This is a genomic window from Pseudomonas graminis (genome assembly GCF_900111735.1).
In the GTDB taxonomy this organism is placed as follows: domain Bacteria; phylum Pseudomonadota; class Gammaproteobacteria; order Pseudomonadales; family Pseudomonadaceae; genus Aquipseudomonas; species Aquipseudomonas graminis.
In genome coordinates, this window is sequence record NZ_FOHW01000045.1 from 1 (window position 1) to 41,258 (window position 41,258).

Sequence of the window (41,258 nt, forward strand, 5' to 3'; positions counted from 1 at the left end):
TTTGAGGGTTTACGAATGGAAGATTTCTTGCGGGCCTGCCACACGACGGTGAAGGAAAGCGGCGCCGAGGAGCTGGCCGGGAAGATGTGTCTTGCTCACGTGAGCCTGTTGCAGCGCTCCAATCCGGACAACGCAGCTCACCACCTCACCATCGAGCATCTCTTCGGCGTTCTGCTCCACACCCAGGACATGCGCCCCTTGATGGCGCTCGCTGCCGGGTTCGGCTTTGACTTGGTCGCCAAGGAGCAGCCCGCCGCGATCGATGTTCACCAGGCTTTGGGGAACGTAACCCTGGAAATCTCCGAAGTGACCGTCGAGACGCACCGCGCAATGGCTGACGGTCGCGTCGACCAGGTAGAGCGTGCGCGAATCATGCGCGAGATCGCCGAGGCTGAGAAGGCACTGCACGTTCTCAAGGTGTCGATCAAGGCGGCTTAAATCGCAGGCAATAAAAAAGCCGGTGGCTAGACCGGCTTCTTCAACAACACTTGTGAGGTCCGATTATGCACACCCATAACCCCCAGATCAATACCCGGCCTGATGCGTCAGGTTTGCATCTGGCGCACTCAATGACGCGTCAGGTGATGTCGTCTAATGAGACTGCCGCTCTGTCTGAAAACCTCCAGGAGCAGGCGTAATGGCTCGGGCGCGCAACATAAAGCCAGGCCTGTTCATCAATGAGCTGCTGGTTGAACTTCCTGCCTTTGACCGACTGATGTTCATCGGGTTGTGGTGCCTTGCAGATCGCGAGGGCCGCCTCGAGGATCGGGTGAAGCGGATCAAGATTGAGCTCCTGCCCTGTGACGACTACGACGTCGATGCTGGTCTGAATCGTCTGGCCGCTTCTGGCTTCATTTCTCGCTACCAGGTGGCCGGTCAGGCCGTCATCGAGATCGTCAACTTTCAGAAACATCAGAGCCCGCATGGCAGTGAAAAAGACAGCACTTTGCCGGACGCTAACGGGTATCTCACTGTTAACGAAAGGAAAAAGAACGTTGTCGTCGCAGGCTCACAACGAAAGGTTCTTATGTCTGAACAGGGTTTTAACGTTAAAGCACCGTTAGAGTCTGTGAACCTACCGTCTGATAACGCCCTGATTCCTGATTGTGGATTGCTGATTCCTGATTCCAGATTCACTGATTCACCGAATCAAGATCAACACCACTCTCTCTCTGGCGGCGAGCAAGTTTCGGATTCGAGCGAGCCGCCGCTGCCAGCTGACAACGGCGCCGATAGCGAACCGGATGCTTCGACCGATCCTGTCGACCCAAAGACGCCAGTGGAGATGACCCTGGACTGGGTACCTGACGACAATCTCCTCAAGACCTACTGCGTCCACTTCGGCGTATCGCCAGAGCTTTTCACCCGCGAAGCCATGGCGTCATTCACGGCACACCATGAATCCATTGGAGGCCTTCAGCCCCAAACCAAGTGGGTTTCGATGCTGGTTTCCTGGGTGAAGTCGGACCGGGCGAAGGCGAGCAATGTTCGCCACCTCCACAAGCCGGCCCAGGCATCGCGTCACAACGGTTTCGCTGAGCGCGACTACACCGCCGGACTCAAGCAGCGGGAGGATGGCACCTATGGCATCTGAAAACGTAATCGCAATGCCCAGCGCAGCGGCCGCGCCGCGCCAGGTGACAGGTGTTTGCGATGAGCACGGGCAATTTCCGCAAACGGTCAACGTGATTTTTGGGCGCGAGTTCAAGACCGCCTGCCCCGAATGCCAGCGCCTTGCCAAGGCCGAAGAGCAGGAGCGAATCAAGGTGCAAGCCCGGCAAGAGCTGGCACACAAGCTTGGATCGGCCCTGATCCCTAAGCGGTTCGCCGGCAAGACGCTCGCCGGGTACACCGCGACGTCGCCGGGACAGAAAGAGGCTCTCAGGATATGCGGAAAATACGCAGACAAATTCCTCGAGATCGCACCAACAGGTCGCTGCCTGCTGCTGCTGGGCAAGCCCGGCACGGGCAAGACTCACCTTGGCGCGGCCATTGCCACCGAAGTCATGAGGAAGACCGACGCGACCGCCGTTTACCGGACCATCGGCACGGTTCTCCAAGAGATCCGTGCGACGTACTCGAAAACCAGCGAGCGCACAGAATCTCAGATTCTCTCGAGCCTTATCGGCCCGTCGCTGCTGGTTCTCGATGAGATCGGCGTGAGCAAAGAAAATCCCAGCGACTTCGAACTGACCACGCTGTTTTCGATCATCAACGGGCGTTACGAGCAGATGCGGCCGACGGTCGTCATTTCCAATCTCGACGCCGCAATGCTGCCAGCCGCCATGGGAGAGCGCTGCTTTGACCGCTTGCGTGAGGGCGGAGCGATTGCGGTTCCGTTCGAATGGGAATCTCAGCGCGGCAAGGAGAGTTTCTGATGACTAAATCCAGACTTGCCACACCAGACCCCGCAGCGTTCCGTTACGCGGTCTATGCGTGTTCTTCGAAGATTGATCTGTCCACTCCGCCGGATCCTGCTGTCGCGCTATTCGATCGCAGAGGCGTTGCCGAGTCGTTTGGCCGCCTGATGTGGCCCAGCACTTTTGAAGTCGTAGACCTCGCGGAGGCCACTGTATGAACGCATCACGCATCTGGATATGCATAGCAGCGCTCACATTGATTGTCGCTGTTGGCACAAGCCACAAAGTTGAAACGGCTGTGAAGCCGGCCAATATGCAGGAGTTGTTTCGATGACATGGTCCCAGCTCAAAGCCCTGCTGAACACCGCCAAGGTGCTGCACGACGGTCGCGGTGGGTTCGCTTTCTCCCAATCGAGCAGCTCGAAAGGCGCAGTCAAATGAGGCTGTTAAAGCCTAAGGCCAGCCGCGCCAAGCCGGTTGATCGCGAAGGCCAGGAGCAGGCCTCGCTGATCAAGGAGCTCGAACTGTGCCTACCGGCCGTGGCCGCCTTGATCTACCACGTTCCCAACGGTGGGCACCGGCACAAGCTGGTCGCCATCAAGCTGAAGGGGCAGGGTGTCAAAGCGGGCGTGCCCGATCTGGTTCTGCCGATGGCGCGCGGCGGTTACTTCGGCCTTTACCTCGAGTTCAAGGCGACGGCGCCGAACGATGCAGCAGTGTCGGCCAGCCAGCACGCGTGGATCCGCCGTCTCAATGATCAGGGCTATCTGGCGATCGTGTGCCGGGGCCACTTCGATGCGATGGAGCAGATCCGCGCTTACCTTCGACTCGCTCCTACGGTGGTGGCCGCATGAACTATCAATTTAAGGCTGGCGATCTGGCAATCATCGTCGGTGCCAACTCGCTGACCCAGAACATCGGCAAGCAGTGCCAACTCCGTGAATTCGTGCAGAGCGGGGATTGTTACGTTGCGCCGAACGGTGTGGTGTACCGGCACGATGATGTCCCTTGCTGGACGCTGGTCGGTGACGATCTGGTCGCGGTCATCGAAGACGAGGTCGTGCAGCTTGGCTTTGGCATCCACGAGCCGCGACACCTGATGCCTTTGCGCGACGACTTCGCACCCGCAGGCCAGAAGGCCAAGGCGGTATCTGCATGACGACCGCCGCCGTGAAGATCACCGACGCCGAAATCAAACGGCAGGCGTCCGGCCCGGTCCGTGATCTTCGGGATTACGAGCATCGAGGCCTGTATCTGCGTTTTGCCAAAACCCGCGCCCGGGCGTCGTGGTTCCTGGTGGTGCGTGGTAAGTGGAATCGGATCGGCAGCTACCCGGACCTGTCCGTTAAGCAGGTCGTCGCCGCGCTGCCTGACATTCGTCTGCGCCTGGACGCCGGCGCTAGCACGAACCTCTCGAAGTGGCTGATCGTAGGCGAGCTGCTGGAGTGGTACGCCGAGCGCATGTCTCGGGACCGCAGCCTCTCCGACAAGCGCAAAGACACTGCCGCCTCCGCAATCAAGTGTCACCTCCTGCCGCGCCTCGGCTCTGCAGCACTGACCGACATCGACAAGGCCTTCCTCGACCGTGAGCTGATGTGGCCGATGCAAGAAACGCTGTCCATCGACTACGTGCGGCTGGTCTTCCAGCTGCTGGCGCTGGCATTCCGTCAGGCTCACAAGTTGGGGCTGATCGCGAGCAATCCGCTGACCGGGATCAAGTTCAGCGACTTCTCGAAGGCGAAGGTCACCGTCAAGCCGTCACGGCTCCGCGGTGTCCACATTGAGGAGCTTCTGCAGCTGCTGCTGCGTGAGCTGTTTCCCATCCCTAACGACGCGATCCTGGCGCTGATGATGCTTTGCCATGGCACCCGTATTGGTGAAACCCGCCAGGCGCGCTGGGACCACATAAGCCTTGCCGAACAGGTCTGGTTTATTCCGGCGGCTGACACGAAGACTCGGGTGGAGCATTACCTGCCACTGACCGACGCTGTCCGGCACCTGCTGATGCTGTATCGCCAGGTGCAGCAGAACCGAGGCTACACCGGGCCATTCCTGTTCCCCGGACGCCGAGGCAAGCCGCTGAGCGAGAGCCAGGCCAGTGCCGTGTTCACGCGCCTGGGGAAGGGCGAGTGGACCAGTCACGACCTCCGCAAGCTGGCCCGCACAGGCTGGGCTGATATCGGGATCGACCACCTGATCGGTGAGCTGCTGATCAACCATGCCATGGGCCACAACGTGAAGGTTTACATCCAGTCCGACGTGATGGCTCGCAAGCGTGACGCGTTGGAGAAGTGGCACCGCCATCTAGACGGCAAGGGGCTAAACGTCATTCTCGGATTGACCGGCTTTAGATTTGAGGACTCCGACAAATCGCTACAGGCCGCGCCGCATATGGCCTGCAACCCTATTCAAGAATCAACCATAGGCGAGGTTTCAAAAGCATGAAAAAGAGCCATGGCCCTGCATTCCGCAAGGAATTGATCCCGCTCGCGGTATGCCCATCCTGCAAAGGAAAGGCTGTTATCAAGGGGCTTTTCCATCATCTGGACTGCCTGGATTGCAACGCCTCGGGCTGGGTTCGAGAGGATAACGGCCAGCCGCTAGAGCTTCAGGATCTGGTCACTCAATTGAGCTTCAACCTGATCCGCGCTTACGAGCAGTTCGGCAATCGTTGCAACTGCAAGGCAGCAGAGCCCAAAGGCCTCATGGCCTATTACAGCGAGAACAACCGCCGCGGCGCCGGCGGCACGAACTTCACAGGGGATTGATCATGCCGATCGAATTGACTGACCGCGAAGCTTTCATCGCTGGTCTTCTGGGAGGCGTCTGGAACGAGTACCTGAAGCTTCCAATCGAGCATCCAATGGAGCGCGATGAGTTTTGCAGGGCGATTCATACATGCCAGAACATGGTGCTGGCACGAGCAGGCCGCCGAGTAATTAACGCAAAAGCGGAGGGGTGAGCGATGGGTATGTACAAAGATGTGATGGGTACCCTGGTGCGCGTGCTGGCCGCTGACAACATCGACAACAGCACGAAGCAGTCCTGGCAGAAGCTGATTGATGCCGATCTGCGACAAGGTGGCAATGGCAGCACCCTGTCGCCGCGTGACAAGTTCGATTACGACTGCTGCCTGTATGCGCTTCTGCACCGTCAGTTGGAGCCTGCGCAGTGGGACGTACTGGTCGCGAAGTACTCAACGCACAAGGCCAACAAGGTCGCCGCGATCGGGCGTCTGGTGAGCCGCATTTCATCGCCAGCGCCGCAGCTGTTCATCTATAAGGCGCTGACGGCCTGGGCAATCCCTAAGCTAAAGGGCATCCAGTCGGACAAGCGCTCCACTGACATGATTGTCCTGCCTGCCGAGTTCTACGACATGAACACCTGGGACGTGGGTGCTTCGCCAGAGCGCACCCGCCGAAATTGGAGAGCAGGGGTACACAAGCGGCTTGAGCAACTTGAGGAGGCGGCCGTGATCCATGCAACGCATATCTTCGACGCGGAACAAATCTTCGTAGACGCCGCTTGACCATGATGGCCGTTTGGCCGTAAATTAACCCCATCATGTCGATCTTGCGTGCGGTGATACGCAACGACACTCAGACATCAAAAACCCGGCCCTCGCGCCGGGTTTTTTCGTTTTCGGCTCAGCCACACCCATCGCTCCGAGCTGGGAGTGCCGCTGCAGCCGATTCTTTCCTCTCCCGGCAGGGAGGCAGTCGGAAGCCGTCATGCTAGATAAAGATCCCGACCTCTGGGCCCAGGCCTGGGAATGGCTTCGACTGAAACTCAGTGACCCGCTGTGGCAAGGAGCGGTTATGGCCGCAACTGTTTCCCTATTGCGCGTGCTCTACGAAGGCAAAGAGGCCAACAAATGGCGGGTCGTGCTTGAGGCTCTGATCTGCGGCGCCTTGAGCCTTTCAGCCAGCAGCGTCATTGAGTGGATGGCCTGGCCGTCGAGCCTGTCCGTCGCCGCCGGCGGCGCCATTGGGTTCATCGGAGTGACGGCCATTCGCGAGCTGATAATCAGGTTCCTCGGTCGCAAGGCGGACTCAGCATGAAAGCTTTCGCATCAGGATTCATCATCGTGCTAGTGGCCGTCCTTCTGATCGGGCTGCAGCAGTACCGGGTTGTCGCGCTCCGGGGCGAGATGTCCGTCGAGACCAAAGCCAAGACAGACGCTTTGGCCGCCAACCTCGAAAGCCAGGCCACGATCACCACGCTGCGCGCGGAAGCGAAGCGAAATGCTGACTACACGGCGGACCTCACCAAGCGCATCAAAGCCAGCGAAGACAAGGCCAAAAAGGCCAAGAAGGATTTCGATGATCTCAAGCGCAACAGCAAACCTGTTCGTGATTGGGCTGCTCAGCCTTTGCCTGACGGCCTGCGCGGCAAAGCCGCAAGTGGTAACAAAGACAACAGCCATAAGGCTGGAAGCCCCTGAGCTGATCCCATGTGAGCGGGTCAATGCAGACGATACCGATCTGCGTGACAACGGCGACGTGTGGGAGCTGAAGGACCAAGCCATCAAGCTGCTCGACACGTGCGCTGACCAGGTCGATGCGCAGATCGTGCGCAGCCAAAGCAAGTGAAGAAGTCCTGGTACGTCACAGTGCCGGGCTACCCACCATTCCCCATGATCATGCAGGAAGATCACGACCACGCGGGTGCATTGTCATTCGCGCGCAGCAAGTGGCCGACCTGCACAGTTGAGTGAAGACATGAGTTGTGACGGATGCGCTGCGCGCCGAGCGAGAGCCAAGAAGTGGATCGCCATAGCAGCTGATCGATTCCGCCAGATGACGAGCAGCAACCCCACCAACGAAGGGACTAAACGCGATGGCAAGGCTGAAGACGCTGGGAAGCAGGGTCAAGACTCAGTCTGATCGTCTCGTCAGCGTCAACACCGACTCGTGGCGCGCGACCAAGACCACAGCACACCAGCGTGGCTACGGATACAAGTGGCAGAAGGCTCGAGAGGGATGGCTCAACGCTCACCCGCTCTGCGCCTACTGTGATCGCGAAGGCCGCGTGACCTCAGGCACGGTCGTTGACCACATCGTCCCGCACCGAGGCGACATGACGCTGTTCTGGGCTCGATCCAACTGGCAGACCCTGTGCAAGACCTGCCATGACTCGGTCAAGAAAGCGGAAGAGGCAGACGCAGCCCGATACGCCTGACCGTTCGTCGTCAATGCGACCGATTCCCATTCGAATACGCACCAAAATGGTGCGATAGCCTAGCCCTATGAGGGGGGGGGGTCTAAATATAGGGGGTCAATCCCTTCCAGACCGCGCCCGATCGCATTCACACTTTTTATTCCGACCCCGAGGTTTTTTGTTAATGGTGTTAACAGACAAGCAACAACAGTTTGTTGACGCGAAAGCCCGAGGCGCGTCAAACAAAGAAGCGGCGGAAGCCGCAGGATGCAAGCCCTCGACGGCATCTGCTGCCGGTTCGAGGTGGGCAAATGACCCCAAAATAACGGCGGCAATTCTGGCGAAGCGACAGGAGCTGAGTGTTAACCCTGAGCGCAAACGTAAACAGCGTGCCGAGACGGACGACCAGCACCCTGAAGCCGAAGAGGGGGGCGGCGAGTATCTCGACTGCCTGCCGGACACCGAAGACCCTCTGGTTTGGTTGCTGGCTCTGATGAACGAGCCGAAGGCGAAAGTTTTCGACCGCCGCAACGCCGCCCAGACCGCCGTGCCGTATGTACACGGCAAAAAAGGCGAAGCCGGGAAGAAAGAACAGAAGGCCGATGCAGCAAAAGAAGCTGGCAAGGGCCGGTATTCGGCAGGGAAACCGCCACTCTCCGTCGTGCCGAGGTAGCCCATGCAATGGACAACTGCCTGCCCGGACTGGTGGCGGCGCCTCTCTGCGCAAAAATCCATCATTCCGGCGCCGTTGTTCCCATCGGAGGCGGAGGAGGGCCTCGAAGTTTTCCGGTCGTTGAAGATCGTCGACGCACCTGGCGCGCCAACGATTGAAACGGCGTGCGCGACATGGGTGCTCGACTTCGCCAGCGCCATCTTTGGCAGTTACGACAGCGCGACCGGCGTCAGGCTGATCAGCGAGTATTTCCTCTGCATCCCGAAGAAGAATTCGAAGTCGACGATCGCGGCCGCAATCATGCTGACCGCGCTGATCCGGAATTGGCGCCTCGAGGCTGAGTTCATCATCCTGGCACCGACCAAGGAGATTGCCGACAACTCTTTCAAGCCGTGCGCGTCGATGGTCAAGCATGACGAGGAGCTGAGCGCGCTGCTTCACGTCCAACCCCACCTCAAGCTAATCACGCATCGCGAGACGGGCGCCACGCTGAAGGTGGTAGCGGCCGATAGCGACGTGGTTGGCGGTAAGAAAGCGGTCGGCGTGTTGATCGATGAAGCCTGGCTGTTCGGCAAGAACGTCAAAGCACCGGACATGATCCGCGAAGCCACTGGCGGCCTGCTGTCCCGGCCAGAAGGTTTCATTATCTGGCTGACGACTCAATCGAACGAACCGCCGGCGGGCATTTTCAAGTCGAAGCTGAGTTATGCCCGGGGCGTACGAGATGGGCGGATCAACGATCCACGCTTTTTGGCCGTCATCTACGAATTCCCTCAGGACATGATCAAGAGCGGAGAGGCCCGCCGCCCTGAAAACTTCCACCTGGTGAACCCCAATATGGGGTACTCGGTGGACAGGCCGACCCTTGAACGGCTGTTTATGCAGGCCGAAATGGATGGCGAGGCCGAGATTCGGGGCTTCCTCGCCAAGTTCCTGAACATCGAGATCGGCCTGGCGCTGATGTCCGACAGTTGGGTCGGTGCTGACTTCTGGGAGCCGCAGGCGCTGGCGGGTCTTACGCTGGATTCGTTGCTCGAGCAGTGCGAGGTCGTCGAGGTCGGTGTCGACGGCGGCGGACTCGACGACTTGCTCGGCTTGGCCGTGATGGGCCGGGTTCGCGACTCGCGTACCTGGCTGCACTGGGCCCACGCATATGCACACCCATCGGTACTGGAGCGGCGAAAGTCGGAAGCACCGCGGCTGAAGGATCTGGCCGCGGTCGGCGACCTCACGCTGGTTGAAAAGATCGGTGATGACGTCGAGCACCTTGCATCCATCGTCGCCCGAATCAATCAGGCCGGCCTGCTGGACAAGGTCGGTCTTGACCCGGCCGGGATCGGCGCAGTCCTCGACGCACTGGCCGATGTCGGCATCGAAGAGAGCCAGATCATCGGTATTTCACAGGGCTGGAAGCTCACAGGCGCCATCAAAACCACTGAGCGCAAGCTTGCGGAGGGCGCGCTGCTGCACTGCGGGCAGCCGCTCATGGCCTGGAGCTGCGGCAATGCCAAGGGAGTGCCCTCGGCGAACGCCTTCCTGATCACCAAGCAGGCTTCAGGGACCGCGAAAATCGATCCACTCATGGCCACGTTCAACGCCGTTTCGCTGCTTTCCATGAACCCAGAAGCGAAGGGCGGCATGGACGACTACCTCAATAACGGATTTTTCGGACTAGTAGGCTGACCATGGCATTTCGTTGGTACAACCCGAGCACCTGGAACTTCTTCGGTTACACCGATCCAGTGACAGGCAACTATGTCGAGCTCGACATGGAGGTCGGCGGCAAGACGACAAAATCCGGCGTGAAGGTGACCACCAAGACTGCGCTGTCGATCAGCATGGTCTGGTCCTGCGTGAAGATCCTCTCTGAATCGCTCAGTGGTTTACCTCTGAAGCTTTTCGACGACGGGGAGGGTGGGCGCAAGCAGGTGACTGGTAGTGACAGCGCTTTGAAGCTGCTGAAAAAGCCAAACCCGTACATGACGATGTTGAACTTCCTGAAGTTCGTCGTCGTGAACATGGCGCTCCGGGGCAATGCGTTTGCGTTGATTGATCGCAATCGAAACGGCGAGGCGATTGGATTCGTGCCGTTGAGCTTCGACATGGTGTCGATCGATACCGATGACGAGCTGGTGTACTGGGTGACGCCGAAGAACAGCGACAGATTCCCGGTTTCACCGGAGAACATGCTGCATTTCAAGCTGTTCAGCCTGGACGGCATCGTCGGGCTTTCCCCGATCGAGTACCAGGCAGAAACGATGGGACTGGCGAAGGCCGGCCAGCAGTGGTCGTCGCGCTTCATGCGCAAAGGCGGATTCACTGGCGGTTATGTGATCTATGAAAACTTCCTGAACAAACAGCAGGAAGCCCAGATCATGGCCAAGTTCCCGGACGTGCGTAAGGGGGACGCCGACGACATCGGCAAGATGGCCATCCTGCAGGGCAATCCTAAGATCGTGCCCGCCGGGCTGAGCCAGCGTGACGCCCAGTTCATCGAGTCACAACAGTTCCAGGAAGAGGCACTCGCCGGCATCTACGGCGTGCCGCTCTGGCTGGCCAACCGGGCCGGCAAGACCTCGATCATGGGCTCCAACCTTGAGCAGCAGCTCACCGGCTACATCACCTTCGGGCTTAAGCCCTATATCGATGTCGTCGAGGATGAGCTGAACGACAAGGTCTATCGAAAAAAATCCCGATTCGTTGAATTCAAGGTTGAAGGCCTGCTGCGCGCTGACAGCGCTGGTCGCGCCTCCTATTACCAGGCGGCCCTCGGCGGATCGGGCGGCTCTGGGTGGATGTCGATCAACGAAGTTCGCGAAAAAGAGAACGAGATGCCGCTCGAAGGCGATGAATACAACCAGGTCACCCGGTGGGAGATGACAAAAAATGTCGAAGCTTGAAGTCCCGTTTGAGCTCAAGGCGGTCGACGACGCCGGTAATTTCGAAGGCTATGCCGCTGTTTTCAACAACGTTGACCTCGGCGACGACGTGATCCTGCCAGGGGCGTTCACCAAAGTGAAAACGACCCGCGGTGGCAAGCTGAAATTGGCTCTTTACCACGACCTGACACGCTTGGTTGGCCTGGCCGACTACATCCAGGACGATCACGGGTTGCTGCTGAAGGGCAAAGTGAACTTGGCAGTCAGCTACGCGCGCGATGCCTACGAGCTCATGAAGTCCGAGATCCTCGACAGCATGTCGATCGGCTTCAACACCATCAAAGCGGACTTTGAAGAGCGTGCCGGCCGCCGCGTTCGGGTGATCAAGGAGGCCGAATTGTGGGAGGCCTCGTTTGTGCCGTTTGGTATGAACCCCGAGGCCCAGGTCCTCACCGTCAAATCCGATATTCGAATTTTCGAGAACGCCCTGCGCGAACGCATGGGGCTTTCCCAGAAAGAAGCGGCGGCAGTCGCTTCGCTCGGCTACCCCGCGCTGCGCCGTGATGGCGGCAGCGAGGCCACGGCGATCGTGGAAGAGCTGAAAGACCTTTCCACCTTGTTTACTCATCATTTTGGAGTATCGCCATGAGCGAAGTGAAAGAACTGAAGGACTCCCTGGAGCTGCAACTCAAGACTGGCTTCCAGGGCCTGCAGACCAAATACGACGCCGCGATCGCGGAAGTCGAGAAGGGCAACACCGTTGCCACCGAGCTGAAAAAAGACATCCAGAAGCAGAAGGATGACCTTCAAAAAGTCATCGACCAGGTGCAGGACCTGGAGCAGAAGGGCGTCAAGCTGCGCGGCGGCCCGGGCGAGGGCAAGTCGTTCATCGATCTGATCGGCGGTGACGAAAACTACAAGTCGCTGAAGCAGAAGTCGGTAAGCCAGGCTGAAATCGAGGTGAAGAAATCCGACCTGGCCGGCATGAAGGAAATGAAGCTCACCAGCGTGGGGCTCGTTGCGCCGATCTACGATCCGGTGATCCAGCCTGGTATCCGTCAGGAACTGCGCATCCGCGATTTGCTGACCACGATCCCGGTCTCCGGCCAGAGCTACACCTACTTCCGCGAGAACGTGCACACCCGTGGTGCCGCGCCGGTCGCCGAGGGTGGCCTGAAGCCGACCAGCAACGTCACGTTCACCACCGAAACCGACCGGGTGAAAAAGATCGCGGTGTGGATGCCTGCCACGGACGAGGTGCTCTCTGACGTGCCTCAGATGTTCGCGTATCTGCAGCAGTTGCTGCGTTACGACCTCAAGCTCGAGGAAGAAGCGCAAATCCTGAAAGGTGATGGCACTGGCGAAAACCTGAATGGTTTGATGACCCAGGCGACCAACTACAACACGGCGCTGAGCAAGACTGGCGACACGGCGATCGATCTGGTCCGTCGTGCGATCTACCAGGTGCGCAAGCAGTCGAAGATGTCCGCCGATGGCGTCGTTATGACCGAATTGGACTGGATGAACATCGAGCTGCAGAAGGACGGCGAAAACCGCTACCTCTTCGCCAACCTGCAAGGTCTGGTCACTCCGATCCTGTGGGGCCGTCCGGTGATTACTTCGGACAGCATGGACGAAGGCGACGCTGACGACGGCGGCGAGTTCCTGGTCGCGAACTTTGCGCGCTCCTCCACTCTGTTCGACCGCATGAGCTTCCAGTTCAAGATGGGCCTGATCAACGATCAGTTCATCCGCAACGAGATCGCGCTGCTGGTGGAAGAGCGTCTCGGTCTGGGCGTGCGCCGCAAGGAAGCGCTGGTGAAGGGCACCTTCAAGGCCGCCGCGTAACTGGCGTTTTCCCATAGGGCCGGCATAACGCCGGCCTTTTCGTTTCTGGAGGCAGCATGAAAATTAAAGCTCTGTGGGGCTTCGTCGGCAACGCGGCGTTGCTTGGTGAGGGTGTCGAATCCGCCAAAGTGAAGCGCGGCCAGGTGTTTGAAGACGCTGATGACGAGTACGCGCACACGCTGATCGGCAAAAAGCTCGTGGTTGAAGTGGGCGGTGATGGCAAGTCAAAAATCCTGAAACCCAAGGAAACCAAGCCTGCCACGCCGGCGGAGAAAAAGGCCGCTGCCGAGAAGGCTGCCGCTGAAGAAGAAGCCAACCGCTTGGAAGCCGAACGTCTGGAGTCGGAGCGCTTGGAGGCCGAACGCCTGGAAGCGGAACAAAAGGCTCTGGCCGAGACGAAGTGATGATCGAGCTATCTCTGGTGAAAAAGCACCTGAGGGTCGACCACGACGCCGAAGACGACTTGATCCAGGGGTATCTCGACGCCGCGCTGGCCCACGTGGAGCAGCATTGCGATCGCGTCCTGGTCGAAACGCCGGTTTTGCCGTCGGAGATGGGTTTGACCAAGGACGTGCAGCAGGCGGTCTTGCTGCTTGTGGGGCATTGGTTTACCAACCGTGAGGCGGTCGCGTCCGGGCTCACCGAAGTGCCTTTGGCTGTAGGCCGTCTGCTTTGGTACAGGAAGCAATTCTGATGAAAGCTGGCGAGCTGCGACACCGGGTGACCTTCGAAAAGAAGGTCGTCACCAATGACCCCGTTTCGAACGAAGAGCTGGTGAGCTGGGTTGAATTCGCCACCGTCTGGGCCGCGGTCAAGGATTTAAGCGTGCGCGAGTTCATTTCCGCGCAGTCGACTCAATCCGAGGTCACCTGCAGGATCGTGGTCCGGTACCGGGAAGGCTTCGACGCCACCATGCGTGCTCGCCATGACGGCAGGATTTACAACCTGCACGGAATTCTGCGAGATCCCGTTTCCGGCAAGGAGTACCTGACCTTCCCAGCCAGCGAGGGCACGAACGATGGGTGATTGGGTCGAGTACAAGCTCAAGGGCACGGAGGAGCTGTCCGCCAAATTTCGCGGGCTGACCGAGGAGATGCGCCGCAAGGTCGTCACGCCGGCGGCCAAGGATGCGATGGAGATCGTTCTCGCGGATGCCAAGGACCGCGCAGCGCGGATAGATGACCCCGAGACATCCAACTTCATCCCGAAAAACCTCGCGCTCGTTGAGCGCAAGGCGATCGGCATTGAGGTTGGCGCGGTGGTGATGTCGGTCGGTGTCCGTAAGCGCAAAAAAGGGCAGGGCGGCGGCAACACGTTTTATTGGTGGTGGGTCGAGCTCGGCACCGAGAAAAACCGCGCGCGGCCGTTCCTGCGTCCGGCGCTGGCCAACAACCGGGAGGCCCTGTTCAAGGAGTTTCTCAGCTCAGCCAAGTACCAACTGCTCAAGCTTGGGGTGAACTGATGCTGGCGCCCATTACCCAGGTGTGCAAAGCCGATCCTTCTGTGACCGCGCTGCTCGGCGAAAGCCCGCTCCGGCTTTACCCGCACGGTGAAGCTCCGCAGGACGTCGCCAAGCCGTATGCGGTTTGGCAGGTGGTGAGCGGATCTCCCCTTAACTACATCAACGGGCAGCCCGAAATAGACCGGTACGGACTGCAGATCGATGTCTACGCCGCGACGGCAGTATCGGCAGACGCGGTGGTGTCTGCCATGCGCAAAGCCATCGGCCGGCGGGCCTACGTCACCGGGTTCGGCGTCGACACCGTGGACAGCGTCACCAAGAACTACCGCAAAGGTTTCGATGTTGCCTGGCTGGTGAGTACATAGCCGGAAAACCTGAAAGAACGACCCGCTCCGGCGGGTTTTTTTATGCCCGCCAATAAGTGATTTCGCAGGAAATCGGGAGTAACAAATTGACCATTAATGTCCAGGGCACGGAGCTTTTCGCCATCGACCCGGCTGATAACACCATCCTCGATGTGGGCTGCTTCACCACGCTTGATGGCATCGACACTTCGCTCGCGCAAGTTGACGTGACGTGTACCAAATCGAAAGCTCGTGAATACGAGGCCGGTCTTGCTGAGCCAGGTTCCGCGTCGTTCGGCTTGAACATCGACCCGAAAAACCCGGTTCACCTGCGCCTTCACCAGTTGAAGACCGCTGGCACGAAGCTCAAGTGGGTTGTTGGCTGGTCGGACGGCTACAACTTCGACACCGAAGAAGGCATCCAGCCTCTTATCGGCACGCCAGGTGGTCTGGCAGCGCTGGTGCTGAACTCGGCGGGCACCGGCTACACCACTGCTCCTACGGTGGCTATCACTGGCGGCGGTGGCACTGGCGCGACGGCGACGGCCCAGATCGCGAACGGCAAAGTTACTGGCTTCACCATCACCAACGAAGGCGCCGGCTACACCAGCGCACCTACCGTGGCGCTCACAGGTGGATCTGGTACCGGTGCGACGGCTCGGGCGTTGGTGGAAACCGAGATCGATTTCGACCTGCCAAACACCCGCACCTGGCTCACCTTCGAAGGCTACATGAACAGTTTCCCGTTCACGTTCGGCCTGGGCGACGTCGTCAAATCTACCGTTGGCATCCAGGTCTCGGGCGAGCCCGTTCTGGTCGCCAAGACCGCGCCATAAGGAACGTTCATGGATCTGAATATCGCTTCGCTCAAGGCGGCCGGCGCTTTCATCGCGGCACCGCAGAAGAAGGAAGTCAGCTGGCACTCCAACGGAAAACCGCAGAAGGCCACCGTGTACGTGCTTCAGGAGTCGTTCATTTCGCTGACCCAGCGCTGGGATGCGCAGGATCGCGGCGGCGACCTGGCCGCTCAGCGCATTGCTTCCTGCATCACCGACAAAGACGGCGTGCCGGTGTTCACCGTCGAGGACGTGGTCGGCGGACCAGAAACAGGTCACGGCCCTCTTTGCGCGGAGCTGGCGATTGTGTTGCTCGCCGCGATCGGTGATGTCAACAAGGTGCCGGAGGGCACGCTCGAAAAAAAATCCAACCCGAGGAAGAGCTCTGGCACGAGCTTGCCATCGTCCTCGGCACCACGATCGCGGAAGCGAAGCAAAGAATGACCTACGTTGAGGCGATGGACTGGATGCGGTACCGGCTTCAAACCGGTTCACTGAATCTGGGCCTTCGCCTCGATGAAGGTTTTGCGTTGCTGGCCACTGTGTTCAACAACGTCATGGGCGGTAAAGCCAAGTTTTCGGATTTCATGCCGGATCGCGGTTTTAAAGACGCCCCGAAAGCTGCCACGCCGCAGGATCTGTTGGCGCTCTTGCAACGCGTGAAGGGGTGATTTATGGCTGTTGATTCGCTCGGCCAGTTGACGGTCGACCTGGTGGCGAACACCGGCGGCTTTGAAAAGGGGATGGACCGTGCGCAGCGCGCGCTGAAGTCGGCGACCAAGGAAGCCGCTTATCAGGCCGGCCAGCTCGACAAACTTGTAGGCCAGATCGAGCCCGTTGTCGCCGCATATGGCCGCTTGGACAAGATGGAAGACCAGTTGCGCAAGCACCGAGCAGCTGGGCGTCTTGATGAGCCGGACTTCAAAGACTACCTCTCCAAGCTCAATGAGCAACGATCGGCGCTGAGTAAAAGCAACAACGAAATGGCCATCGGTGGGCAGTCGGCGAAGGCATATGCGGCAGCGCTTCGCACTGTTCCCGCACAGGTCACTGACATCGTCACCTCCCTTGAGGCTGGACAGAACCCCCTCAGCATATTGCTGCAGCAGGGTGGACAGTTGAAGGACTCTTTCGGAGGCGTCGGCCCGGCTGCTAAAGCACTTGGCGGTTACGTCCTCGGCCTGGTCAACCCATTCACTCTTGCCGCGGCCGCTGCGGCAGTGCTGGGGGTTGCGTACTACCAAGGATCAAAGGAGGCAGAGGCCTACAGGGTCGCGTTGGCCAGCACTGGCAATGCCGCTGGAACAAGTGCGAATCAGTTGGCAGGAATGGCTGAGCGCGTTGGATCGACGGTTTCCACCACTGGCAAGGCGGCGGAGGTGCTGGCGCAACTCGCCGGCGCTGGCGATATCACAAGCGCAAGCTTCGAGAAGATCGCATCGGCGGCGATCAACTGGGAGAAAGCTACCGGCGCTGCGACCGAGCAAACAATCGCCGAGTTTGAAAAAATCGCGAAGGACCCCGTGAAAACCCTCGGGGAGCTCGACGATAAGTACCACTTCCTCACCGCCTCGGTTTACGAGCAAGTTCGAGCGTTGCAGGAAAATGGCGACAAACAGGGCGCCGCGGCTGTCGCTGAAGATGCCTATGCCCGTGCTTTGGAACAGCGATCCGCCAAAATCAAGGAGAACCTCGGCACGCTGGAAGCCGCCTGGGCCTCTCTCGCAGGTACCGCGAAAAAGGCGTGGGACGAGATTGTCGGCGTGGGCCGTGAAAGCTCTCTCGACGCTCAGATCAAAAACACGCAGAAGCTGCTCGACGATCGCAAAAACGGTGTCCTGGCGAAGATGTTCCCCGACTCGCTTGGCGAAGGCAGCGACTCCACGCGGTTTCTGAAATCACGCCTCGATCTGTTGATCAAGCAAAGAGATGCGCTGACCTCGTCCACGAAGGCTGAAGGGGATAATGCTGCCGCCCAGACCGAGGGCCGCAAGGCATTCGAGGAATACCAGAAGGCGCGGGAAGCGAACTTCACCAAAACTCAGAAGATGAACAAGGCGCTCGAGGATGAGCAGCGCCGCATCACTAAAGCTCGCGCTGCGGGATACAAGATTTCGGCAGAGGACGAAACGGCGGCCTACAAGGCGATCCGCGATAACCCCTCGTACAAAGATGCCGATCCAAAAAAGCCGAAGGCATATCAGGAAGACGCCGGCACCAAGGCGCTGGACTCGGCGCGGCAACAATACGCGGTGTTGCAGCAGCAAAACTCGCTGATCGGTGACCAGTCTGCCGCAAGCCAGCAACTTGGCGCGAACGCGAAAAAGCTCGTCGAGTGGGAGCAGCAGCTCGCCGATATCAAAGGCAAGAAGACGCTTACCGCGGACCAGCAGTCGCTGCTGGCGAGCAAGGATCTGATCACCGCGCAGCTCAAGCGAAACGCCGCGCTTGAAACCCAAAACACGCTGTCGGAAAAGGCTCTAGAGACACGGCGCAAGCTCGCTGCTTTCGACGAGAACCTTCAGAGCCAGCTCGCAAGTGCGAAACAGGGTCTGGACAACAATCTCGCTGGCGCCGGGCTGGGCGATGTGCAGAAGCAAAGACTGCAGGAACAGCAAAACATCCAGCAGTCGTATCAGGCACAGCTGGACAAGCTGACCTCCGATTACAACAAAAGCAAAAAGGACCAGTTCAGCACCGAGCTCTATGACAAGGAAACAGCATCGCTAAAAAGCGCGCTGGATCAGCGCCTGGCGATGCAGCGGCAATATTACGTCGATGTGGACAAGGCACAGAGCGACTGGACCGTAGGCGCCTCGTCGGCATATCAGGACTATCTGCAAAGCGCCAAGGACGTCGCTGGACAGACCAAAAGCCTGTTCACCGGCGTGTTCAGCGGGCTTGAAGACACCGTCGTTAATTTCGCCATGACCGGCAAGGCCTCCATTGCCGATTTCACCAAATCGGTGCTGGCTGACCTTGCTCGAATCGCCGCACGCCAGGCCATCACATCGGGAGGCAGCGCGCTGCTGGGCCTGGCCACGACCGCTGCTGGCGCCTACTTCGGCGGGTCGACTGGAGGCACCGGGGCCGCTGCTTCTGATTATTCGGGTGCTGCTTACCAAAGCTGGCTTTCCGCCAATCACTGGGATGGCGGCTACACCGGCGACGGCGGGAAATACGAGCCGATGGGCGTCGTTCACGGCGGCGAGGTCGTAATCCGCAAAGAAGTGGTTCAGCAGCCGGGGATGCGCCAGTACCTGGAGCGTCTAAACAAGTCCGGGAAGCCCGGCTATGCCGATGGTGGTTACGTAGGGCTGGCTTCTGGACCGTCTGCCGGCACTGGTCCGGCAAATATGGGCTCTCCAGTGGTTATTCAGCAGAACTTCACAGTGCCAGACGCAAGCAATGACGCATCCGGACAGGACATGCAGGCTGTCACCAAGGCGTACGCAGAGACAGCGAAGCGCGGAGCCCAGCAGGCAATTGCCGAGGAGCTCAGAACGGGCGGCACCATCTGGAGAGCAATAAATGGCCGTTGAAACCTTCGATTGGTGCTCGAGGCTGGGCGCTTCGAGCACCCCGGAATACCGAAATCGATCCAGCAAGTTCGGCAATGGCTATGAGCAGGTAGTGGGGGACGGCCCAAACAACAAGGTCGACGCATGGGCTCTTACCTTTGTCGTGCGCGAGCCTGATGCGCTCGAGATAAAAGCTTTTCTGGATAGGCACGGCGGCTTCAAGTCATTTTTCTGGACCCCGCCGCTTGGGGAGAAAAGTTTCTTCCGCGCATCGGCCCCTGCGGTTTCTCCCAACGGCGCCGGTTTCTTCACCTTGTCGACCACGTTCACGCAGTCATTCCTTCCTTAGGACACACATGCCACTCATCAAAGATATCCAGGTTCTCGAGCCTGGCAGTGAAGTGCTGCTTTTCGAACTGGACGGCAGCGATTACGGCGCGGATGTGTTGCGGTTTCACGGTCACTCCATCCCGTACACGGCCGCCGAGTTGATCGCTGCTGGCGCCGATGCCGATCAACTGCCGGCAAAGGCGATCTGGTGGCAAGGGGAGGAGTACGGCGCGTGGCCTATGCAGATCGACGGCATCCAGGCGAACGGGGACGGCACTGCGGTTCGCCCGACGCTTTCCGTGGGCAACGTCAATGGCCGGATCACTGCGCTGTGCCTCGCCTTTGACGACCTGCTTCAGTTCAAGCTGACGATGCGGCACACGCTGGCGCGCTACATCGACTCGGAGAATTTTCCCGGGGGCAACCCGGAGACGGATCCCACTCAGGAATCGATTGAGGTCTGGTATGTCGACCAGAAAACGAACGAAGACGGCGAAACGGTTTCGTGGGAGTTGGCCAGCCCGGGAGATGTGGGCGGGGAGTCGATTGGCCGCCAGATGACGACGTTGTGCCACTGGTGCCTAACCGGTGGATATCGCGGGCCGAATTGCGGCTACACCGGCCCGTATTTTGACAAGGATGGCAATGCAACGGCTGACCCTGAGCTCGACGAATGCAACGGCCTCTACACCACAGGCTGTGAAGTCCGATGGGGCAAGGGAAACGAGTCGCCCTTCGGCGGCTTCCCTGCGGTTTCGCTGATCGCCAGGAGCTGATCATGCTTAAACACATTCTGAAGGCGGTTCAGGCGCACGCCGCCGCCGAGTACCCACGGGAGTGTTGCGGGCTGCTGATCAGCATCGGGCGCAAGCAGCAGTACATCCCGTGCACGAACAACGCATACGATCCCTGCGAAGAGTTCCGGATCGCGCCGGAGGATTTCGCCGCCGCCGAAGACATGGGCCAGGTGATTGGCATAGTCCACTCGCATCCGGACGCCACGAGCAGGCCGTCTCCGCGTGATCTGGCAATGTGCGAAGCGACGGAATTGCCCTGGCATATTCTCAGCTGGCCTGAAGGCGATTTGCGAACTGTCGTTCCCACGGGGAATACACCGCTGCTGGCCCGGCCGTTTGTGCACGGAGCCTGGGATTGTTGGCAGGTCTGCGCTGACTGGTACAAGCGCGAGTGGGGGCTGGAGTTCGACACCTTCAAGCGTGAGGACGGTTGGTGGGAGCATGCCGATGGCCCTAGCCTTTATGAGCAAGCATACGAAGCTGCCGGATTTGAGCGGGTCGGCACTCCACAGCGCGGCGATATGATCGTTATGGATGTTGGTCGGACTAAGCATCCGAACCACGCCGGGATCTACCTCGGCTCAGACCCGAACTTGCCTGGCGAGCCTACCGCCGTGTACGGCGCCGGTCCGTTCCTGCTCCATCACATCTACGGTCGGCCATCCGAGATCGTCATTTTCGGCGGCCCCTGGCACGAGCGAACTCGGCTGATACTTCGCCATCGGGACGCCCGGTGATACCCTCGGGCTTTTAATGTGAGGGATCATCATGCGAATTTTGATAGGGGCGCTGGCAGTCGCCCTTTTGGCTGGTTGCGTCGGCCCGGGTGACTTGGCGCGGAACGATCCTAGCTTTTCCGCCACTACCGCCAAAGACCCCAAGCGCTACGCCCTTTGCGTTTTCCCAAAATGGCAAGACGCCCGGACCGACGCCTCTATGTCTGAAACCGAAAACGGGTATCGGCTTCTCATAGCCAGCAATAACATGGCTGATGAGATGCTAGATATCGTAAAGACCACGAAAGGAAGTTCGGTCGTACTGCATCAACGCATGGCGTGGTCAATCATGCCAGGCAGGAGCGCTGTGGAGTCTGCGGTCCGGTCCTGCCTATAACCAACATACGAAGCCGCCTCAGGGCGGTTTTTTAATGCCCGGAGCAAACATGACTGCAACAGCGGCTCACTTCGATCCCGTCACGACAATCATTCTCACCGGCCCACTTCGGAAAAAGTTCGGGAAGGTTCATAGAAGGCAGCTGGATAGCGGGAGGTCGTGGGAGGCTCTTAAGGCGCTGAACTGCACCATACCTGGGTTCAAAGAGGAAGTCAGACGGCTCGCCCGGCTTGGAATGAGGTTCGCTGTCTTCCGTAACGGGCGCAACGTAGGCGTCGATGGGCTCGAGATGGGTGGTACTCGAGAGCTTAAAATCGCACCAGTGCTGCACGGCAGTAAACGTGCTGGAGTTCTACAAACGGTGCTTGGCGCGGTAATACTGGTCGCCAGTATCTGGTTTCCGGCGTTGGCTCCGACGGGAATTGCTTTACTCGCCGGCGGTGTCATCCAAATGCTGAGCCCGCAGGCCTCGGGACTCAGCCAAAGCGCGGCGCCGGAAAATATGCCCTCGTACGCTTTCGGCTCTGCCAAAAATACGACCGCCAGCGGCAACCCGGTTCCGATCTGCATCGGACGGCGGCGCTGGGGAGGGGCGATCATCTCGGCCTCAATCTACGCCGAAGACAAAACCTGATCATGAACTGGAAGACCTGACCGCCAATTGGCGGTTTTTTTATGCCTGGAGAAAAGCATGGGCGCAGCTGAGCAAATCGACATCCATGGCGCGAAGGGCGGAAGTAGCAGTCCAAAAGCACCAACCGAGGCCGTGGACAGCCTGCGCTCGACCAACTTGGCAAAGCTGCTGATCGCTGTGGGCGAAGGTGAGTTCGACGGGGTGCCCACCGCAGCCAACATCTACCTGGACAACACGCCGATCAACGACGCGAGCGGTAACGTCAACTTCCCGAACGTGAAATGGGAGTGGCGCAGCGGCGCTGTAGATCAGTCCTACATCCAGGGTATTCCCTCGGTCGAGAACGAGACGACCGTCAACGTGGAACTGCGCAGCGACACTGCATGGGTTCGATCGCTCACCAATCCTCAGCTGTCGGCGGTGCGTCTGCGCTTCGCGTGGCCTGCACTTCAGCGACAGGATGACAGCGGTAACGTAGGCGGATATCGGATCGAGTACGCCGTCGATGTTTCTACGGACGGTGGCGCCTATCAGCAGGTGCTACTCGAAGCCGTTGACGGCAAGACCACCACGCGCTACGAGCGCTCGCGCCGTATCGACTTGCCTGCCGCCACCACTGGTTGGCAGATCAGGGTCCGGCGTTTAACGCCGAACCAGCAGAACACCAACAAAATCGCGGACACCATGCTGATCGCCGGCTATACCGGCGTGATCGATGCAAAGCTGCGATACCCGAACACCGCGCTGCTTTATATCGAATTCGACGCGGAGCAGTTCACGAACATTCCAGCCGTCACGGTCGACTGCAACGGCCGCAAGTGGCAGGTGCCGAGCAACTATGACCCTGTCGCGCGCAGTTACACGGGCACGTGGGACGGCACGTTCAAATCGGCATGGACCAACAACCCAGCCTGGGTGACATTCGGCATTTGCACTGTCGACCGTTTCGGTTTGGGCAAGCGCATCAAGCCGTTCATGGTCGACAAGTGGGAGCTCTACCGCATCGCGCAGTACTGCGACCAACTCGTGCCGGACGGTGTGGGCGGTCAAGAGCCCCGCTTCCTTTGCGACATGAATCTGCAGGGCAAGGCCGAGGCGTGGACGTTGCTGCGCGACATCTCTGCGATCTACCGGGGGATGACTTACTGGGCCGAAGGCCAGATCGTGATGCAGGCCGACATGCCTCGCACGCAGGACTTCGACTACGTGTTCACCCGGGCCAACGTGATTGATGGCAAGTTCGCCTACGGAAGTGCCTCATCGCAGACCCGCTACACCCGGGCAATCGTCAGTTACGACAACCCGGCGAACAACTACGACACCGACGTCACCGCCTTTTCCGATCCCGTCCTGCAGCGCAGGTTTGGCGACAAGCCGGTCGAGATCAGCGCCATTGGCTGCACCCGGGCGTCCGAAGCTCAGCGCCGCGGTAAGTGGGTGGTGATGAGCAACAACCAGGATCGGACCGTCACATTCAAAACAGGCATGGAAGGCGAGATCCCGCTGCCTGGCTACATCATCCCAATCGCGGATTCGCTGCTCGCCGGGCGCGAGATCGGCGGCCGCATATCAGCTGCTGCTGGTCGGGTCGTGACGCTGGACCGCGACACGCAAGCGAAGGCCGGCGATAGGCTGATCATCAACCTGCCAAGCGGCAAGGCGGAAGGCCGCACAGTGCAGTCAGTTACCGGACGCGCCGTCACGGTTACAACCGCATACAGCGAGACTCCAACGGTTCAGCTGCAATGGGCGATTGATGCCGATGACCTGGCGATTCCGCTTTATCGAGTGCTGAGCAGAAAGCGCACGACAGAAGGCGACTACGAAATAGCAGCGCTGCAGTTCGAGCCCGGCAAGTTCGCCTATATCGACACCGGTGCGCGGTTGGAGGAGCGCCCAATCAGCGTGATTCCGATCACTATAGTTCCGGCGCCGGCGAGCGTTACGCTGACTTCGACCACTGCGATCGCGCAGGGCCTCGCTGTCACCACCATGACGATCGCCTGGCCCGCGGTGAACGGCGCGGTGGGCTATGACGTCGAGTGGCGCAAGGACAATGGCAACTGGATCAAGGTGCAGCGCACCGGCGCAACCAGCGTCGATATCGTCGGTATTTATTCCGGGGCTTACCTGGCGCGCGTCCGGGCAGTCAGCGCCTATGACATCTCCTCGGTATGGCGCAGCTCGATCCTGACCCAGCTCAATGGCAAGGAGGGCCTGCCGCCGGCGGTGACCTCGCTGACAGCCTCGGCGCTGATCTTCGGCATCCACCTCAAGTGGACTTTCCCACCAGGTGCGACAGATACCCAGCGCACCGAGATCTGGTACGGCCCGACCACGGACCGGGCTGCGGCCACAAAGCTCAGCGACCTGGCTTATCCGCAGTCCGAGTACAACATGCAGGGCCTTCTGGCTGGCGTGACGTTCTTCTTCTGGGCACGACTGGTCGACCGTTCCGGGAATATCGGCCCGTGGTACCCGACTGGCATTGGCGTGATGGGGCAGAGCAGTTCCGAGGCTGGTCCGATCCTCTACATGATCGCGGGACAAATCGGCGAGACAGAGCTGGGCCAGGACCTGCTGGCCAAGATCGAGAAGATTGACGACCTGCAGGACCAGATCGATGCGCTCGACGGCCTGTCTGCTTACAAGGGGGATCAGACCTATCTCATCGGGCAAATGGTTGTCGGCGGCGGAAGGATTTATCAGGCGACTCAGAACGTCCCGATCAATACCCCGCCGCCGAACATCGCTTACTGGTTGGACGTTGGACAGGTGGTGCAATCGGCGAATGGGCTGGCGCAGCAGGTGAACTCAAACACCGCAGATATCGCCGATCTGGACGGTGCTGTTACGGCTCAGGCCAGCAGTGTGCAGGCGCTCAGGGCATCGGTGCGCGACGACAATGGCGAGGGCGAGCTTGCTGACGCCTTGAAGGGCTGGAGCAGCACCGCCAGTATCGTCACGGAGTCGCAAGTGCGCGCGACCGAGAACGAGGCCACAGCCAGGACGGTGACGCAGCTAACCGCCACGGTAGGCGATAACGTTGCCCAGGTGACGGATCTGCGCCAGGTGGTGAGCAACAACCAGTCCTCGACTGCGACAGCCATTTCGCAGCTCTCGACAGCGGTGGGCAGCAACACAGCAGCTGTTCAGCAAACGAGCCAGGCCGTAACAACCTTGGACGGCAAGGTTTCGGCCTCCTACACGGTGAAGCTCCAAGTCAACTCCAACGGCCAGTATGTGATGGCAGGTATCGGCGTTGGCATCGAGAACACCGGTGCCGGACTTCAAAGCCAAATCCTGATGTCGGCCGATCGGTTCGCCTTGGTAAACACGTTGGCAGGTGGGGCGATTTCGACCCCATTTGTGTCTCAGGGCGGCCAGCTGTTCCTGGGCCAAACCTTCATCCAGGACGGCACGATTACCAACGCAAAAATCGGCAGCTATATCAGTTCGACCAATTACATTGCCGGGCAGTCTGGATGGATCCTCAATAAAGACGGAACCTTCGAGATCAATACTCCGCTTGGCGGGGGAGGACGTCAGGTTATCAACGGCTCTGGCGGCAAGGTGTTCGATCAGAACGGCGTCAAGCGCTATCAGTGGGGGAATCTGGACGCATGAGTTACGGCGCGAGAGTCTGGGACGAAAACGGCAATCTGGTCATGGATACGCCGACCTTCACTTATCAGGTGATCTGGCAGGGTGTTGTCGATTTCAGCATGGCCAGCGGCAACACCGCCACGATCTACACCCTAAACATACCGGGCTTCAATCCAGCGAACTGCGTGTTCATGATGATCCCGACAAGGGCGCAGGACATCCAATCAAGCGAGGGCGACCCTACAGGTAATACACGGGCCTACCCTTATGTTTCTGTAGCGATGAACCAGGTAACGGTCAGGTCTGCTAACCCTGCTGCCAACCTCAACAACACCAACCAAACCAAGGTCGTCGTCAAGGCCTACGCAATAAGGTGGGGAGCATGAGTTACGGCGTCTTGTGCATCAACGACAGCGGCTATGTTCAGATCGACGCTGAAACGCCGAGGCTGTGCGTGCTTACGAAAGGGAGTTACGCCGGAAACGGAACAGCGAACGTAACGTTCCCGCGCGCCGTCACCAGTGTCGACCCGCCCCTTGTTTTTGTCAGGCCTGATGGCGGCGCTATCCAGGTCCCCTTTTCTGTCTTGTTCACCGGAGGCCCGGGTAACTGGACCGGGTTCTCGATGAAGGCTTCGAACGTCAACGGCAGCTTGAGCGGACTCTATTTTGCCGCAGCCTGGGCCTCAATGAGTACAGCCTCTTTTGGTATGCGCATTTGGAATTCTGCCGGCACCCTCGTCTACGACAGCGGCGCTCCTGCCGTGGTTGTCACATTCGCAGCCGGGAATTGGACCTATGCGGGCTTCGAGGACCTCGCGATTGGCAGGCGCTGGCTCTGGACCATTGCCAAATCACTCGGGCCTGGCGAGTACGTTTCGCTGAATCCTTTCACAATGTACTGCTACAACCAGGCCGCCGGCGGCTCCTGCTCTCTTGGAGTCGACTACGCGAATAACCGAATCATCATGTACAGCGTCGCTACAACAGCCTGGACTGCAGATCCCGGCAACCGTCCCTTTCTATGCGCGCGGTTGGTCTCCTGACCGCGAACCCCTTCTAATTGGAGATGCTCCATGCCCTGGTACAAAGCCGGGACGGTTTCCGTCGCCCAAAATTCAAACGCCGTCACCGGCACCGGAACCTCCTTTATTACCAATAGCCGGGTAGGGGACGCGTTCCTCGGGCCAGATGGGCGCTGGTACGAGGTCACCAATATCGCCAGCGACACCGCGATGGCGATATCGCCGAACTACCTCGGAGCCGCAGCCAACGCCGGTACATATGCGCTGGCGCCCATGCAGGGGTACGTCAAAGACTCAGCCGATGCCTTGCGGGCCCTGGTGAACCAATTCGGCGAGAAACTTGCGGCGCTGAGAACAACCGGTAATTACGATGTCCTTCCCATTAATAAAGGCGGTACCGGAAAAGCTACTGCTCCGGAAGCGCTCGATGCGCTAGGTGGAATTCCTAAGGCGGGGGGCGCTTATTCTCCAACGTTCGTCAGCCTAAGGCTTAGTGGGCCTGCCGTTTATAGCGCTGGTCAAGGCGCGTATACGGGCTGGAACGATCCTAACGACGGGTCTGGATTTAATGGTCATGTGGCTTTCACCTGCAATCGTGGTGGCGGTAGCGGCGGATTTAGTTGGCGATCAGTAGTGACGGATAACACTTCTGGCGGCCCGACAATGACCTACTCTTATGACGGGATATTAAACGTCCCTGGGACGGTCAGGATTGGTGGTTCAGACATTGTCGCTCGCGGTAACACCGCTACCGGCGAATGGACAAGGTTCTCAGACGGCACGCAGATATGCACGCTCGCGGTGCAGACTGACTCAATGGGAACGTATGCAGTCGGGGCATTGTTTGGCTCAAATGCGGCAGGCAACCTGTCTTATCCGGCTGCATTCCTTATTACTCCAAAAGTTACAGCTACCGCAGTCAAGGTAGGTGGTGGGTCTGTAGACTCATGTTTTGTGAGTAACTATCAGGCCCCTACAGTTACTGCTTGGGGATCATGGCGAGCACTTTCAACAAACAATGCCGCTGTGGCAGCCATCATCAATCTAACCGCGGTGGGAAGGTGGAAATGATCATAAATCTGTCTCCATGCGTGTCTAATGCTCAGCTGGAACTGGAAAGACGAGGTGAAACGCTAATCATAAATGGTGAGGTATTTGACTTCTCGGTGATGAAGGACGGAGACTCATTGCCGTCATCAGCAATAAAATCGAGTTTCTTCTTGATTGATGTAAAAAAATATAATGGCGAACTAGAATTTACAATGCTTTTGCCGATCCCAGAAATTTATAGTCATGAGCAGGCTTTCCCTAAACCTCTTACTGATATACGTGACGGCGTGGTAATCCTTCCGCAAGGGTTGACCGAAACTGATAATGCTCTTGATGTGGGGAGATCAACCCTATGACTAACATTGACTGGTCCAAACTCATCACTAAAGAGATGAAGGAAACACAGAGGATTATCGCTCTTATGGGCGAGGTTACCGCCGAGCAAGGCAGGCGCAAGAAGATCGCCGACGATTCCATTCAGCCGCTTCAGGATGATCACGATACCAGTGACGCCGACGATGCTGGCGAGGCACTTCTGATCGCCTGGAAAAGGTATCGCTCGGCGCTCTCTAAAATCCAGCAGCAGCCTGGCTACCCCACTGCCGTCGAGTGGCCGGTGCCTCCGAACTAAGAAACCCTCACCGTTACGCCAAACCCGCCATCGAGCGGGATTTTTTTTGCCTGGAGAAAAGTGATGACTGTTACCGAAAAAGATCGCGATGTGCTGGCGCGCACGCTGTGGGGTGAGTCGCGCGGCGAGGGGCTGGCCGGGATGGTGGCCGTCGCTTGGTCGATACGTAACCGCGTCGAAATGGATCTGCACAACGACGGCAAGCCGGATTGGTGGGGGGAGGGCTACACCGACGTATGCCGCAAGCCGTACCAGTTCAGCTGCTGGAACCGCAACGACCCGAATTATCAGTTTCTCAGCGGCGCGCGGGCGATTCCGTTCCGCGAGCTGGCGCAGTGCCGGATTGCTGCCGACCAGGTGATCGACGGCAAGGTGGCAGATTCCACCGGCGGGGCAACGCACTACTACGCGACCACCATGCCGAAGGCGCCGGACTGGGCTGCCAAGGCGAAGCGGACGCTGAAGCTCGGTCACCATGTTTTCTTCCGCGACGTACCCTGAGGAGCGATCTGTGCAGACGACGACAAAAGAAGAGTCCTACGATCGCGCAATGCGAGTGACGCTGGCAGTGAAGGCGAACGGCGGCTCGGTCGCAATTCAAATCAAAACGGCCGACAGCTGGCTGACGTCCGACACGCTCTGGAGTGATGGAGCCTACCCACTCAACATCCCGCGCGCGACGGTGCGCTTTGTGCCAGCAAACGGCGCTGCCTTCGAGGTGTTCGCATGACCCTGCTCGCCGAGGCGCTGCCGACCCGGCGCCGCATCCGTCGTGGCTTGGGCCTGCTGGGCGACAGCTTCAGCGCGAACTGCCACACGATTGATCCGAAAGCGTTCGGTACCGAAGCGTATGGCTACGCCGGCGCGATTGCCGCAAAAACGGGCCTGTTCCCGAGCTACCTGGACAATCAGGGGAAGGTCGGCGATCACTCTGGGCAGTTCATGCCACGGTTGCCTTCATGCCTGACATCCGCGACGGCCGATTTGTGGATGCTGCTGTCGCGCACGAACGACAGCACAACGCCGGGCATGACGCTCGCTGACAGCAAGGCCAACGTGATGAAGGCAATCACGGCGTTCCAGAACACGCCAGGCAAATACCTGATCGTCGGCACCGGTACGCCGCGGTTCGGCACAAAGGCGCTGACCGGTCAGGCTTTGGCGGACGCGATCGCGTACAAGGACTGGGTGCTGGGGTTCGTCAAACAGTTCGTGCCGGTCGTGAATATCTGGGATGGCTTCACCCAGGCCATGACCGTCGATGACTTGCACCCGAACCTGATTGGCGCTGACTTCATCCAGTCCCGCGTTGTGCCGGTCATCAATGCCAACTTCGAATTCTTCGGCGTGCCGCTGCCCACCGATGCTGCCGACCTGTATTCGGCGATTCGCCCGTTCGGCTGTCTGAACGCCAACCCACTGATGACGGGTTCAACCGGCGTGATCAACGCATCGGTGAACCCGGTCGCCGGCTCGGTACTGGCGGACAACTACAAGGCGTCCGGCTCAGGCCTGAGCGGGATCACTTCGCGCTGGTACAAGGAGCAGTCAGCCTTCGGCGAGGCTCAGTGCATCGAACTGGCTGGCGCGATGGCGGCGGCCGGCGGCTACATCTATCTTCAGCCAGCGGCGAACGTCACGCTTTCGAATGTGCTGGCCGGGGATGTCATCGAGATGGTTTCGGCGCCGGAGATCGTCGGCAACAGCCGTGGAATCCTTGGCTGGGAAGCGGAACTGATTATCACGAAGCCGGTGTCTGGCGCCGCCACCACCATCTATTACCGGTCGATGGACAAATATCAGGAGCCGTTCACTCTGCCGGCCAACTGGAAGGGCGCGCTGGAGACGCAGCGATATACAGGCGACATCACGGAGACAGTCATCACCTCGCGCATGGGGCTTTACCTGGCTGCCGGTATTGCTCAGGACTGCAGGGTGAAGGTGGCGCAGTTCGGCATTCGCAAGGTCTGAGAATCTCGCCTCCGGTCGGCGGCAATTGACGCCGTCGGCGCGGCTTGGGTTTACTGGACGTATATCCAGTTATCAGCAGCCAATCATGATCTCGCACCAGAAATACGTCGACGACCCGCTGGCTGAATGGAAGCGGCTGCTCGAGGTTAGGCAAGACCTCGTTACCGATCCTGATGGCCAGCGGGCGAAGCTCAGGGAATTAGCAATGCTCGCTCACCACCGGCACCAGGTCGCTGCAGACGAGCTTTCGGACATGCTGGAAATCACGGATGCGGCGCGCGAGTGGGGATTGGTCGAGCTGGAGGAGGGGTACCACTTGGGACTTTTCCGCCGCCCAGAGCATGAGCTTGAAGCAGGGACCCAGTGTTTCTATAAAGGAAAGCTGATCAGAGTTTTGTAAAGATCGGCAGGACGCCGTAGGAGGGGGAATCGCGCACGTGAACAAAACGTGAGTCACAGCGCTGAACAGCGTGTACACTGCGCGACTTCTTGAGACAGCGTAACCGTTTGCGGGCGGCGTAAGCTGTTGATAGTTAAAGGCTTTCCTCTGGTGAGGATGATTTAGGTTCCAGCGCCGCAAGGTGTGAGAGTTCGAGTCTCTCCGTCCGCACCAGTTACAAGTCTCGCAACACCTTGGGTGTTGAGGGTTGAAAGAAAGCCGCCTTGTGCGGCTTTTTTTGTTTCAGCGTACTGCATTTAATGCGGTGCGAGCTTGGCGAGTCCACGACACAGGGCTCGTTTGGTGTGCTTCCAGGGGACTGGATCATGTTTCGGTCGTCCTTTTGCTTCCTTTATATAGGGGCGTATCAGGTGCGTTCCAGACACCTCCCGCAGGCTGAAACAGTCGTCTGTGACTCCCGGGCTGCATGCCACTTTATTTACCCTCATTCAGCAGGGTGACTTCTTGAGTTTGACCCACTAGAATGCTTGCCCTTGATTCTGGGGTCGGAAACGGCCGGCTAACGTCTGTGCAACGAGGAATATCAATGCAAGTTTCTGTTGAAAACACTTCCGCTCTCGAGCGCCGCATGACCATTGGCGTGCCCGCTGAGCGCATCGAGACTGAAGTCAACATGCGTCTGCAGCAGACCGCACGTAAAGCCAAGATCCCGGGCTTCCGCCCAGGCAAAGTGCCTATGAGCGTGATCCGCCAGCGTTACGAAGACGGTGCTCGTCAAGAAGCACTGGGCGACCTGATCCAGGCGACCTTCTACGAAGCAGTGGTCGAGCAAAAGCTGAACCCGGCTGGTGCACCTTCCGTCGAGCCTAAAACCTTCGAAAAGGGCAAGGACCTCGAGTACATCGCTACTTTCGAAGTATTCCCTGAGTTCACCGTGGCCGGTTTCGAGTCCATTTCCGTCGAGCGTCTGTCGGCTGACGTCGCTGATTCCGATCTGGACAACATGCTGGAAATCCTGCGCAAGCAGAACGTCAGCTTTGAAGTAGCCGACCGTGCTGCACAAAACGAAGACCAGCTGAACATCGACTTCGTCGGCAAGATCGACGGTGAAGCGTTCGCTGGCGGTTCGGCCACCGGTACTCAGCTGGTGCTGGGTTCGGGTCGCATGATCCCGGGTTTCGAAGACGGTCTGGTTGGCGCCAAAGCCGGCGAAGAGCGCGTTCTGAACCTGACCTTCCCGGAGGATTATCAGAATCTGGAACTGGCTGGCAAAACCGCCGAGTTCACCGTCACTGTCAACACCGTGTCGGCACCGACGCTGCCTGAGCTGAACGAAACGTTCTTCAAGCAGTTCGGCATCAAGGAAACCAACATCGAAGGCTTCCGCACCGAAGTTCGCAAGAACATGGAGCGCGAGCTGCGTCAGGCCATCAAGTCCAAGGTCAAGAATCAGGTAATGGACGGTCTGCTGGCCGCCAACCCGATCGAAGTGCCTAAAGCGCTGCTGGAAAACGAAGTGAACCGTCTGCGCGTTCAGGCTGTTCAGCAGTTCGGCGGCAACATCAAGCCTGACCAACTGCCGGCAGAGCTGTTCGAAGAGCAGGCAAAGCGCCGCGTCGAGCTGGGTCTGATCGTGGCTGAAGTCGTCAAGCAATTCGACCTCAAGCCTGAAGACACCCGCGTTCGCGAGCTGATTCAGGAAATGGCTTCCGCTTACCAGGAGCCAGAGCAGGTTGTGGCCTGGTACTACAAGAACGAACAGCAAATGAACGAAGTTCGTTCGGTTGTGCTGGAAGAACAAGTTGTGGATACTGTTTTGCAGAAAGCGAGCGTGACCGATAAAGCGGTCTCGTACGAAGAGGCAGTCAAGCCGGTTGAAGCTCCGCAAGCCGACTGATTTCCTTCTCTCGTTCGAAAACACCATAAGCCAGCCTTCGCGCTGGCTTATGCGTATTCAAGACATGACTATTTGGGAGTGAATGCGAGACATGTCCCGCAATTCTTATATTCAGCAGAACTCTGACATCCAGGCCGCTGGCGGCCTGGTCCCGATGGTTATCGAGCAGTCCGCCCGTGGCGAGCGTGCCTATGACATCTACTCCCGCCTGCTCAAGGAACGCGTCATCTTCCTGGTCGGTCCGGTTGAAGACTACATGGCCAACCTCATCTCGGCGCAGCTGCTGTTCCTTGAAGCGGAAAACCCGGACAAGGACATCCATCTTTACATCAACTCCCCAGGCGGTTCGGTGACTGCGGGCATGGCGATCTACGACACCATGCAGTTCATCAAGCCGGACGTTTCCACGACCGTCATGGGCCAGGCCTGCAGCATGGGCGCTTTCCTGTTGGCCGGTGGTGCCAAGGGCAAGCGTTTCGCACTGCCGAACTCTCGCGTCATGATTCACCAGCCGTTGGGCGGTTTTCAGGGGCAGGCGTCGGACATTGACATCCACGCGAAAGAAATCCTGTTCATCCGTCAACGTCTGAACGAGCTGCTGGCGCACCACACCGGCCAGACGCTGGAAACGATCGAGCGCGACACCAACCGCGACAACTTCATGAGCGCCGAACGCGCTGCTGAATACGGTCTGGTGGACTCGGTCATTGATCGGCGTCAGATGACCAAATGACTGCGTGAAGGGCAATGATCGCGGGCGGTTGCTACTTCCGTGCCGCCTGCGGACTTGAAAAATCGAGCAATTGCCCTCATCTTGTGTTGCAAGCCTACCGGATTGGATCGATCGAATGACTGACACCCGCAACGGCGAGGACAACGGCAAACTGCTTTATTGCTCCTTCTGTGGCAAAAGCCAGCATGAAGTGCGCAAGTTGATTGCCGGCCCCTCGGTATTTGTTTGTGACGAGTGCGTCGACCTGTGCAACGACATCATCCGCGAGGAGGTGCAGGAAGCACAGGCCGAGAGCAGCGCGCATAAACTGCCATCGCCTAAAGAAATCAGCGGCATCCTTGACCAGTACGTCATTGGTCAGGAACGTGCCAAAAAGGTTCTCGCAGTAGCGGTGTACAACCACTACAAGCGACTGAACCAGCGTGACAAGAAAAACGACGACGTTGAATTGGGCAAAAGCAACATCCTGCTGATCGGCCCGACGGGCTCCGGCAAGACGCTGCTGGCGGAAACGCTGGCTCGGTTGCTCAATGTTCCGTTCACCATCGCCGATGCCACCACCCTGACCGAAGCCGGTTACGTGGGTGAGGACGTCGAGAACATCATTCAGAAGCTGTTGCAGAAGTGCGATTACGATGTCGAGAAGGCCCAGATGGGCATTGTCTACATCGACGAAATCGACAAGATTTCGCGCAAGTCCGACAACCCTTCCATCACCCGTGATGTGTCGGGCGAAGGCGTGCAGCAAGCGTTGCTGAAGCTGATTGAAGGCACCGTGGCTTCCGTCCCGCCTCAAGGTGGTCGCAAGCACCCGCAGCAGGAATTCCTGCAAGTGGACACGCGCAATATCCTCTTCATCTGTGGCGGTGCGTTCTCTGGCCTGGAAAAGGTCATCCAGAATCGCTCCACCAAAGGCGGCATCGGCTTCAACGCCGAAGTACGCAGCAAGGAAGAGGGCAAGAAGGTCGGCGAGTCCCTGCGTGAAGTCGAGCCTGACGATCTGGTCAAGTTCGGTCTGATCCCGGAGTTCGTGGGCCGTCTGCCTGTACTGGCGACGCTGGACGAGCTGGATGAAGCTGCGCTGATGCAGATTCTGACCGAGCCAAAGAACGCGCTGACCAAGCAATACGGCAAGCTGTTCGAGATGGAAGGCGTGGACCTCGAGTTCCGTCCGGATGCGTTGAAATCGGTTGCCCGTCGTGCGCTCGAGCGCAAGACCGGTGCTCGCGGTCTGCGCTCCATCCTCGAGGGCGTTCTGCTCGACACCATGTACGAGATCCCGTCGCAATCCGACGTGAGCAAGGTGGTGATCGACGAGAGCGTCATCGAGGGCACCTCCAAGCCGCTGTTGATTTACGAAAATAGCGAGCCACCTGCCAAGGCGGCACCCGACGCGTAGCCTGCTGGCAACGCACCGGGCGACTGGAAACGAAAAGGGCCCTCGGGCCCTTTTCGCGTTTCTTTCAAAGCCGGTCTGCGTTTCAGCGTGCTTTCGGTTTAACTCAAAGCGACGCTTGTTTTTTTAAGGTTCAACCCCCATCTTGATTTTCAGCTTATTTATATCTGTCCTTGGCCTGAAGGCCGCCGTAGAGGCGAAATCATGAAGACGACTATTGAACTGCCTCTCTTGCCACTGCGCGATGTTGTGGTTTATCCGCATATGGTTATCCCGCTGTTCGTGGGGCGCGAGAAGTCGATCGAGGCCCTTGAAGCGGCGATGACCGGCGACAAGCAGATCTTGCTGCTGGCGCAACGAAATCCGGCCGACGACGATCCCGGTGAAGACGCCTTGTACAACGTGGGTACCGTCGCCACCGTGCTGCAGCTGCTGAAGCTGCCTGACGGCACCGTGAAGGTTCTGGTCGAAGGCGAGCAGCGCGGCTCTGTCGAGCGTTTCATCGAGGTCGACGGCCATTGCCGCGCCGAAGTGGCGCTGATCGATGAAGTCGATGCCCCGGATCGTGAATCGGAAGTCTTCGTCCGTAGCCTGCTGGCGCAGTTCGAGCAGTACGTACAGCTGGGGAAAAAAGTCCCGGCGGAAGTGCTGTCCTCGCTTAACAGCATCGATGAGCCGGGTCGTCTGGTTGACACCATGGCCGCCCACATGGCGCTGAAGATCGAGCAGAAGCAGGAAATCCTCGAGATCATTGACCTGTCTGCCCGTGTCGAACACGTGCTGGCGTTGCTGGATGCCGAAATTGACTTGCTGCAGGTCGAGAAGCGCATCCGCGGTCGCGTGAAAAAGCAGATGGAGCGCAGTCAGCGCGAGTACTACCTGAATGAGCAGATGAAGGCCATTCAGAAGGAGCTCGGCGACAGCGAAGAAGGCCACAACGAAATCGAAGAGCTGAAAAAGCGCATCGATGCTGCCGGCCTGCCCAAAGACGCGATGACCAAAGCCACCGCCGAGCTGAACAAGCTCAAGCAGATGTCGCCGATGTCTGCCGAGGCCACCGTTGTTCGCTCTTACATCGACTGGCTGGTCCAGGTGCCGTGGAAGGCACAGAGCAAGGTCCGTCTGGACCTCGCCCGCGCCGAGGACATCCTTGATGCAGACCACTACGGTCTGGACGAAGTCAAAGAGCGCATCCTCGAATACCTCGCCGTGCAAAAGCGCGTGAAGAAGATTCGCGGCCCGGTGCTGTGCCTGGTCGGTCCTCCTGGTGTGGGTAAAACCTCGCTGGCGGAGTCGATCGCCCACGCCACCAACCGCAAGTTCGTCCGTATGGCCCTGGGCGGCGTGCGTGATGAAGCTGAAATTCGTGGCCACCGTCGTACCTACATCGGTTCGATGCCAGGTCGCCTGATCCAGAAGATGACCAAGGTCGGCGTGCGCAACCCGCTGTTCTTGCTCGATGAAATCGACAAGATGGGCAGCGACATGCGCGGTGACCCGGCGTCGGCGTTGCTGGAAGTGCTCGACCCCGAGCAGAACCACAACTTCAACGACCATTACCTGGAAGTCGACTACGACCTGTCCGACGTGATGTTCCTGTGCACCGCCAACTCGATGAACATTCCGCCGGCGCTGCTCGACCGTATGGAAGTCATCCGTCTGCCTGGCTACACCGAAGACGAGAAGATCAACATCGCGACCAAGTACCTCTCGCCCAAGCAGATCGCTGCCAACGGCTTGAAGAAAGGCGAGATCGAGTTCGAAGTCGAGGCCATCCGCGACATCATCCGTTACTACACCCGTGAAGCGGGCGTGCGTAGCCTTGAGCGTCAGATCGCCAAGGTCTGCCGCAAGGCGGTCAAGGAACACGCCCACGAGAAGCGTTTTTCCGTGACCGTTACGGCGGACATGCTCGAGAACTTCCTGGGCGTGCGCAAATTCCGTTATGGCCTGGCCGAACAGCAGGATCAGGTCGGTCAGGTGACCGGTCTGGCCTGGACTCAGGTAGGCGGAGAGCTGCTGACCATCGAGGCGGCGGTTGTTCCGGGCAAGGGTCAATTGATCAAGACCGGTTCGCTGGGCGATGTGATGGTCGAGTCGATCACTGCCGCGCTGACGGTGGTGCGCAGCCGTGCGAAGAGCCTGGGCATCCCTCTGGACTTCCACGAGAAGCGCGACACGCACATCCATATGCCGGAAGGCGCGACGCCGAAAGACGGCCCGAGCGCAGGCGTAGGCATGTGCACGGCGCTAGTGTCGGCACTGACGGGGATTCCGGTCCGCGCCGACGTGGCCATGACAGGTGAAATCACCCTCCGTGGACAGGTGCTGGCCATCGGCGGTCTCAAGGAGAAATTGCTGGCCGCTCACCGTGGTGGCATAAAGACAGTGATCATCCCCGAAGAGAACGTTCGCGATTTGAAGGAGATCCCGGACAACATCAAGGCAGACCTGCAGATCAAACCGGTTAAATGGATTGACGAGGTCCTCCAAATTGCGCTGCAATACGCGCCGGAGCCCTTGCCGGATGTGGCTCCCGAGATGGTTGCCAAGGATGAAAAGCGCGAGTCTGACGCCAAGGAGAGGATCAGCACGCATTAGGCCGGGAGGCCTTCCTTGACAGGTTTTTGGAGCCCTTGCTATAAAGCGGCTCTTCAAGCCTGTTCAGGCCGCTCGTGTTCGTTTGGTTTCACCAAAAAAAACTTAGAAATACTCAAATATATAAGGGGACTTAGAGTGAACAAGTCGGAACTGATTGATGCCATCGCCGCATCCGCTGACATCCCGAAAGCTGCTGCCGGCCGTGCGCTGGATGCTGTAATCGAATCCGTCACTGGCGCTCTCAAGGCTGGCGACTCTGTTGTACTGGTAGGCTTCGGCACTTTCTCCGTCACTGATCGTCCTGCCCGTACCGGCCGTAACCCTCAGACCGGTAAAACCCTGGAAATTCCAGCGGCCAAGAAACCAGGCTTCAAAGCCGGTAAAGCTCTGAAAGAAGCCGTCAACTAAGTTTCTTTTTACTTTGCCCGCCCGGAACAGCGTTATCTCTGTTCGGGGCGTGAAGCGGCACGTGCGGTTGGTCAAGCGCTGGACTGTCACTCGGGGAACGCACATCGAACCCCGTCCGCTTTGCAAGTTACGAGAAGGCGCATCCTCGGATGCGCCTTTCTTCTATCCGGATTCAACCCACGCTCCGCGTTACCGTGTGCAGCAGCCTGGTGAGTCGAGTACAACCCTCTGGGGGATACATGCTGCAGAATATCAGGGACAATTCACAGGGCTGGATTGCCAAAACCATCATCGGGGTCATCATCGCTCTGATGGCCCTGACCGGGTTCGATGCCATTTTCCGGGCCACCAGCCACTCGCAGGATGCTGCGAAGGTCAATGGCGAGGAAGTCACCCAGGCTGAACTGGGTCAAGCGGTTGAAATGCAACGCCGCCAGCTGATGCAACAGTTGGGCAAGGATTTCGATCCTGCGATGCTCAACGAAAAGATGCTGCGTGACTCGGCCCTCAAAGGCTTGATCGACCGCAAGCTGCTGTTGCAGGGCGCCGCCGATTCGAAGTTCGGTTTCTCCGAAGCCGCGCTGGATCAGCAAATGCTGTTGACCCCTGAATTTCAGGTCGACGGTAAATTCAGTGCTGATCGCTTCGATCAGGTCATTCGCCAGCTCGGTTACTCCCGTCTGCAATTCCGCCAGATCCTGGGCCAGGAAATGCTGATCGGTCAGATTCGTGCCGGCATCGGCGGCAGTGCGTTCGTCACTGACGCGCAGGTCGACGCGTTTGCCCGCCTGGAAAAACAGACCCGCGATTTCGCTACGCTGACCCTGCCGGCCGATCCGTCGAGCGTGAAAGTCACCGACGACGAAATCAAGGCGCACTACGATCAGCACGCGAAAGAGTTTCTGAGTCCTGAGCAAGTGGTACTCAACTACATCGAGCTGAAGAAGTCCTCCTTCTTCGACAAGGTGTCGGTGAAGGATGAAGACCTGCAGGCGGCGTATCAGAAAGAGATCGCCAACCTGGCCGAGCAGCGCCGCGCGGCGCACATCCTGATCGAAGTCAACGACAAGACCACGGACGCGCAGGCGAAAGCCAAGATTGAAGAAATTCAGCAGCGTGTGGCCAAAGGCGAAGATTTCGCTGCGCTGGCGAAGGAGTTCTCTCAGGATCCGGGCTCGTCGACCAAGGGCGGTGACCTGGGCTACGCCGGCAAGGGGGTCTATGACCCGGCCTTTGAAGACGCGCTGTACGCGTTGAACAAGGATCAGGTCTCCGCGCCTGTTCGCAGTCAGTTCGGCTGGCACTTGATCAAGCTGCTGGGCGTTGAAGCGCCATCGGTGCCGACGTTCGCCAGCTTGAAGGAGAAGCTGACCCACGAGCTGAAATCTCAGCAGGTCGAGCAGAAGTTCGTCGATGCGAGCAAGAAGCTGGAAGACGCGGCGTTTGAAGCGTCGGATCTGTCCCAGCCGGCTCAGGACCTGGGTCTGAAAGTGCAGACGACTGCGCCGTTCGGTCGCGAGGGTGGCGAAGGCGTTGCAGCCAACCGTGCGGTGATTCAGGCGGCTTTCAGCCCGGAAGTGATGGAAGAGGGTTCCAACAGTTCTGCGCTGGAGCTGGATCCTGAAACCGTGGTGGTGGTGCATGTCAAAGAGCACCGTCAGCCTGAGCAGTTGCCGTTGGAAGCGGTGTCGTCGCCGATTCGTTCGCAGCTGGCGAAAGAACATGCCAGCGATGCGGTGAAGGCGAAAGGTGAGGCGCTGTTGGGAGGCCTGCGTGACGGTAAGGTGCCGTATGCGGCGACCAAGCAGGAAGGTCAGAGCTGGAAGGTCGTGGAAGCGGCCTCACGCAGCCAGGAGGGTGTTGATCCTCAGGTGCTGCAGGCTGTGTTCCGTATGCCGAAGCCGGAAGGCAAGGACAAGCCGGTTTACGGCAGCCTGACGGCGGCGGATGGCAGCTTTGTGATTGTGCGTCTGAATGGCGTTAATCAGGCGGCGCCAGCGTCGGATGAGGAGAAGAGTCAGTACCGTCGTTTCCTGTCATCCCGTGAGGGGCAGCAGGATTTCGCGGCCTACCGTAAGCAGTTGGAAGCGGCGGCGAAGATCGAGAAATATTGATTCTCGCCTTTAGCTGTTAACAGAAAGCCCCGATTCGCGAGAGTTGGGGCTTTTTTGTATTCGCTGGGGTGGGGCAAAATCAAGAGCGTCTGCCTAAGGGCAGACTGTTTCGCCTTCGGCGAGTTACTTGAAAAAGCCCCAAGTAACCAAGGGCTTGTGCTCCTGGTTGGGCCCTTCCTTTGTCAGGGTTCCTTCACTCCGGTCTCGCTCCGTGGGCCCGCGCCGAACGGACATCCCTGTCCTGACGGCGCTCTCGCCGCATCCATGCGGCTCGGCCCACTCCACGACACCTGCGTTCAGCCTGCACCCAAGTCGCGATTGGTGTCGGCTGAACGTTATGTGTATGAAGATCAAGATCAAATGCAGATCAAAGGCTTCCCGGCTGAAGCCGGTCCCACTAGTAGGTGCCCGCGGTGATTTCCTTGGTACCGGCTTTGATCGTTCCCACGCTCCGCGTGGTAACGCCGCCCCCGACGCTCTGCGTCCCTCGGACGACGCATATTCAGGCCGGGGAGGTGACGCGGAGCGTCACGGTATGCATTCCCACGCAGAGCGAGGGAACGATCAAAAGTCAAAAGCTTCCCGGCTGAAGCCGGTCCCACTAGTAGGTGCCCGCGGTGATTTCCTTGGTACCGGCTTTGATCGTTCCCACGCTCCGCGTGGTAACGCCGCCCCCGACGCTCTGCGTCCCTCGGACGACGCATATTCAGGCCGGGGAGGTGACGCGGAGCGTCACGGTATGCATTCCCACGCAGAGCGAGGGAACGATCAAAAGTCAAAAGCTTCCCGGCTGAAGCCGGTCCCACTAGTAGGTGCCCGCGGTGATTTCCTTGGTACCGGCTTTGATCGTTCCCACGCTCCGCGTGGTAACGCCGCCCCCGACGCTCTGCGTCCCTCGGACGACGCATATTCAGGCCGGGGAGGTGACGCGGAGCGTCACGGGATGCATTCCCACGCAGAGCGAGGGAACGATCAAAGCAATCAAGATCAACAGCTTCCCGGCTGAAGCCGGTCCCAAGAGGTGAACGCGGTGCTTTTCGTGGGACCGGCTTTAGCCGGGAAGCCTCTGATCTGCCTGCTTTGCTTTTGATCTTGATCTTCAAGCACATAAAGCCCAGACGACGCGTATCGCGACTTGGGTGCAGGCCGAACGCAGACGACGCGGAGTGGGCCGAGCGGCATGGATGCCGCGAGAGCGCCGCTAGGACATGGATGTCCGTTCGGCGCGGGCCCACGGAGCGTCGTCGGAGTGAGGGAACCCCGAGGAACGAGGGGCCTAGCCAGGAGCAAGCACCCTTGGTTACTTGGGGTGCTTTTCCAAGTAACTCGCCGGAGGCGAAACAGTTCTGCCTCTGGCAGAACCCTGTCAGCGCCACCCGCGGCCTGGAATTATCACGCTACTCCAGGGCCGATCTCACCAAAGAAACCCAAGGCGAAAAAAAGCGGCAGATCATCTAGCCCCATGGCCGT

The 41,258-nt window shown here is 58.9% G+C and carries 47 protein-coding genes; all 47 read left to right on the forward strand.

Going from position 1 to position 41,258, the window contains the following annotated elements; translation table 11 throughout:
* A partial coding sequence (locus tag BMY98_RS23280) for a phage regulatory CII family protein (RefSeq protein ID WP_342742133.1) occupies nucleotides 1-438 on the forward strand: 438 nt, incomplete at its 5' end.
* Nucleotides 439-637: 199 nt separating this feature from the next.
* Nucleotides 638-1,594, forward strand: a complete 957-nt coding sequence (locus BMY98_RS23285; RefSeq protein ID WP_074892732.1) for a DnaT-like ssDNA-binding domain-containing protein — start codon at nucleotides 638-640, stop codon at nucleotides 1,592-1,594.
* Nucleotides 1,584-2,378, forward strand: a complete 795-nt coding sequence (locus BMY98_RS23290; protein WP_074892733.1) for an ATP-binding protein — start codon at nucleotides 1,584-1,586, stop codon at nucleotides 2,376-2,378. Before BMY98_RS23285 ends, BMY98_RS23290 begins: the two co-directional genes overlap by 11 nt.
* Nucleotides 2,379-2,797: 419 nt before the next feature.
* A complete protein-coding gene (locus BMY98_RS23300) occupies nucleotides 2,798-3,214 on the forward strand; it encodes a VRR-NUC domain-containing protein (RefSeq protein WP_074892735.1) in 417 nt (138 codons plus the stop codon).
* The gene (locus BMY98_RS23305; protein WP_074892736.1) at nucleotides 3,211-3,519 is read left to right on the forward strand and encodes a hypothetical protein; all 309 of its coding nucleotides are present in this window, start codon (nucleotides 3,211-3,213) and stop codon (nucleotides 3,517-3,519) included. Before BMY98_RS23300 ends, BMY98_RS23305 begins: the two co-directional genes overlap by 4 nt.
* Nucleotides 3,516-4,805 (forward strand): tyrosine-type recombinase/integrase, encoded by a 1,290-nt coding sequence (locus BMY98_RS23310; RefSeq protein ID WP_074892737.1) that lies wholly within the window; start codon nucleotides 3,516-3,518, stop codon nucleotides 4,803-4,805. Before BMY98_RS23305 ends, BMY98_RS23310 begins: the two co-directional genes overlap by 4 nt.
* Nucleotides 4,802-5,128: a hypothetical protein gene (locus tag BMY98_RS23315; protein ID WP_074892738.1), complete on the forward strand. Its 327-nt coding sequence runs from the start codon at nucleotides 4,802-4,804 to the stop codon at nucleotides 5,126-5,128. Before BMY98_RS23310 ends, BMY98_RS23315 begins: the two co-directional genes overlap by 4 nt.
* A gap of 2 nt (nucleotides 5,129-5,130) precedes the next feature.
* On the forward strand, nucleotides 5,131-5,322 hold the full coding sequence (locus tag BMY98_RS23320) for a hypothetical protein (RefSeq protein WP_074892739.1): 192 nt from the start codon (nucleotides 5,131-5,133) through the stop codon (nucleotides 5,320-5,322).
* A gap of 3 nt (nucleotides 5,323-5,325) precedes the next feature.
* Complete coding sequence (locus BMY98_RS23325; RefSeq protein WP_074892740.1) at nucleotides 5,326-5,889, forward strand: hypothetical protein; 564 nt, start codon at nucleotides 5,326-5,328, stop codon at nucleotides 5,887-5,889.
* Nucleotides 5,890-6,091: 202 nt separating this feature from the next.
* Nucleotides 6,092-6,421: a phage holin, lambda family gene (locus BMY98_RS23330; RefSeq protein WP_074892741.1), complete on the forward strand. Its 330-nt coding sequence runs from the start codon at nucleotides 6,092-6,094 to the stop codon at nucleotides 6,419-6,421.
* Nucleotides 6,418-6,804: a hypothetical protein gene (locus BMY98_RS23335; protein WP_074892742.1), complete on the forward strand. Its 387-nt coding sequence runs from the start codon at nucleotides 6,418-6,420 to the stop codon at nucleotides 6,802-6,804. Before BMY98_RS23330 ends, BMY98_RS23335 begins: the two co-directional genes overlap by 4 nt.
* Nucleotides 6,764-6,952 (forward strand): hypothetical protein, encoded by a 189-nt coding sequence (locus tag BMY98_RS27460; RefSeq protein WP_074891356.1) that lies wholly within the window; start codon nucleotides 6,764-6,766, stop codon nucleotides 6,950-6,952. The genes BMY98_RS23335 and BMY98_RS27460 overlap by 41 nt, the downstream gene beginning before the upstream one ends.
* Nucleotides 6,953-7,199: 247 nt before the next feature.
* Entirely contained in the window at nucleotides 7,200-7,541 is a 342-nt protein-coding gene (locus BMY98_RS23345; protein WP_074892743.1) for an HNH endonuclease, read from the forward strand.
* 163 nt (nucleotides 7,542-7,704) lie between these two features.
* The gene (locus BMY98_RS23350) at nucleotides 7,705-8,193 is read left to right on the forward strand and encodes a terminase small subunit (protein ID WP_074892744.1); all 489 of its coding nucleotides are present in this window, start codon (nucleotides 7,705-7,707) and stop codon (nucleotides 8,191-8,193) included.
* A 3-nt stretch (nucleotides 8,194-8,196) separates the two neighbouring features.
* Nucleotides 8,197-9,876, forward strand: coding sequence for a terminase large subunit (locus BMY98_RS23355; RefSeq protein WP_074892745.1), 1,680 nt, complete (start codon nucleotides 8,197-8,199; stop codon nucleotides 9,874-9,876).
* A 2-nt stretch (nucleotides 9,877-9,878) separates the two neighbouring features.
* The gene (locus BMY98_RS23360) at nucleotides 9,879-11,093 is read left to right on the forward strand and encodes a phage portal protein (protein ID WP_074892746.1); all 1,215 of its coding nucleotides are present in this window, start codon (nucleotides 9,879-9,881) and stop codon (nucleotides 11,091-11,093) included.
* A complete protein-coding gene (locus tag BMY98_RS23365; RefSeq protein ID WP_074892747.1) occupies nucleotides 11,080-11,721 on the forward strand; it encodes an HK97 family phage prohead protease in 642 nt (213 codons plus the stop codon). Before BMY98_RS23360 ends, BMY98_RS23365 begins: the two co-directional genes overlap by 14 nt.
* The gene (locus BMY98_RS23370; protein ID WP_074892748.1) at nucleotides 11,718-12,920 is read left to right on the forward strand and encodes a phage major capsid protein; all 1,203 of its coding nucleotides are present in this window, start codon (nucleotides 11,718-11,720) and stop codon (nucleotides 12,918-12,920) included. Before BMY98_RS23365 ends, BMY98_RS23370 begins: the two co-directional genes overlap by 4 nt.
* Before the next feature lie 56 nt (nucleotides 12,921-12,976).
* Complete coding sequence (locus BMY98_RS23375) at nucleotides 12,977-13,324, forward strand: hypothetical protein (RefSeq protein ID WP_074892749.1); 348 nt, start codon at nucleotides 12,977-12,979, stop codon at nucleotides 13,322-13,324.
* Nucleotides 13,324-13,614 (forward strand): head-tail connector protein, encoded by a 291-nt coding sequence (locus BMY98_RS23380; protein WP_074892750.1) that lies wholly within the window; start codon nucleotides 13,324-13,326, stop codon nucleotides 13,612-13,614. Before BMY98_RS23375 ends, BMY98_RS23380 begins: the two co-directional genes overlap by 1 nt.
* On the forward strand, nucleotides 13,614-13,946 hold the full coding sequence (locus BMY98_RS23385) for a phage head closure protein (protein WP_074892751.1): 333 nt from the start codon (nucleotides 13,614-13,616) through the stop codon (nucleotides 13,944-13,946). Before BMY98_RS23380 ends, BMY98_RS23385 begins: the two co-directional genes overlap by 1 nt.
* Nucleotides 13,939-14,382: an HK97-gp10 family putative phage morphogenesis protein gene (locus tag BMY98_RS23390; protein WP_074892752.1), complete on the forward strand. Its 444-nt coding sequence runs from the start codon at nucleotides 13,939-13,941 to the stop codon at nucleotides 14,380-14,382. The genes BMY98_RS23385 and BMY98_RS23390 overlap by 8 nt, the downstream gene beginning before the upstream one ends.
* On the forward strand, nucleotides 14,382-14,747 hold the full coding sequence (locus BMY98_RS23395; RefSeq protein ID WP_074892753.1) for a DUF3168 domain-containing protein: 366 nt from the start codon (nucleotides 14,382-14,384) through the stop codon (nucleotides 14,745-14,747). The genes BMY98_RS23390 and BMY98_RS23395 overlap by 1 nt, the downstream gene beginning before the upstream one ends.
* An 86-nt stretch (nucleotides 14,748-14,833) precedes the next feature.
* Nucleotides 14,834-15,562, forward strand: a complete 729-nt coding sequence (locus tag BMY98_RS23400) for a phage tail tube protein (RefSeq protein WP_074892754.1) — start codon at nucleotides 14,834-14,836, stop codon at nucleotides 15,560-15,562.
* Nucleotides 15,563-15,571: 9 nt separating this feature from the next.
* Entirely contained in the window at nucleotides 15,572-16,006 is a 435-nt protein-coding gene (locus BMY98_RS23405) for a phage tail assembly chaperone family protein, TAC (RefSeq protein WP_074892755.1), read from the forward strand.
* Nucleotides 16,003-16,233: a phage tail assembly protein T gene (locus tag BMY98_RS23410; RefSeq protein ID WP_074892756.1), complete on the forward strand. Its 231-nt coding sequence runs from the start codon at nucleotides 16,003-16,005 to the stop codon at nucleotides 16,231-16,233. The genes BMY98_RS23405 and BMY98_RS23410 overlap by 4 nt, the downstream gene beginning before the upstream one ends.
* 3 nt (nucleotides 16,234-16,236) lie before the next feature.
* Nucleotides 16,237-19,104: a phage tail tape measure protein gene (locus BMY98_RS23415; RefSeq protein WP_074892757.1), complete on the forward strand. Its 2,868-nt coding sequence runs from the start codon at nucleotides 16,237-16,239 to the stop codon at nucleotides 19,102-19,104.
* A complete protein-coding gene (locus tag BMY98_RS23420; protein WP_074892758.1) occupies nucleotides 19,094-19,432 on the forward strand; it encodes a phage tail protein in 339 nt (112 codons plus the stop codon). Before BMY98_RS23415 ends, BMY98_RS23420 begins: the two co-directional genes overlap by 11 nt.
* A gap of 7 nt (nucleotides 19,433-19,439) precedes the next feature.
* On the forward strand, nucleotides 19,440-20,189 hold the full coding sequence (locus BMY98_RS23425; protein ID WP_074892759.1) for a phage minor tail protein L: 750 nt from the start codon (nucleotides 19,440-19,442) through the stop codon (nucleotides 20,187-20,189).
* A gap of 2 nt (nucleotides 20,190-20,191) precedes the next feature.
* Nucleotides 20,192-20,947 (forward strand): C40 family peptidase, encoded by a 756-nt coding sequence (locus BMY98_RS23430; protein WP_074892760.1) that lies wholly within the window; start codon nucleotides 20,192-20,194, stop codon nucleotides 20,945-20,947.
* A 425-nt stretch (nucleotides 20,948-21,372) separates the two neighbouring features.
* A complete protein-coding gene (locus BMY98_RS23440; protein ID WP_074892762.1) occupies nucleotides 21,373-21,957 on the forward strand; it encodes a tail assembly protein in 585 nt (194 codons plus the stop codon).
* Between the two features lie 57 nt (nucleotides 21,958-22,014).
* Nucleotides 22,015-25,584, forward strand: coding sequence for a TipJ family phage tail tip protein (locus tag BMY98_RS23445; protein ID WP_074892763.1), 3,570 nt, complete (start codon nucleotides 22,015-22,017; stop codon nucleotides 25,582-25,584).
* Nucleotides 25,581-25,949 carry a hypothetical protein gene (locus tag BMY98_RS23450; RefSeq protein ID WP_074892764.1) on the forward strand — a complete coding sequence of 123 codons (369 nt, stop codon included), beginning with the start codon at nucleotides 25,581-25,583 and terminating at the stop codon, nucleotides 25,947-25,949. Before BMY98_RS23445 ends, BMY98_RS23450 begins: the two co-directional genes overlap by 4 nt.
* Complete coding sequence (locus BMY98_RS23455) at nucleotides 25,946-26,608, forward strand: hypothetical protein (RefSeq protein WP_074892765.1); 663 nt, start codon at nucleotides 25,946-25,948, stop codon at nucleotides 26,606-26,608. The genes BMY98_RS23450 and BMY98_RS23455 overlap by 4 nt, the downstream gene beginning before the upstream one ends.
* Nucleotides 26,609-26,638: 30 nt before the next feature.
* Nucleotides 26,639-27,658 (forward strand): hypothetical protein, encoded by a 1,020-nt coding sequence (locus tag BMY98_RS23460; RefSeq protein ID WP_074892766.1) that lies wholly within the window; start codon nucleotides 26,639-26,641, stop codon nucleotides 27,656-27,658.
* Entirely contained in the window at nucleotides 27,655-27,993 is a 339-nt protein-coding gene (locus BMY98_RS23465; protein WP_074892767.1) for a hypothetical protein, read from the forward strand. The genes BMY98_RS23460 and BMY98_RS23465 overlap by 4 nt, the downstream gene beginning before the upstream one ends.
* Nucleotides 27,990-28,268 (forward strand): tail fiber assembly protein, encoded by a 279-nt coding sequence (locus BMY98_RS23470; RefSeq protein WP_074892768.1) that lies wholly within the window; start codon nucleotides 27,990-27,992, stop codon nucleotides 28,266-28,268. The genes BMY98_RS23465 and BMY98_RS23470 overlap by 4 nt, the downstream gene beginning before the upstream one ends.
* 63 nt (nucleotides 28,269-28,331) lie before the next feature.
* On the forward strand, nucleotides 28,332-28,769 hold the full coding sequence (locus tag BMY98_RS23475) for a cell wall hydrolase (RefSeq protein WP_074892769.1): 438 nt from the start codon (nucleotides 28,332-28,334) through the stop codon (nucleotides 28,767-28,769).
* 10 nt (nucleotides 28,770-28,779) lie between these two features.
* A complete protein-coding gene (locus tag BMY98_RS23480; RefSeq protein ID WP_245760110.1) occupies nucleotides 28,780-28,998 on the forward strand; it encodes a hypothetical protein in 219 nt (72 codons plus the stop codon).
* Complete coding sequence (locus tag BMY98_RS23485; protein ID WP_074892770.1) at nucleotides 28,995-30,239, forward strand: SGNH/GDSL hydrolase family protein; 1,245 nt, start codon at nucleotides 28,995-28,997, stop codon at nucleotides 30,237-30,239. Before BMY98_RS23480 ends, BMY98_RS23485 begins: the two co-directional genes overlap by 4 nt.
* An 85-nt stretch (nucleotides 30,240-30,324) precedes the next feature.
* Nucleotides 30,325-30,639, forward strand: coding sequence for a hypothetical protein (locus tag BMY98_RS23490; RefSeq protein WP_139214565.1), 315 nt, complete (start codon nucleotides 30,325-30,327; stop codon nucleotides 30,637-30,639).
* Nucleotides 30,640-31,225: 586 nt separating this feature from the next.
* Entirely contained in the window at nucleotides 31,226-32,536 is a 1,311-nt protein-coding gene (gene tig / locus BMY98_RS23495) for a trigger factor (RefSeq protein WP_074892771.1), read from the forward strand.
* Between the two features lie 91 nt (nucleotides 32,537-32,627).
* Entirely contained in the window at nucleotides 32,628-33,269 is a 642-nt protein-coding gene (clpP, locus tag BMY98_RS23500; RefSeq protein ID WP_074892772.1) for an ATP-dependent Clp endopeptidase proteolytic subunit ClpP, read from the forward strand.
* Nucleotides 33,270-33,384: 115 nt separating this feature from the next.
* Entirely contained in the window at nucleotides 33,385-34,668 is a 1,284-nt protein-coding gene (gene clpX / locus BMY98_RS23505; RefSeq protein ID WP_037013640.1) for an ATP-dependent Clp protease ATP-binding subunit ClpX, read from the forward strand.
* Nucleotides 34,669-34,869: 201 nt separating this feature from the next.
* Nucleotides 34,870-37,266: an endopeptidase La gene (lon, locus tag BMY98_RS23510; RefSeq protein ID WP_074892773.1), complete on the forward strand. Its 2,397-nt coding sequence runs from the start codon at nucleotides 34,870-34,872 to the stop codon at nucleotides 37,264-37,266.
* Between the two features lie 120 nt (nucleotides 37,267-37,386).
* A complete protein-coding gene (locus BMY98_RS23515; RefSeq protein WP_272631174.1) occupies nucleotides 37,387-37,674 on the forward strand; it encodes an HU family DNA-binding protein in 288 nt (95 codons plus the stop codon).
* Between the two features lie 239 nt (nucleotides 37,675-37,913).
* Nucleotides 37,914-39,788, forward strand: a complete 1,875-nt coding sequence (locus BMY98_RS23520; protein WP_074892774.1) for a SurA N-terminal domain-containing protein — start codon at nucleotides 37,914-37,916, stop codon at nucleotides 39,786-39,788.
* Nucleotides 39,789-41,258: the final 1,470 nt, after the last annotated feature.

Excerpts from the sequence above, each read along its gene's own strand:
- BMY98_RS23310 (WP_074892737.1), top strand. The coding sequence starts at position 3,516 with ATGACGACCGCCGCCGTGAAGATCACCGACGCCGAAATCAAACGGCAG.
- BMY98_RS23350 (WP_074892744.1), top strand. The coding sequence starts at position 7,705 with ATGGTGTTAACAGACAAGCAACAACAGTTTGTTGACGCGAAAGCCCGA.
- BMY98_RS23490 (WP_139214565.1), top strand. The coding sequence starts at position 30,325 with ATGATCTCGCACCAGAAATACGTCGACGACCCGCTGGCTGAATGGAAG.
- tig (WP_074892771.1), top strand. The coding sequence starts at position 31,226 with ATGCAAGTTTCTGTTGAAAACACTTCCGCTCTCGAGCGCCGCATGACC.
- BMY98_RS23365 (WP_074892747.1), top strand. The coding sequence starts at position 11,080 with ATGTCGAAGCTTGAAGTCCCGTTTGAGCTCAAGGCGGTCGACGACGCC.
- BMY98_RS23450 (WP_074892764.1), top strand. The coding sequence starts at position 25,581 with ATGAGTTACGGCGCGAGAGTCTGGGACGAAAACGGCAATCTGGTCATG.
- BMY98_RS23390 (WP_074892752.1), top strand. The coding sequence starts at position 13,939 with ATGGGTGATTGGGTCGAGTACAAGCTCAAGGGCACGGAGGAGCTGTCC.
- BMY98_RS23395 (WP_074892753.1), top strand. The coding sequence starts at position 14,382 with ATGCTGGCGCCCATTACCCAGGTGTGCAAAGCCGATCCTTCTGTGACC.
- BMY98_RS23445 (WP_074892763.1), top strand. The coding sequence starts at position 22,015 with ATGGGCGCAGCTGAGCAAATCGACATCCATGGCGCGAAGGGCGGAAGT.
- BMY98_RS23305 (WP_074892736.1), top strand. The coding sequence starts at position 3,211 with ATGAACTATCAATTTAAGGCTGGCGATCTGGCAATCATCGTCGGTGCC.
- BMY98_RS23475 (WP_074892769.1), top strand. The coding sequence starts at position 28,332 with ATGACTGTTACCGAAAAAGATCGCGATGTGCTGGCGCGCACGCTGTGG.
- BMY98_RS23455 (WP_074892765.1), top strand. The coding sequence starts at position 25,946 with ATGAGTTACGGCGTCTTGTGCATCAACGACAGCGGCTATGTTCAGATC.
- BMY98_RS23370 (WP_074892748.1), top strand. The coding sequence starts at position 11,718 with ATGAGCGAAGTGAAAGAACTGAAGGACTCCCTGGAGCTGCAACTCAAG.
- BMY98_RS23335 (WP_074892742.1), top strand. The coding sequence starts at position 6,418 with ATGAAAGCTTTCGCATCAGGATTCATCATCGTGCTAGTGGCCGTCCTT.
- BMY98_RS23285 (WP_074892732.1), top strand. The coding sequence starts at position 638 with ATGGCTCGGGCGCGCAACATAAAGCCAGGCCTGTTCATCAATGAGCTG.
- BMY98_RS23425 (WP_074892759.1), top strand. The coding sequence starts at position 19,440 with ATGCCACTCATCAAAGATATCCAGGTTCTCGAGCCTGGCAGTGAAGTG.
- BMY98_RS23315 (WP_074892738.1), top strand. The coding sequence starts at position 4,802 with ATGAAAAAGAGCCATGGCCCTGCATTCCGCAAGGAATTGATCCCGCTC.
- lon (WP_074892773.1), top strand. The coding sequence starts at position 34,870 with ATGAAGACGACTATTGAACTGCCTCTCTTGCCACTGCGCGATGTTGTG.
- BMY98_RS23355 (WP_074892745.1), top strand. The coding sequence starts at position 8,197 with ATGCAATGGACAACTGCCTGCCCGGACTGGTGGCGGCGCCTCTCTGCG.
- BMY98_RS23320 (WP_074892739.1), top strand. The coding sequence starts at position 5,131 with ATGCCGATCGAATTGACTGACCGCGAAGCTTTCATCGCTGGTCTTCTG.
- BMY98_RS23460 (WP_074892766.1), top strand. The coding sequence starts at position 26,639 with ATGCCCTGGTACAAAGCCGGGACGGTTTCCGTCGCCCAAAATTCAAAC.
- BMY98_RS23300 (WP_074892735.1), top strand. The coding sequence starts at position 2,798 with ATGAGGCTGTTAAAGCCTAAGGCCAGCCGCGCCAAGCCGGTTGATCGC.
- BMY98_RS23420 (WP_074892758.1), top strand. The coding sequence starts at position 19,094 with ATGGCCGTTGAAACCTTCGATTGGTGCTCGAGGCTGGGCGCTTCGAGC.
- BMY98_RS23470 (WP_074892768.1), top strand. The coding sequence starts at position 27,990 with ATGACTAACATTGACTGGTCCAAACTCATCACTAAAGAGATGAAGGAA.
- BMY98_RS23430 (WP_074892760.1), top strand. The coding sequence starts at position 20,192 with ATGCTTAAACACATTCTGAAGGCGGTTCAGGCGCACGCCGCCGCCGAG.
- BMY98_RS23330 (WP_074892741.1), top strand. The coding sequence starts at position 6,092 with ATGCTAGATAAAGATCCCGACCTCTGGGCCCAGGCCTGGGAATGGCTT.
- BMY98_RS23290 (WP_074892733.1), top strand. The coding sequence starts at position 1,584 with ATGGCATCTGAAAACGTAATCGCAATGCCCAGCGCAGCGGCCGCGCCG.
- BMY98_RS23380 (WP_074892750.1), top strand. The coding sequence starts at position 13,324 with ATGATCGAGCTATCTCTGGTGAAAAAGCACCTGAGGGTCGACCACGAC.
- BMY98_RS23345 (WP_074892743.1), top strand. The coding sequence starts at position 7,200 with ATGGCAAGGCTGAAGACGCTGGGAAGCAGGGTCAAGACTCAGTCTGAT.
- clpX (WP_037013640.1), top strand. The coding sequence starts at position 33,385 with ATGACTGACACCCGCAACGGCGAGGACAACGGCAAACTGCTTTATTGC.
- BMY98_RS23405 (WP_074892755.1), top strand. The coding sequence starts at position 15,572 with ATGGATCTGAATATCGCTTCGCTCAAGGCGGCCGGCGCTTTCATCGCG.
- BMY98_RS23385 (WP_074892751.1), top strand. The coding sequence starts at position 13,614 with ATGAAAGCTGGCGAGCTGCGACACCGGGTGACCTTCGAAAAGAAGGTC.
- BMY98_RS23410 (WP_074892756.1), top strand. The coding sequence starts at position 16,003 with ATGACCTACGTTGAGGCGATGGACTGGATGCGGTACCGGCTTCAAACC.
- BMY98_RS23465 (WP_074892767.1), top strand. The coding sequence starts at position 27,655 with ATGATCATAAATCTGTCTCCATGCGTGTCTAATGCTCAGCTGGAACTG.
- BMY98_RS23375 (WP_074892749.1), top strand. The coding sequence starts at position 12,977 with ATGAAAATTAAAGCTCTGTGGGGCTTCGTCGGCAACGCGGCGTTGCTT.
- BMY98_RS23415 (WP_074892757.1), top strand. The coding sequence starts at position 16,237 with ATGGCTGTTGATTCGCTCGGCCAGTTGACGGTCGACCTGGTGGCGAAC.
- BMY98_RS23485 (WP_074892770.1), top strand. The coding sequence starts at position 28,995 with ATGACCCTGCTCGCCGAGGCGCTGCCGACCCGGCGCCGCATCCGTCGT.
- BMY98_RS23520 (WP_074892774.1), top strand. The coding sequence starts at position 37,914 with ATGCTGCAGAATATCAGGGACAATTCACAGGGCTGGATTGCCAAAACC.
- BMY98_RS23325 (WP_074892740.1), top strand. The coding sequence starts at position 5,326 with ATGGGTATGTACAAAGATGTGATGGGTACCCTGGTGCGCGTGCTGGCC.
- BMY98_RS23440 (WP_074892762.1), top strand. The coding sequence starts at position 21,373 with ATGACTGCAACAGCGGCTCACTTCGATCCCGTCACGACAATCATTCTC.
- BMY98_RS23360 (WP_074892746.1), top strand. The coding sequence starts at position 9,879 with ATGGCATTTCGTTGGTACAACCCGAGCACCTGGAACTTCTTCGGTTAC.
- clpP (WP_074892772.1), top strand. The coding sequence starts at position 32,628 with ATGTCCCGCAATTCTTATATTCAGCAGAACTCTGACATCCAGGCCGCT.